At 66.0% G+C, this 55,754-nt stretch carries 58 protein-coding genes (2 of these 58 running past the window's edge); 30 read left to right on the top strand and 28 right to left on the bottom strand.

What is annotated here, in order from left to right; all coding sequences use genetic code 11:
* A protein-coding gene (locus tag CYU59_RS06860) for a hypothetical protein (protein ID WP_292980768.1) crosses the window boundary here: on the top strand, positions 1-109 show its end. Its footprint begins 671 nt before the window's first position; 109 of the gene's 780 nt are visible here — the last part of the coding sequence; its start codon lies beyond the left edge, outside the window; the stop codon is at positions 107-109.
* A 15-nt stretch (positions 110-124) separates the two neighbouring features.
* Here CYU59_RS06860 and disA read toward each other — a convergent pair whose 3' ends face one another.
* Genes disA through CYU59_RS06845 form a run of 3 tightly spaced genes read right to left on the bottom strand, consistent with a single transcriptional unit; the run spans position 125 to position 3,169 of the window.
* A complete protein-coding gene (disA, locus tag CYU59_RS06855; RefSeq protein ID WP_292980765.1) occupies positions 125-1,237 on the bottom strand; it encodes a DNA integrity scanning diadenylate cyclase DisA in 1,113 nt (370 codons plus the stop codon).
* Positions 1,237-2,655: a DNA repair protein RadA gene (radA, locus tag CYU59_RS06850; RefSeq protein WP_292980762.1), complete on the bottom strand. Its 1,419-nt coding sequence runs from the start codon at positions 2,653-2,655 to the stop codon at positions 1,237-1,239. The genes disA and radA overlap by 1 nt, the downstream gene beginning before the upstream one ends.
* A gap of 40 nt (positions 2,656-2,695) precedes the next feature.
* The gene (locus CYU59_RS06845; RefSeq protein ID WP_292980838.1) at positions 2,696-3,169 is read right to left on the bottom strand and encodes a hypothetical protein; all 474 of its coding nucleotides are present in this window, start codon (positions 3,167-3,169) and stop codon (positions 2,696-2,698) included.
* A 409-nt stretch (positions 3,170-3,578) separates the two neighbouring features.
* On the opposite strand from CYU59_RS06845, the gene carD reads away from it, so the two are divergent.
* From carD to CYU59_RS06815, 6 genes are all read left to right on the top strand, one after another.
* A complete protein-coding gene (gene carD, locus CYU59_RS06840) occupies positions 3,579-4,067 on the top strand; it encodes an RNA polymerase-binding transcription factor CarD (RefSeq protein ID WP_067340958.1) in 489 nt (162 codons plus the stop codon).
* A gap of 24 nt (positions 4,068-4,091) precedes the next feature.
* Positions 4,092-4,763: a 2-C-methyl-D-erythritol 4-phosphate cytidylyltransferase gene (ispD, locus tag CYU59_RS06835; protein WP_292980755.1), complete on the top strand. Its 672-nt coding sequence runs from the start codon at positions 4,092-4,094 to the stop codon at positions 4,761-4,763.
* Positions 4,760-5,245, top strand: a complete 486-nt coding sequence (ispF, locus tag CYU59_RS06830) for a 2-C-methyl-D-erythritol 2,4-cyclodiphosphate synthase (protein WP_292980753.1) — start codon at positions 4,760-4,762, stop codon at positions 5,243-5,245. The genes ispD and ispF overlap by 4 nt, the downstream gene beginning before the upstream one ends.
* Before the next feature lie 142 nt (positions 5,246-5,387).
* Entirely contained in the window at positions 5,388-6,800 is a 1,413-nt protein-coding gene (gene cysS / locus CYU59_RS06825; RefSeq protein ID WP_292980749.1) for a cysteine--tRNA ligase, read from the top strand.
* A complete protein-coding gene (gene rlmB / locus CYU59_RS06820; RefSeq protein WP_292980746.1) occupies positions 6,790-7,719 on the top strand; it encodes a 23S rRNA (guanosine(2251)-2'-O)-methyltransferase RlmB in 930 nt (309 codons plus the stop codon). The genes cysS and rlmB overlap by 11 nt, the downstream gene beginning before the upstream one ends.
* Positions 7,720-7,773: 54 nt before the next feature.
* Complete coding sequence (locus CYU59_RS06815) at positions 7,774-8,700, top strand: glycerophosphodiester phosphodiesterase family protein (protein ID WP_292980743.1); 927 nt, start codon at positions 7,774-7,776, stop codon at positions 8,698-8,700.
* A 16-nt stretch (positions 8,701-8,716) separates the two neighbouring features.
* Here the strand turns inward: CYU59_RS06815 and CYU59_RS06810 are convergent, their stop codons facing one another.
* Together CYU59_RS06810 and CYU59_RS06805 are read right to left on the bottom strand one after the other, a co-directional pair.
* Positions 8,717-9,643, bottom strand: a complete 927-nt coding sequence (locus CYU59_RS06810; protein WP_292980740.1) for an MBL fold metallo-hydrolase — start codon at positions 9,641-9,643, stop codon at positions 8,717-8,719.
* Positions 9,643-10,401 (bottom strand): 5-oxoprolinase subunit PxpA, encoded by a 759-nt coding sequence (locus tag CYU59_RS06805; protein ID WP_292980738.1) that lies wholly within the window; start codon positions 10,399-10,401, stop codon positions 9,643-9,645. The genes CYU59_RS06810 and CYU59_RS06805 overlap by 1 nt, the downstream gene beginning before the upstream one ends.
* A gap of 186 nt (positions 10,402-10,587) precedes the next feature.
* Here CYU59_RS06805 and CYU59_RS06800 point away from each other — a divergent pair, with 186 nt between their 5' ends.
* Positions 10,588-11,658 carry a LacI family DNA-binding transcriptional regulator gene (locus CYU59_RS06800; RefSeq protein ID WP_292980835.1) on the top strand — a complete coding sequence of 357 codons (1,071 nt, stop codon included), beginning with the start codon at positions 10,588-10,590 and terminating at the stop codon, positions 11,656-11,658.
* Here the strand turns inward: CYU59_RS06800 and kstR are convergent.
* Positions 11,655-12,260 (bottom strand): cholesterol catabolism transcriptional regulator KstR, encoded by a 606-nt coding sequence (kstR, locus tag CYU59_RS06795; protein ID WP_292980832.1) that lies wholly within the window; start codon positions 12,258-12,260, stop codon positions 11,655-11,657. The genes CYU59_RS06800 and kstR overlap by 4 nt on opposite strands.
* 283 nt (positions 12,261-12,543) lie before the next feature.
* On the opposite strand from kstR, the gene CYU59_RS06790 reads away from it, so the two are divergent.
* Positions 12,544-14,667 (top strand): acyl-CoA dehydrogenase, encoded by a 2,124-nt coding sequence (locus CYU59_RS06790; RefSeq protein ID WP_292980735.1) that lies wholly within the window; start codon positions 12,544-12,546, stop codon positions 14,665-14,667.
* A 109-nt stretch (positions 14,668-14,776) separates the two neighbouring features.
* Here CYU59_RS06790 and CYU59_RS06785 read toward each other — a convergent pair whose 3' ends face one another.
* Together CYU59_RS06785 and CYU59_RS06780 are read right to left on the bottom strand one after the other, a co-directional pair.
* Positions 14,777-15,310: a hypothetical protein gene (locus CYU59_RS06785; protein ID WP_292980732.1), complete on the bottom strand. Its 534-nt coding sequence runs from the start codon at positions 15,308-15,310 to the stop codon at positions 14,777-14,779.
* A 48-nt stretch (positions 15,311-15,358) separates the two neighbouring features.
* On the bottom strand, positions 15,359-16,438 hold the full coding sequence (locus CYU59_RS06780) for a ferredoxin--NADP reductase (protein WP_292980729.1): 1,080 nt from the start codon (positions 16,436-16,438) through the stop codon (positions 15,359-15,361).
* Between the two features lie 144 nt (positions 16,439-16,582).
* Between CYU59_RS06780 and hsaA the strand changes: the two genes are divergently transcribed.
* The 4 genes from hsaA to hsaB are packed head-to-tail and all read left to right on the top strand — an operon-like array spanning position 16,583 to position 20,153.
* On the top strand, positions 16,583-17,767 hold the full coding sequence (hsaA, locus tag CYU59_RS06775) for a 3-hydroxy-9,10-secoandrosta-1,3,5(10)-triene-9,17-dione monooxygenase oxygenase subunit (RefSeq protein ID WP_292980726.1): 1,185 nt from the start codon (positions 16,583-16,585) through the stop codon (positions 17,765-17,767).
* A 53-nt stretch (positions 17,768-17,820) separates the two neighbouring features.
* Entirely contained in the window at positions 17,821-18,687 is an 867-nt protein-coding gene (gene hsaD, locus CYU59_RS06770) for a 4,5:9,10-diseco-3-hydroxy-5,9,17-trioxoandrosta-1(10),2-diene-4-oate hydrolase (protein ID WP_292980723.1), read from the top strand.
* A gap of 3 nt (positions 18,688-18,690) precedes the next feature.
* Entirely contained in the window at positions 18,691-19,590 is a 900-nt protein-coding gene (gene hsaC, locus CYU59_RS06765; RefSeq protein WP_292980720.1) for an iron-dependent extradiol dioxygenase HsaC, read from the top strand.
* Positions 19,590-20,153, top strand: a complete 564-nt coding sequence (gene hsaB / locus CYU59_RS06760; RefSeq protein ID WP_292980717.1) for a 3-hydroxy-9,10-secoandrosta-1,3,5(10)-triene-9,17-dione monooxygenase reductase subunit — start codon at positions 19,590-19,592, stop codon at positions 20,151-20,153. The genes hsaC and hsaB overlap by 1 nt, the downstream gene beginning before the upstream one ends.
* Positions 20,154-20,186: 33 nt before the next feature.
* Here the strand turns inward: hsaB and CYU59_RS06755 are convergent, their stop codons facing one another.
* Entirely contained in the window at positions 20,187-21,077 is an 891-nt protein-coding gene (locus tag CYU59_RS06755; protein WP_292980714.1) for an SDR family NAD(P)-dependent oxidoreductase, read from the bottom strand.
* The gene (locus CYU59_RS06750) at positions 21,077-22,489 is read right to left on the bottom strand and encodes an NAD-dependent epimerase/dehydratase family protein (RefSeq protein ID WP_292980711.1); all 1,413 of its coding nucleotides are present in this window, start codon (positions 22,487-22,489) and stop codon (positions 21,077-21,079) included. The genes CYU59_RS06755 and CYU59_RS06750 overlap by 1 nt, the downstream gene beginning before the upstream one ends.
* Before the next feature lie 185 nt (positions 22,490-22,674).
* Here CYU59_RS06750 and CYU59_RS06745 point away from each other — a divergent pair, with 185 nt between their 5' ends.
* Together CYU59_RS06745 and CYU59_RS06740 are read left to right on the top strand one after the other, a co-directional pair.
* On the top strand, positions 22,675-23,028 hold the full coding sequence (locus tag CYU59_RS06745) for a VOC family protein (RefSeq protein WP_292980708.1): 354 nt from the start codon (positions 22,675-22,677) through the stop codon (positions 23,026-23,028).
* 64 nt (positions 23,029-23,092) lie between these two features.
* Positions 23,093-24,706, top strand: a complete 1,614-nt coding sequence (locus tag CYU59_RS06740) for an FMN-binding glutamate synthase family protein (protein ID WP_292980705.1) — start codon at positions 23,093-23,095, stop codon at positions 24,704-24,706.
* Here the strand turns inward: CYU59_RS06740 and CYU59_RS06735 are convergent.
* The gene (locus tag CYU59_RS06735; protein WP_292980702.1) at positions 24,703-25,971 is read right to left on the bottom strand and encodes a hypothetical protein; all 1,269 of its coding nucleotides are present in this window, start codon (positions 25,969-25,971) and stop codon (positions 24,703-24,705) included. The genes CYU59_RS06740 and CYU59_RS06735 overlap by 4 nt on opposite strands.
* Positions 25,972-26,088: 117 nt before the next feature.
* On the opposite strand from CYU59_RS06735, the gene CYU59_RS06730 reads away from it, so the two are divergent.
* Positions 26,089-26,916, top strand: a complete 828-nt coding sequence (locus tag CYU59_RS06730; RefSeq protein WP_292980699.1) for an arylamine N-acetyltransferase — start codon at positions 26,089-26,091, stop codon at positions 26,914-26,916.
* 26 nt (positions 26,917-26,942) lie between these two features.
* Positions 26,943-28,205, top strand: coding sequence for an amidohydrolase family protein (locus tag CYU59_RS06725; protein ID WP_292980696.1), 1,263 nt, complete (start codon positions 26,943-26,945; stop codon positions 28,203-28,205).
* Here the strand turns inward: CYU59_RS06725 and CYU59_RS06720 are convergent.
* Genes CYU59_RS06720 through fadD3 form a run of 5 tightly spaced genes read right to left on the bottom strand, consistent with a single transcriptional unit; the run spans position 28,196 to position 34,019 of the window.
* Positions 28,196-29,371, bottom strand: a complete 1,176-nt coding sequence (locus CYU59_RS06720; RefSeq protein ID WP_292980693.1) for a pyridoxal phosphate-dependent aminotransferase — start codon at positions 29,369-29,371, stop codon at positions 28,196-28,198. The two genes, CYU59_RS06725 and CYU59_RS06720, sit on opposite strands and share 10 nt — an antisense overlap.
* Before the next feature lie 58 nt (positions 29,372-29,429).
* Positions 29,430-30,410, bottom strand: coding sequence for an acyl-CoA dehydrogenase family protein (locus tag CYU59_RS06715; RefSeq protein ID WP_292980690.1), 981 nt, complete (start codon positions 30,408-30,410; stop codon positions 29,430-29,432).
* A complete protein-coding gene (locus tag CYU59_RS06710) occupies positions 30,407-31,366 on the bottom strand; it encodes an acyl-CoA dehydrogenase family protein (protein ID WP_292980688.1) in 960 nt (319 codons plus the stop codon). Before CYU59_RS06710 ends, CYU59_RS06715 begins: the two co-directional genes overlap by 4 nt.
* Positions 31,363-32,496: an acyl-CoA dehydrogenase family protein gene (locus CYU59_RS06705; protein ID WP_292980686.1), complete on the bottom strand. Its 1,134-nt coding sequence runs from the start codon at positions 32,494-32,496 to the stop codon at positions 31,363-31,365. The genes CYU59_RS06710 and CYU59_RS06705 overlap by 4 nt, the downstream gene beginning before the upstream one ends.
* Positions 32,496-34,019, bottom strand: coding sequence for a 3-((3aS,4S,7aS)-7a-methyl-1,5-dioxo-octahydro-1H-inden-4-yl)propanoate--CoA ligase FadD3 (fadD3, locus tag CYU59_RS06700; protein ID WP_292980683.1), 1,524 nt, complete (start codon positions 34,017-34,019; stop codon positions 32,496-32,498). The genes CYU59_RS06705 and fadD3 overlap by 1 nt, the downstream gene beginning before the upstream one ends.
* A gap of 95 nt (positions 34,020-34,114) precedes the next feature.
* Between fadD3 and ipdE1 the strand changes: the two genes are divergently transcribed.
* From ipdE1 to fadA6, 4 genes are read left to right on the top strand one after another with little or no spacing between them, the layout of a single operon-like run.
* Positions 34,115-35,260 carry an acyl-CoA dehydrogenase IpdE1 gene (ipdE1, locus tag CYU59_RS06695; RefSeq protein WP_292980680.1) on the top strand — a complete coding sequence of 382 codons (1,146 nt, stop codon included), beginning with the start codon at positions 34,115-34,117 and terminating at the stop codon, positions 35,258-35,260.
* Positions 35,257-36,045, top strand: coding sequence for a (5R,7aS)-5-hydroxy-7a-methyl-1-oxo-2,3,5,6,7,7a-hexahydro-1H-indene-carboxyl-CoA reductase (gene ipdF, locus CYU59_RS06690; protein ID WP_292980677.1), 789 nt, complete (start codon positions 35,257-35,259; stop codon positions 36,043-36,045). Before ipdE1 ends, ipdF begins: the two co-directional genes overlap by 4 nt.
* On the top strand, positions 36,042-36,641 hold the full coding sequence (kstR2, locus tag CYU59_RS06685; RefSeq protein ID WP_292980674.1) for a TetR family transcriptional regulator KstR2: 600 nt from the start codon (positions 36,042-36,044) through the stop codon (positions 36,639-36,641). The genes ipdF and kstR2 overlap by 4 nt, the downstream gene beginning before the upstream one ends.
* Positions 36,642-36,646: 5 nt before the next feature.
* Positions 36,647-37,807: a steroid 3-ketoacyl-CoA thiolase FadA6 gene (fadA6, locus tag CYU59_RS06680; protein WP_292980671.1), complete on the top strand. Its 1,161-nt coding sequence runs from the start codon at positions 36,647-36,649 to the stop codon at positions 37,805-37,807.
* A gap of 179 nt (positions 37,808-37,986) precedes the next feature.
* Here fadA6 and CYU59_RS06675 read toward each other — a convergent pair whose 3' ends face one another.
* Positions 37,987-38,253: a hypothetical protein gene (locus tag CYU59_RS06675; protein WP_292980669.1), complete on the bottom strand. Its 267-nt coding sequence runs from the start codon at positions 38,251-38,253 to the stop codon at positions 37,987-37,989.
* A 40-nt stretch (positions 38,254-38,293) separates the two neighbouring features.
* Positions 38,294-38,890, bottom strand: coding sequence for a TetR/AcrR family transcriptional regulator (locus CYU59_RS06670; protein ID WP_292980666.1), 597 nt, complete (start codon positions 38,888-38,890; stop codon positions 38,294-38,296).
* A gap of 78 nt (positions 38,891-38,968) precedes the next feature.
* Between CYU59_RS06670 and CYU59_RS06665 the strand changes: the two genes are divergently transcribed.
* Positions 38,969-39,655 (top strand): DUF899 family protein, encoded by a 687-nt coding sequence (locus CYU59_RS06665; RefSeq protein ID WP_292980663.1) that lies wholly within the window; start codon positions 38,969-38,971, stop codon positions 39,653-39,655.
* Here CYU59_RS06665 and ipdC read toward each other — a convergent pair.
* The 4 genes from ipdC to echA20 are packed head-to-tail and all read right to left on the bottom strand — an operon-like array spanning position 39,646 to position 43,083.
* Complete coding sequence (gene ipdC / locus CYU59_RS06660) at positions 39,646-40,707, bottom strand: (3aS,4S,5R,7aS)-5-hydroxy-7a-methyl-1-oxo-octahydro-1H-indene-4-carboxyl-CoA dehydrogenase (protein WP_292980660.1); 1,062 nt, start codon at positions 40,705-40,707, stop codon at positions 39,646-39,648. The two genes, CYU59_RS06665 and ipdC, sit on opposite strands and share 10 nt — an antisense overlap.
* Positions 40,704-41,447, bottom strand: a complete 744-nt coding sequence (ipdB, locus tag CYU59_RS06655) for a cholesterol ring-cleaving hydrolase subunit IpdB (protein WP_292980657.1) — start codon at positions 41,445-41,447, stop codon at positions 40,704-40,706. The genes ipdC and ipdB overlap by 4 nt, the downstream gene beginning before the upstream one ends.
* The gene (gene ipdA / locus CYU59_RS06650) at positions 41,444-42,328 is read right to left on the bottom strand and encodes a cholesterol ring-cleaving hydrolase subunit IpdA (protein WP_292980654.1); all 885 of its coding nucleotides are present in this window, start codon (positions 42,326-42,328) and stop codon (positions 41,444-41,446) included. Before ipdA ends, ipdB begins: the two co-directional genes overlap by 4 nt.
* The gene (gene echA20, locus CYU59_RS06645) at positions 42,325-43,083 is read right to left on the bottom strand and encodes a (7aS)-7a-methyl-1,5-dioxo-2,3,5,6,7,7a-hexahydro-1H-indene-carboxyl-CoA hydrolase (protein WP_292980651.1); all 759 of its coding nucleotides are present in this window, start codon (positions 43,081-43,083) and stop codon (positions 42,325-42,327) included. Before echA20 ends, ipdA begins: the two co-directional genes overlap by 4 nt.
* A 78-nt stretch (positions 43,084-43,161) precedes the next feature.
* On the opposite strand from echA20, the gene CYU59_RS06640 reads away from it, so the two are divergent.
* Complete coding sequence (locus tag CYU59_RS06640) at positions 43,162-43,947, top strand: SDR family oxidoreductase (protein WP_292980648.1); 786 nt, start codon at positions 43,162-43,164, stop codon at positions 43,945-43,947.
* Positions 43,948-43,962: 15 nt separating this feature from the next.
* Positions 43,963-44,868: an SDR family oxidoreductase gene (locus CYU59_RS06635; protein WP_292980645.1), complete on the top strand. Its 906-nt coding sequence runs from the start codon at positions 43,963-43,965 to the stop codon at positions 44,866-44,868.
* Here the strand turns inward: CYU59_RS06635 and CYU59_RS06630 are convergent.
* The 6 genes from CYU59_RS06630 to CYU59_RS06605 all read right to left on the bottom strand — a co-directional run bounded on the left by CYU59_RS06630 (position 44,865) and on the right by CYU59_RS06605 (position 49,885).
* A complete protein-coding gene (locus CYU59_RS06630) occupies positions 44,865-45,815 on the bottom strand; it encodes a histidine phosphatase family protein (RefSeq protein ID WP_292980643.1) in 951 nt (316 codons plus the stop codon). The two genes, CYU59_RS06635 and CYU59_RS06630, sit on opposite strands and share 4 nt — an antisense overlap.
* Positions 45,815-46,804 (bottom strand): histidine phosphatase family protein, encoded by a 990-nt coding sequence (locus tag CYU59_RS06625; RefSeq protein WP_292980829.1) that lies wholly within the window; start codon positions 46,802-46,804, stop codon positions 45,815-45,817. Before CYU59_RS06625 ends, CYU59_RS06630 begins: the two co-directional genes overlap by 1 nt.
* A gap of 90 nt (positions 46,805-46,894) precedes the next feature.
* Entirely contained in the window at positions 46,895-47,884 is a 990-nt protein-coding gene (locus CYU59_RS06620) for an NAD-dependent epimerase/dehydratase family protein (protein WP_292980641.1), read from the bottom strand.
* A 9-nt stretch (positions 47,885-47,893) separates the two neighbouring features.
* On the bottom strand, positions 47,894-48,346 hold the full coding sequence (locus CYU59_RS06615) for a nitroreductase family deazaflavin-dependent oxidoreductase (RefSeq protein ID WP_292980638.1): 453 nt from the start codon (positions 48,344-48,346) through the stop codon (positions 47,894-47,896).
* A gap of 10 nt (positions 48,347-48,356) precedes the next feature.
* Positions 48,357-48,725: a hypothetical protein gene (locus CYU59_RS06610; RefSeq protein ID WP_292980635.1), complete on the bottom strand. Its 369-nt coding sequence runs from the start codon at positions 48,723-48,725 to the stop codon at positions 48,357-48,359.
* A complete protein-coding gene (locus CYU59_RS06605) occupies positions 48,722-49,885 on the bottom strand; it encodes a steroid 3-ketoacyl-CoA thiolase (protein ID WP_292980632.1) in 1,164 nt (387 codons plus the stop codon). Before CYU59_RS06605 ends, CYU59_RS06610 begins: the two co-directional genes overlap by 4 nt.
* A 132-nt stretch (positions 49,886-50,017) precedes the next feature.
* Between CYU59_RS06605 and CYU59_RS06600 the strand changes: the two genes are divergently transcribed.
* The 6 genes in view from CYU59_RS06600 to CYU59_RS06575 are tightly spaced (at most 14 nt apart) and all read left to right on the top strand, a layout consistent with a single transcriptional unit that may run on beyond the window.
* Positions 50,018-51,271 (top strand): cytochrome P450, encoded by a 1,254-nt coding sequence (locus tag CYU59_RS06600; RefSeq protein ID WP_292980629.1) that lies wholly within the window; start codon positions 50,018-50,020, stop codon positions 51,269-51,271.
* Positions 51,272-51,285: 14 nt separating this feature from the next.
* Positions 51,286-52,305 carry an acyl-CoA dehydrogenase family protein gene (locus CYU59_RS06595; RefSeq protein ID WP_292980626.1) on the top strand — a complete coding sequence of 340 codons (1,020 nt, stop codon included), beginning with the start codon at positions 51,286-51,288 and terminating at the stop codon, positions 52,303-52,305.
* Positions 52,290-53,453 (top strand): acyl-CoA dehydrogenase FadE29, encoded by a 1,164-nt coding sequence (gene fadE29 / locus CYU59_RS06590; protein ID WP_292980623.1) that lies wholly within the window; start codon positions 52,290-52,292, stop codon positions 53,451-53,453. The genes CYU59_RS06595 and fadE29 overlap by 16 nt, the downstream gene beginning before the upstream one ends.
* A complete protein-coding gene (locus tag CYU59_RS06585; RefSeq protein ID WP_292980620.1) occupies positions 53,450-54,406 on the top strand; it encodes a bifunctional MaoC family dehydratase N-terminal/OB-fold nucleic acid binding domain-containing protein in 957 nt (318 codons plus the stop codon). The genes fadE29 and CYU59_RS06585 overlap by 4 nt, the downstream gene beginning before the upstream one ends.
* Positions 54,403-54,813 (top strand): MaoC family dehydratase, encoded by a 411-nt coding sequence (locus CYU59_RS06580; RefSeq protein ID WP_292980617.1) that lies wholly within the window; start codon positions 54,403-54,405, stop codon positions 54,811-54,813. Before CYU59_RS06585 ends, CYU59_RS06580 begins: the two co-directional genes overlap by 4 nt.
* Positions 54,803-55,754: the 5' portion of a lipid-transfer protein gene (locus CYU59_RS06575; RefSeq protein WP_292980614.1), read on the top strand. 218 nt of this gene lie beyond the right edge of the window; 952 of the gene's 1,170 nt are visible here — the first part of the coding sequence; it begins with the start codon at positions 54,803-54,805; its stop codon lies beyond the right edge, outside the window. Before CYU59_RS06580 ends, CYU59_RS06575 begins: the two co-directional genes overlap by 11 nt.

The raw sequence follows: 55,754 nt of genomic DNA, 5'->3' as shown, positions 1-55,754 counted from the left end.
GTTCATCCTGGCGCCGCCGCTGGCTCCCGGCCAGGCACCGCCTCCGGCGCCTGCACCCGGACCCGCTCCGGGCCCGCTGCCCGGGCCGGCGCCGGCACCCGGCGGCTGAGCCGAGTCGGCCGCACTAACTGAGGTGGTCGGCGATCGTCGATTCGGCCAACTGCGACAAGCCTTCTCGAACATGACGTGCCCAGATCTCGCCGATCCCCTCGACCGATTCCAGGTCGCCCGCACTGGCGGCCAGCAGGCTCTGCAGCGACCCGAATTCGCGGACCAGGCGGTCGGCGTGGGCGAACTGTAGACGGGGGATCTCCGACATCGCCCGGTAGCCGCGCGAGCTGACCGCCGAATCCTGCGCCTCCGCGGTCGAGGGATAGCCGAAAACCCTTGCCATCGTGGTGAAGTCGAGTAGCTCGGCATCGGACATGGCATCCAGCTCGTCGAGCGTGGCGGCCACCTCGGCCTTGGACAGTGGCTCGGGGTTGGCGTGGTAGTCCCGCACGATCAACTCGCGTGAGGCGTCGTTGCCGCCGAGCAACTCTTCGAGCTGCAGTCGTAACTGGCGGCCGTCGGTGCCCAGCTCGACCACCTCGTTGTCCAGTTCCACGCCGATCCGACGGACCAACTCGAGCCGCTGCACGACGGTCATCACGTCACGCAGTGTCACGAAGTCCTCGATCTCGGCCCGCGACAGCTGGCGGCTGACCTCGTCGAGGCGCGCCTTGTATCGCTCGAGGGTGGCGATGGCCTGGTTGGCCCGCGACAGAATGGTCGACGAGTCCGCCAGCACGTGGCGTTCGCCGCTGAGGTAGACGGTCACGATGCTCATCGAATGGCTGACCGAGATCACCGGGTAGCCCGTCTGGCTGGCGGCGCGCTCGGCGGATCGGTGCCGGGTACCGGATTCGTCGGTGGGGATCGACGGGTCGGGCACCAGCTGGACGTTGGCTCGCAGAATCTTGCTGCCGTCGGTGGACAACACCACCGCTCCGTCCATCTTGCACAGCTCCCGCAGCCGGGTGGGCGCGTAGCGCACGTCGAGAGAGAAGCCGCCGTCGCAGATCGCTTCGACACTGTCGTCGTAGCCGAGGACTATCAAGGCACCGGTCCGGCCGCGCAGAATGCGCTCCAGGCCGTCGCGCAGCGCGGTGCCCGGCGCCAGCCGCGCAACCGCCTCACGCAGGGTGGTGCGGTGCTGCTGCGCCGAGCCATTGGTTGTTGAACTGCCGACCGTCATCACCACTCATTGTGCTCTGTGGGCGCCGGATCCACTCGATGTGGTGGGTCGCGGCGCTCGGTGATGTTGAGAACGTGCTCCAGCGCTGCGCCGATGTTGGCCGCCTGCAACGTTTTCAGGCCCGGCGGCACGGAGATGGTGCCCGACGGGATCAGGGCCGTGGTGAACCCCTGCCGGGCGGCTTCGGCCAGCCGGCGTTCCATGCCGCTCACCCGCCGGAGATCGCCGGCCAGGCCGACCTCGCCGATCATCACCGCGGTAGCCGGCAGCGGCAGGTTGGCATACGCCGAGGCCAGCGCGACGGCGACGGCAAGATCGGACGACGGGTCGGTCAGCCGCATACCTCCGACGGTCGACAGGTAGACGTCGTTGACCGCGATCCTGAGTCGGGCGTGCTTTTCCAGGACAGCGGCGATCATCGCCGCTCGCGCATGGTCGATGCCACTGACGGCGCGGCGGGGTGCACCGCCCGACGGGGTGGCCAGCAGCGCCTGGATCTCGCCGACCAGCGGGCGCTTGCCGTCAAGGGCAACTGTGATCGCGGTGCCTGCGACGGGTTCGGGCCGCTGGTCCAGAAATAGCCCCGACGGGTCGGCCACGCCTTCGATCCCGTTGTCCTGCAACAGAAAGCAGCCGACCTCTTCGGCGGCGCCGTAGCGGTTCTTCACGCCGCGCACCATGCGCAGCAGTGAGTTGCGGTCGCCTTCGAAGTGCAGCACCACGTCGACGAGATGCTCCAGCGAGCGGGGACCGGCGATGGCGCCGTCCTTGGTGACGTGACCGATCAGAATCAGCGGCACCCCGGTGGTTTTCGCCGCCGCGGTCAAGGCACTGGTCACCGCCCGCACCTGCGTGACGCCGCCGGCGACGCCGTCGGTGTCGGAGCTGGCCATCGTCTGCACGGAGTCGACCACCACCAGCGTCGGCTGCACGGCGTCGATGTGCCCGAGTACCGCATGCAGGTCCGAGTCGGCGGCCAGATAGAGCTCGTCGTGGCTGCAGCCGGTTCGGTCGGCCCGCATCCGGATCTGGCCCCTGGACTCCTCGCCCGACACGTAGAGAGCGCGCCGTCCGGCTGCCGCCCACTGGTGGGCGACCTTGAGCAACAGCGTCGACTTGCCCACTCCCGGGTCGCCGGCGAGCAGCGTGACCGAACCCGGGACGACGCCGCCGCCCAGCACCCGGTCGAGTTCGTCGATACCGGTGGGGCAGTGGCGGGTTCCGTCGGGTTCGACCGAACTGATCGGGACGGCGGCCGACGACGGGCTGACCACGGGACGGTTGCTGCCGCGAACGGCGCTGAGCACCGTGACCTCGTCGACCGAGCCCCAGGTACCACATTCGAGACAGCGACCGACCCACTTGGCCGTGACGTGGCGGCATTCCGAGCAGCGGTATTGGGATCGTGCCTTGGCCACCCGCTGACGGTATCCGGCGGGTGCGACAGAACAGGTGAAGCTAGCGGCGCGAGCCTTCCGGCGCCGCGATCGGCACCGCCAGGCTGACGCTGCCGGCCTTCTCGAAGTCGAAGGTCACGTTGTAGTTCGGGCCGTTGGTGATCGGCTTGCTCAACGCGATGGTCGCCTTGACCGTGTCGCCGGACTCGACGGCCTTGTCGGACCTCTTGGTCTGTCCGTTCTGGTCGCCGAAGAACAGCACGCCGCTGGCGGGCAGGGTGGGGTCGCCGGTGACGGTCACCTTGCCGATGTCGGTGGTGACACCGAGCAGTTTGTCGTTGAAGTCCGGTGACTGGTTGACGGCGACGAGCACGAGGTCGACCGTCGCGCCCGGCCGCAGGAAGTCACCGGTCTGCGCGGCCTGGATGTGCACATTGCGCAGGGCGACGTTCTTGACGGTGGCCTGGTTGCCGTTGACGGCAGATTGCTGCATGGCCGTCTGCGCGATCTGGCCGGCCCCGCATCCGGACATCATCAGGGCGCCGATCACGGCGCCTGATCCGAGCGCGGCGATCTTTGCCGAGCGACGCGATCTCGAGACGCGGTTGTCGAAGCGGTTCACTCAAAGCCTCCTGCTCGGCCCACGAACGCCCTGTGGTTCGACTATGCACAGTAGTAGGTCGATCAGGCCGGCGAAAGCTGAGGGCCATGAAGGCATAGGCATGCGGTTGGAGCAGCGCAGTCACCGGATTCCTGAGACGAATGGTGCGCATCCGGTCGTCCGCGGATATCGATGAACGGCTTCGGAATTGGGCGCCGCCTTGCACGATTTTTATGGTCTGTCAACCCCCTGTACTCACTCGCGGTGCCCCTGACCTGCATCGTTGTTCCACGGGTGTTGGCACGGCGTGTTAGTATGGAGGAACGAAAGGGGCTCGAAACAGATGAATTTTGCGGTCGGAGACACCGTTGTCTATCCACACCACGGTGCTGCGTTGATCGAGGCGATTGAAACCCGAACCATCAAAGGGGAGCAAAAAGAGTATCTCGTCTTGAAAGTGGCGCAGGGCGACCTGACCGTTCGAGTACCCGCTGAAAACGCCGAGTATGTCGGCGTCCGCGACGTGGTCGGCCAAGAAGGCCTCGACAAGGTGTTCCAGGTGCTTCGGGCGCCGCACACCGAGGAGCCGACCAACTGGTCGCGCCGGTACAAGGCCAACCTGGAAAAGCTCGCCTCTGGCGACGTCAACAAGGTTGCTGAGGTAGTTCGCGACCTGTGGCGCCGCGACCAGGAGCGTGGCTTGTCCGCCGGTGAAAAGCGGATGCTCGCCAAGGCACGTCAGATCCTGGTCGGCGAATTGGCGCTGGCCGAGAGCACCGACGACGCCCGCGCGGAGACCATCCTCGACGAGGCTCTGGCCGCCGCTTCCTGATTTTCTGACGCTCAAGGATCCGCATTGACCGGCACGGTCGCGGTCGTTCCGGCCGCTGGCTCCGGCGAGCGTCTGGCTGCTGGTGTTCCCAAAGCCTTCTTCGAGCTCGACGGCCGCACGCTGGTCGAACGCGCCGTGGACGGTCTGCTGGGCTCCGGTGTGGTGGACCGTGTGGTGGTCGCCGTTCCAGCCGACCGCACCGACCGGGCCAAGCTGATTCTCGGTCGCAACGCGACGGTGGTCGCCGGTGGAGCCAATCGCGGAGACTCGGTCAGCTTGGCGCTGGCCGCCATCGTCGAAGCAGATCATCCGGACTACGTCCTCGTTCACGACGCGGCGAGGTCGCTGACCCCTCCTGAACTGGTCGTACGAGTCGTCGAGGCGTTACGGGCCGGGCACTCGGCGGTCGTGCCCGCGCTGCCGGTTGCCGACACGATCAAGGCCGTCGATGCCAACGGTGCCGTGCTCGGCACGCCCGAACGGGCCGGGCTGCGCGCGGTGCAAACGCCGCAGGGGTTCACCACCGAATTGCTGCTGCGGGCCTACGGGCAAGCCGGGACGGCCGAGTTCACCGATGATGCGTCCCTGGTCGAACACATCGGCGGCCAGGTGCAGGTGGTGGACGGCGATCCGCTGGCCTTCAAGATCACCACCCGGCTCGATCTGTTGCTGGCCCAAGCGATCGTGAGCCGGTGAACATCCGGGTCGGGCTGGGCACCGACGTCCACGTCATCGAAGCCGGCAGGCCGTGTTGGCTGCTGGGTCTGTTGTTCTCCGACGTCGACGGCTGCGCCGGCCACTCCGACGGGGACGTAGCCGTCCACGCACTGTGCGACGCGTTGCTATCCGCAGCCGGCCTGGGCGACATCGGAGGGGTGTTCGGTGTCGACGACCCGCGCTGGGCCGGCGTCAGCGGCATGACGATGTTGCAGCACGTCGCGGAACTGCTTGCCGAGCACGGCTTCCAGGTGGGCAACGCGGCGGTGCAGGTGATCGGCAACCGGCCGAAAGTGGGTCCCCGCCGCGAGGAGGCGCAGGCCGCACTGTCGGCGGTCCTGCACGCGCCGGTATCGGTGTCGGCGACCACTACTGACGGTCTGGGCCTGACCGGGCGCGGTGAGGGTCGCGCGGCAATCGCGACAGCTTTGCTGGTCGGCAGCAGTGACGACCCGGGTTAGCCGCGAATCATTCGCATCGCACTGATCATTTTCCTTGCCGGCAAAGGCCCGGGTCGAATCCGTCGGGCTTTGTAGCCCGAATCGACCCACCCGGGCCGCAGTGGTCATCGACGCGGTGTCCGGCCCGGTAAGCTGGCACGTCGTGACCGATCGCGCCGACCTGCGGCTACACGACACGGCAACCGGCGCCGTTCGTGATTTCGTTCCGCTGCGGCCCGGGCACGTTTCCATTTACCTGTGTGGCGCCACCGTCCAGGGCTTGCCGCACATCGGCCACGTGCGCAGCGGAGTCGCCTTCGACATTCTGCGGCGCTGGCTGACGGCACGCGGCTGCGACGTCGCGTTCGTCCGCAATGTCACCGACATCGACGACAAGATCCTGAACAAGGCCAGCGCGGCCGAGCGGCCGTGGTGGGAGTGGGCCGCCACCTATGAGCGGGCGTTCTCCGCTGCTTACGACTCCCTGGGCGTGCTGCCGCCGTCCGTCGAGCCACGAGCAACCGGCCACATCACCCAGATGGTCGAGCTGATCGAGCGGCTGGTGGAGTCCGGCAACGCCTACGAGGGCTGCGGCGACGTCTATTTCGACGTGCTGAGCTACCCGGACTACGGCAAGCTGTCCGGTCACCGGATCGACGACGTACATCAGGGTGAGGGCGTCGCGACCGGAAAGCGGGATCAGCGCGATTTCACGCTGTGGAAGGCCGCCAAACCCGGCGAGCCGTCCTGGCCGACGCCGTGGGGACGCGGACGGCCCGGCTGGCACCTCGAATGCTCGGCGATGGCCCGGACCTATCTCGGTCCGGAATTCGATATCCATTGCGGTGGAATGGATCTCGTCTTCCCGCATCATGAGAACGAGATTGCGCAGAGCTGCGCGGCGGGTGACAAGTTCGCCCGGTACTGGTTGCACAACGGCTGGGTCACGCTCGGCGGCGAGAAGATGAGCAAGTCGCTGGGCAACGTGTTGGCGATCCCGGCGATGCTGCAGCGCGTCCGCGCCGCCGAACTCAGGTACTACCTGGGCAGCGCGCACTACCGCTCGATGCTCGAATTCTCCGAGACCGCATTGAAGGACGCGGTCAACGCCTACGTCGGGATCGAGGATTTTCTGCACCGAGTACGCACCCGGGTCGGCGCCGTCGAGCCGGGTGAGTGGACGCCGCGATTCGCGACCGCGCTCAACGACGACCTGGCGGTGCCGACGGCGCTGGCCGAAGTGCACCGCACCCGCGCCGAGGGCAACCGTGCGCTCGATGCGGGCGACCATGACGCCGCGCTGGCCGAAGCCGGCGCGATCCGGGCCATGATGGGCATTCTCGGCTGCGACCCGCTCGACGAGCGCTGGGAGTCGCGAGACGAGACGTCGGCGGCTCTGGGTGCGGTGGACGTGCTGGTTCGCGCCGAGTTGGAACGACGCCAACAGGCTCGCGCGCAACGTGATTGGAAGCTCGCCGACGAGATCCGCGACCGCCTCAAGGACGCCGGCATCGAGGTCACCGACACCGGTGACGGCCCGCAATGGTCACTGGAGTCCCAGGCCGATGGCCGGTAACTCGCAGCGCCGCGGCGCGATACGCAAGTCGTCGAAGAAGGGTCCGACGGTCGGCTCAGGCGGGCAACGGCGTCGCGGGCTCGAGGGTCGCGGGGCGACGCCGCCGGCGGAGGCGCGACCACACCATCCGGCCGCCAAGAAGGCCAGGGCGCAGGCGCGCCGCCCGGTCAAGCGCAAGGAGGACGGCGCCGAGACGGTGCTGGGACGTAACCCGGTGCTGGAGTGCCTGCGTGCCGGTGTCCCGGCCACCGCGCTCTACGTCGCGCTCGGGGCCCAGGCCGACGAGCGGCTCAGCGAATCCGTCACGCTGGCAGCCGACATCGGCATCGCGATCCTCGAAGTGCCGCGCAGCGATCTGGACCGGATGACCACCAACGGGCTGCATCAGGGCATCGCGCTGCAGGTGCCGCCGTACGCCTATCTGCACCCCGACGACCTGCTCAAGACGGCGCTGAACAACCCGCCTGCGCTGCTGGTCGCGCTCGACAACATCTCCGACCCGCGAAATCTCGGAGCGATCGTCCGCTCGGTAGCGGCTTTCGGTGGGCACGGGGTGCTGATACCCGAGCGGCGATCCGCATCGGTGACCGCCGTCGCCTGGCGGACCAGTGCCGGCGCCGCGGCACGGATCCCCATCGCGCGGGCCACCAATCTCAATCGGACACTGAAGGATTGGGCTGACAAGGGTCTGCAGCTGGTTGGGCTCGATGCCGAGGGCGACACGGTCGTCGACGAGGTGGATGGCGGTGGCCCGATCGTCGTGGTGGTGGGATCGGAAGGCAAGGGACTGTCGCGCCTGGTACGCCAGGCGTGTGACGCGGTGATCTCGATTCCGATGTCCGGCCCGACCGAATCGCTGAACGCCTCGGTGGCCGCCGGTGTGGTGCTGGCCGAAATTGCCCGGCAGCGGCGACGTTGACCCAGAACCGGTCGCTGCCGCAGAGGCTCGCATACTCGCGCTAGCCTCGAGGCCATGCCCGGTCGGCTGATCGCCCTGTTCGCCACGGCCGCGCTGGTCGCGGCGCCCAGCGCGTGGGCGGCGCCGACCGGATTCGACGTCGTGGCGCATCAAGGGGGCCCGGCCGGTACCGGAACAGGGGAGTCGCTACCGGCTTTCGCCAATGCGCTTGAAATCGGTGTCAGCACATTGGAACTCGACATCGGCATCACCAGAGACCGCCAACCCGTGGTGTGGCACGACGAGTTCGTCGACCCGCGAAAATGCTCGGATACCGGACCCGCTTTCGCCGCTGATCCGCAATATCCCTACAGCGGCAAGCTCGTGCATGATCTCACGCTGGCTCAACTTCGAACATTGAACTGCGGCAACAGTATTGCCGTGCTTCCGGAGGTGTTCGCCTTGGCTGACCGTTACGGCGCAGACGTCCGCTTCGACATCGAGACAAAGGTCGACGCCGAGCAACCTGACCGCACAGCCGATCCCGGGACGTTCGTCGAGGTGATCCTGGACGCCGTCCGCGCCGCGGGCAGGCTCGACCGGGCCGAGATCGAGAGCTTCGACTGGCGGACGCTCACGCTGATTCGTCAGGTCGATTCGGCAATTCCGTTGGCGGCCTTGTGGGATGCGCACACCTGGGTCCCCGGTTCGCCGTGGCTGGCCGGCATCAACCCTGCCGACGTCGGTGACCCGGTCATCGGCGCCGCGACTGTCGGGGCGACGATCCTGTCGCCCGACTTCACCCTGGTCGATCGTGGTCTGGTGGACCGGGCACACGCTGCGTCGCTCACGGTCCTTCCGTGGACCGTCGACGATGCCGGCGACATGCGAACCCAGATCGCTCTCGGCGTCGACGGCATCATCACGAATTACCCCGCCGTACTGCGTGCGGTGTTGGCTGACCGCGGAATGCCGTTGCCGCGGGCCTATCGCCGGCAGTGACAACGCAGGAGGATCGTCAAACCTGCGCCCATGGATCCTCGCGCCGCCATACCGTCGGCATGTCCAGCGCGACACCGTCACGCTCGGCGAGTCTGTCCAGTACGCGCAACGAAGCGTCCAAGTCGTCGGCGGCGTAGGGCAAGGCCCGCAACGGTTTTGACAGCGGTCGGAAGAAATCGTCCCAGTGCACCGGCACGACTCGTCGCGCCCCGACCGTGCCCACCGTCTCCGCCCAGTAGTCGACGATGTAGGACTCCGGTTGCACACCCAACTGACCGATCCCCAGATAGACAACGTCGGCCTGCTGGCCGCGCAGCGACCCCTTCACGAAACCAGCGCTGCCCTGGATCAACACCCGACGATCTGTCGACCGGTGGTGGATCAGCGTCGACCAGGCCTCTCCGCATTTGTAGGCGGCGGCCCGGACCGGTGTCACGACGGGGCGGTCGATGGTGCCGGGGAACCGATCTGGCGGACTGTGACGGGACTCGAACAGCGTGATGTCGAAGTCGCCCAGCTGAATTGGCGCACCCGAGTCGGCGATCACCAACCGGTCCTCGTCGAGACCGTAGCCGCGGCCGACATTGGCCGCGGACTCGCCGCCGACCAGTTGGGCGCCGGTGCGGTCGGCGACGAGCGCGGAATCCAGGGCGTGGTCGAAGTGGGTGTGCACCGGGACCACCGCCGCGAGGCGTTTGATCCCGGTGCGCGCGAGACAGCCGTCGACCCGGGCAGGCGACGGCGCCACCTTGCCGAGCCCGACCCGGGCCAGGCTCGGGCGGGAGAAGAAGCCGTCGGTCATCAGCGCCGAGGTTCCGTCGTCGATCAGCAGCGTCGACACCCCCAGCCACGTCACCGTCAGGGCCGCATCGGGAGCGGCGGCCGGCACGTTGAAGCGGTGTGCGTGCCGCGCGAGGTCTGGGCGTCCCGGTCGCAGTCGCATCAGCAGAATGCCTTCAGCTCGATGCCGTCGGCGTGGAGCCGCTCCCGGACCGCGGTTGCGATCTGCACCGCACCGGGTGAATCACCGTGCACGCACACCGATTCCACGTCCAGCTCGACGGTGGAGCCGTCGACGGCGGTGACGGTTCCCGAGGTCACCATGGTCAGCACGCGCTCGGCGATGGCGGCGGCGTCGTGCAGCACCGCGCCGGGTTCACGGCGCGGGACGAGGTGGCCGTCAGGCTGATAGGCGCGGTCGGCGAAGGCCTCACCGACGGTCCGCAGTCCGCGCTGCCCGGCTTCGTCGAAGAAGGCCGAACCGGCCAGTCCCAACACCGGAAGCGCGGCGTCGACAACCCGTACCGCTTCCGCTACCGCCGCGGCCTGTTCGCGATTGGTCACGATCGTGTTGTACAGCGCCCCATGGGGTTTGACGTAGGACACTGCGGAGCTTGCGGCCTCGGCCAGCCCTCGTAGCGCGCCGATCTGGTAGACGACATCGGCGAGCAGGTCCTCCGGTGCGACGTCGATGAACCGCCGGCCGAAGCCGGCGAGATCGCGGTAGCTCACCTGAGCGCCGATCCGAACGCCGCGCTCGGCTGCCAGCCGGCACACCGACAACAGACCGGCCGGGTCACCGGCGTGAAATCCGCACGCGACGTTGGCGCTGCTGACGATCCCGAGCATCGCGTCGTCGTCGCCGAGCCGCCAGACACCGAAGCCCTCACCGAGGTCGGCATTGAGATCGATGCTGCTCACGGTCGACAGCTTAAGCGCGCGATCGCGTGCAGCCACGGCCCGGCTGACGTCGTGTTGCGGCCGACAGCGCAGGCGTAGTCTTTGAAAAACGCCTGACACCGGCGATTCCCGGTAGCCTCACACTGCATGAGTCCCGTGCCGCGACGCCGGGCTGAGCGCGACGGCCCCTCTCCTCAGCGGGCTGCCATGTTCCCGCATCGGCGCCGGGCGACCCTCGCCTCGCTGGCGGCTGAACTCAAGGTGTCGCGCACCACGATCTCGAACGCCTACAACCGGCCCGATCAGCTCTCCGACGCGCTGCGTGAGCGGGTGCTGGCCACCGCGAAACGTCTGGGTTACGCCGGGCCCGACCCGGTCGCACGATCGCTGCGAACCCGTACGGCCGGTGCGGTGGGCCTGGTCATCACCGAACCGCTCACCTATTCGTTCAGTGACCCCGCGGCGCTGGATTTCGTTGCCGGACTTGCCCAGTCGTGCGAAGCGCGCGGGCTGGGACTGCTGCTGGTCGCGGTCGGGCCCAGCCGTAGTGTCGCCGACGGGACGGCGTCGGTGCTTGCCGCCGGCGTGGACGGCTTCGTGGTCTATTCGGCGGCCGGTGACGACCCCTACCTGCAGGTGGTGTTGCAGCGGCGGTTGCCGTTGGTCGTCGTCGACCAGCCCAAGGACGTGCCCGGCGCATCCCAGGTGAGCATCGACGACCGGGCCGCGATGCGCGAGATGGCCGACTACGTCGTCGGTCTGGGGCATCGGGAGATCGGGCTGCTGACGATGCGGTTGCTGCGCGACCGCCACCAGGGTCTGGCCGACGTAAAACGCTTGCGCGCGTCCACATTTCACGTCCAGAGCGAACGCATCCAGGGTGTCCGCGAGGCGATGGCCGCCGCCGGACTCGACCCGGACTCGTTGACCGTCGTCGAGAGCCATGAACACACCCCGGCGTCCGGTGGCATCGCCGCTCAAATCGCTCTGCAGGCCAACCCGCGGATCACCGCGCTGATGTGTACCGCCGACGTGCTGGCCGTCTCGGCGATGGACTATCTGCGCGCTCGCGGCACATCCGTACCCGACCAGATGACGGTCACCGGCTTCGACGGGGTGCCCGAGGCGATGAGCCGTGACCTGACCACAGTCGCGCAACCGAGCCTGCACAAGGGACGACGCGCGGGCGAGCTCTTACTCAGCGGAGATCTCCACCCGACCGTCGAGATGCTTCGGACCACGCTGATCCGCGGGCGCACCGCCGGCCCACCGGGCTAAGACGCCGACTCGACCTCATCGCCGATCAGGAGCCGGACCGCCAGCTCCAGCCGCTTGGCGACGTCGGTCGCCGACGCCCGCCGAGTCAGCCAGGCGAGCAGGTTGTTCGTCCACACATCCGAGATCACCCGGGCGATGTGGTACTGCTCCTCGGTCGGTTCACCGTCGCTCATCGCGCGCGCGAACATCGAATCGATCAGCTTCTCCACCTGGTCGACTTCGCCGGCCGCCGACGCGTCGGCGAAGACGTAGGCCCGGGTCATGGCCTCGGTGAGCAGCGGATTGCGCTGCATCGCGCGGTTGAGTTTGCTGATCATGAAGTTCAGTCGCTGATTCGGCGTACCGCCGACCAACGTCGAGCGATCGGTCTTGGCGTCGATGCGTTCGAACTCCCGGCCCAGCGCCGACACCAGCAGGTGCACCTTGGACGGGAAGTACCGGTACAGCGTGCCCACCGCGACGTCGGCGCGGTCAGCCACCGCGCGCATCTGAACGGCCTCGTAGCCGCCTTTCGAGGCGATCGCCATGGTCGCGTCGAGGATGCGCTTGCGGCGCTCCCGCTGCGCTTCGGAGCCGAGTTCCGACTCGGCCAGCACCGCCACGTTCAACACCTCACGAGGTTGCGCGGAGGATGAACTCGCGGATGATCCCGAGTTCTTGTTCGCCGGTGACGACATCTGACGGACTGCTCCTTCTCTTACGCGCTCGCCCGAAACGATACGCATGCCGAGCGCGAATCTCTCACCTCCGTGCGGCCTGGACACCCGGGTGTCCTGCTGCGATGGCATTCGACTTGACGGTTGAACACTGGCACTATTAGAACACGTTCTAGTGCCGCGCGTTGCGTCTCGCGCCGCGCCGGTTCCCGTCGATCGAGGAGTTCAGGTGGCCACGAGTATCGCCGACGAGCAGTTTGCGGCGCGGGAGTTGGTCCGCGACTGGGCGGCCGGAAGCGGTGCGACGGACGCGGTTCGGGATATCGAGCAGGGTGAGCCGAACGCCTGGCGGACCGCCTTTCAAGGCCTGGCCAACCTGGGCTTGTTCGGCGTCGCGGTCCCCGAGGACTGCGGCGGGGCCGGCGGCAGCGTCGAGGATCTGTCAGCGATGGTCGAGGAGGCCGCGGGGGCGCTGGTGCCCGGCCCGGTGGCCACCACGGCGTTAGCCACACTCGTAGTGTCCGACCCTGAGCTGCGCGCGGCTCTCGCCTCAGGCGAGCGCACCGCCGGAGTGGCGTTCGAGAGCGATGTCGAGTTCGACGAGACGGCGTCCCAGGTGTCCGGAACCCTGCCGTGGGTGCTCGGCGGTGTCGTCGACGGGCTGCTGCTGTTTCCGGCCGGCGAGACGTGGCTGCTGGTCGACCCCGGCGCAGTCGATGCCGCGGGCACCGTTGCCGTGGAGCCGCTGCAGGCCGCCGATTTCTCCCGGCCGCTGGCCCGGGTGGTGCTCACCTCGGCTCCGGCGAGCGTCATCGATGCCCCGGCGGGCTGGGTGTCCGATCTGACCGCGACGGTGTTGTCCGCCGAGGCCGCGGGGATCACCCGTTGGGCGCTGGACACCGCGGTCGCCTACGCCAAGGTCCGTGAACAGTTCGGCAAACCGATCGGCAGCTTCCAGGCGATCAAGCACCTGTGCGCCGAGATGCTCTGTCGCACCGAGCAGGTCGCGGTCGCCGCCGCGGACGCCGCTCGCGCCGCACAGGACGGCGACCCACGGCAGCTGTCCATCGCGGCCGCCATCGCCGCGGGGATCGCGATCGAGGCGGCCAAGGCCAACACCAAGGACTGCATCCAGGTTCTCGGTGGCATCGGCATCACCTGGGAGCACGACGCTCATCTGTACCTGCGGCGGGCCTACGGTATCGGCCAGTTCCTCGGAGGTCCCGCACACTGGCTGCGCCGGACGGCCGAACTGACCCAGGACGGGGTCCGCCGCGACCTCGGCATCGACCTCAGCGAGGTCGCCGGCCTGCGGCCCGAGATCGCGGACGCCGCCGCGGGAGTCGCCGCTCGGTCGGACGGCGAGCGGCAGGCCCAGTTGGCCGAATCGGGGTTGCTGGCGCCACACTGGCCGAAGCCGTACGGCCGCGGTGCCGGGCCGGCCGAGCAGTTGCTGATCGATCAGGAACTGGCGTCGGCCGGTGTGACCCGGCCCGATCTGGTGATCGGTTGGTGGGCCGCGCCGACCATCCTCGAACACGGCACACGCGAGCAGGTGGAGCGTTTCGTCCCGGGGACGCTGAGCGGCGAAATCTTCTGGTGCCAGCTGTTTTCCGAGCCTGGCGCCGGATCGGACCTGGCGTCGCTGCGTACCAAAGCGGTTCGCGTCGACGGAGGCTGGGAGCTGACCGGCCAGAAGGTGTGGACCTCGTCGGCGCACAAGGCGCAATGGGGTGTCTGCCTGGCTCGCACCGACCCCGATGCGCCCAAACACAAAGGCATCACGTACTTCCTGATCGACATGACCTCGCCGGGCATCGACATCCGGCCGCTGCGTGAGATCACCGGCGACGCGTTGTTCAACGAAGTCTTCCTCGACAACGTGTTCGTTCCCGACGAGATGGTCGTCGGGACGGTCAACGACGGCTGGCGTCTGGCCCGCACCACGCTGGCCAATGAACGCGTCGCGATGGCCGCCGGCACCGCGCTGGGCAACCCGATGGAACAGTTGCTCGATGAAGCAGCCAAAGCGAATATCGATGTCGCGCAACAGGATCAGCTTGCACGGCTGATCATCACCGCGCAGGTCGGCTCGCTGCTCGATCAGCGTATCGCCCAGCTCGCTGTCGGCGGGCAGGACCCGGGTGCGCAGTCCAGTGTCCGAAAGCTGATCGGGGTCCGCTACCGGCAGGCGCTGGCCGAATACCGGATGGACCTCAGCGAGGGGTCGGGCATCGTCGCCGACAACACCGTCAAGGACTTCCTCAACACCCGCTGCCTGACGATCGCCGGCGGCACCGAGCAGATCCTGTTGACGCTGGCCGGAGAACGGCTACTCGGCCTGCCTCGCTGAGGCCTGGCCGCTCTGAGGTCTGGCGGCGCGACAGAAGCCAGGGTTGTGAAATCGCGAATTCAACGACCCTGTGCGCTGTTTCGCGGCAGCAGGTACGAGCAGGCCGAAGTCAGGAAAAGGCGGCCTGCGCGCAGGTGCTCGGCGAGGTGATGTTGTTCCCGCCGTAGACCACCTGGATGTGCGTGCACATGATGACCGGCTTGTCGGTGCGCGGTTGGCCGGTGTGCCAGTCGGTCGCATCGATCCGGCCGGTGGTCTGATACTTCTCCAACGGCCCCTCGCCCATGTAGATCGTGGTGACGTTGTCGTTCCCGCCCTCTTTGAACACCCGGTCGTACTGCGCGTTGGCGTGCACGTCGAGGTACAGCGTGCGGTCCATCGAGCGGATGTCGGTGCTCTGTCGCGACCAGAGGTCGTGGGGGAAGCCGTCGAGGGCGTCGCCTGTTCTGCGGCCGGCGCCGACGGTGAAGTCACACGTGCCGTTCGCGGCGTGGCAATCGAGTGTGGCGCGGGTTTCCAGCTGGCTGCCGTCGTTGAGCGGGATCAGCGAGGTGGCGGTGTTGGCCGCTGCCGGGGCGATCGCGGGCGGGGTCAACGCGAACATCAGACCAACGCCTGCCAGTGCCGTGACCAGCCGCATCATCTGTCTCGTCCTCCGTCTCGCTACGCCTGAGCAGAACCTACGCCCTGGCTATTCGTCGTAAGTGACTTCGACCGAATCGGTCTCAGGGTGTGCCTGGCACGCCAGGATCAATCCGTCGTCGAGATCCTGCTGTTCGAGCACGTCGTTGACCTCCATGTGCACCTTGCCGCTGCGCAAGGTGGTGGCGCAGGCGCCACAGTGCCCCTCGCGGCAGGAGAACGGCGCATCGAGGCCGGCGTCGAGCAGCACGTCGAGCAGCTTGGCTTTGCGCGGCCACGACACGGTGTGCGTCTCGCCGTCGAGCTCGACCACTGCGCTGGCCGGGCCCGCGGCGTCGTCGTCATCGTCGCCGTGGTCGATCGTCACGGCCGCGAAAGGGTCACTCTCCAGCGATTTGAAAACCTCGAAATGCACTTGTGCCGCAGGCACTTTCAAGCTCTCGAACGCCTCGCGGACAGCTGCCATGAACGGCCCGGGCCCGCAGACGAACGCCTGCCGATCGGTGAACGGCGCGGCCAGCTGTGCCAGCGCATTCGCCGACGGCAGCCCCTGCAGCGACTCCAGCCAGTGCACGACCGTCAGCCGGTCCGGGTACTTGGCGGCCAGCTCGCGCAGCGCTTCACCGAAGATCACCGACCGCTCGTCGCGGTTGGCGTAGATCACCGTCACCTGCCCGCCGCCCTCGGACAGCGCGGACTTGCAGATGGACATGATCGGCGTGATCCCACTGCCGGCGGCCAGCAGGACGAAGTCGTTATCGAGCGTCTTCGGCACGAACGTCCCCGACGGGGCCAGCACGTGGATGCGCATCCCGGCGTGGGCGTTATCGCACAGCCAGTTCGACGCGTAGCCGTCCTTGTCGCGCTTGACGGTGACGGTCGGCGCATCGTCGGAGAACGGCGAACTGCACAGCGAATAGCAGCGGGCGACCGAGCCGGTGCGGTCACTGGGGATCCGCAGAGTCAGGAACTGACCCGGGGCGTAGCGCAGCCGCTCGGCCGGCACCTGGGAACCGTCGGGAACCCTGAAGACCAGCGACCGCGCGTCGTCTGTTTCGACGACGACGTCGGCGATCTCCAGCTCCAGAACGTGGCTGCCAAGTGGTTCGTCGGGAACTGTGCCCGTCACGACCCCGCCTTTCCGTCCGTCATAACTAGAACAGGTTACAGAAACTCGGTTAGGTATCGCTACCAGCCGCAGCAACACGCTGCTCGACACAAATCGGAACGTGTTCTAGTCTTTGTCTACGTAAGCCACCTTTTGGAGGAAGCCGTGACGTCCATTCAACAACGTGACGCCCAGTCGGTCCTAGACGGCATCGACGACCTATTGCCCAAGCTGCGTCAGCGCGCCCAGGAGACTGAGGACCTGCGCCGTTTACCGGACGCCACGGTGAGCGAACTCCAGGAGATCGGCTTCTTCAAGCTGCTGCAACCCGAACAGTGGGGCGGGCTGCAAACCGACCCCGCGGTGTTCTACGAATCGGTTCGCCGGATTGCCAGCGCGTGTGGGTCGACGGGCTGGGTCAGCTCGATCATCGGCGTGCACAACTGGCACTTGGCACTGTTCGATCAGCAGGCGCAGGACGAGGTGTGGGGTGACGACGCGAACGTGCGCGTCTCGTCTTCCTACGCACCGATGGGCGCCGGCACCGTTGTCGACGGCGGTTATCTGGTCAGCGGCGCCTGGCAGTGGTCGTCGGGTTGTGACCACGCCACGTGGGCATTTCTCGGCGGCCCCGTTATCAAAGACGGGCGGCCGGTCGACTTCGGCAGCTTCCTGATCCCGCGCAGCGACTACCGTATCGACGACGTCTGGCATGTGGTGGGACTGAAGGGAACTGGCAGCAACACCGTGGTCGTCAAGGACGTCTTCGTGCCGCGGCATCGGTTCCTGTCCTACAAGCAGATGAACGACGGCACCGCCGGCGGGTACGAGAACAACACCGCCGCGGTGTACAAGATGCCTTGGGGCACAATGCATCCCACGACCATCTCGGCGCCGATTGTCGGCATGGCCTACGGCGCCTACGAAGCGCACGTGGAGCACCAGGGCAAGCGGGTGCGTGCGGCGTTCGCCGGCGAGAAGGCCAAGGACGACCCGTTCGCCAAGGTTCGCGTCGCCGAGGCGGCCAGCGACATCGACGCCGCGTGGCGACAGCTGATCGGCAATGTCAGCGACGAGTACGCGCTGCTGTCGGCGGGCAAGGAGATTCCGTTCGAACTGCGGGCCCGCGCCCGTCGCGACCAGGTACGTGCCACCGGCCGTTCGATCGCCTCGGTTGATCGGCTGTTCGAGGCATCCGGCGCGACCGCGTTGGCCAGCGATGCTCCGGTGCAACGGTTCTGGCGTGACGCCCACGCCGGCCGGGTGCATGCGGCCAACGACCCTGAGCGTGCTTACCAGATCTTCGGTAACCACGAGTTCGGGTTGCCGCCCGGCGACACCATGGTCTGAGGTATGCCGCCAACGACGATGCAGAGCGCAGCGATGAGGAGGAGTGGCGCTGAATGACGGCTACTGAAGAGCTGACGTTCGAATCCACCTCTCGATACGTCGACGTCGATGTCGACGGACCATTGAAGCTGCACTACCACGAGGCCGGGGTCGGCAACGAGCAGACGATCGTGCTGCTACACGGCGGCGGACCCGGTGCGGCAAGCTGGACGAACTTCTCGCGCAACATCCCCGTGCTGGCGGAGCGCTTTCACGTGCTGGCGGTCGACCAGCCCGGTTACGGTCACTCCGACAAGCGGGCCGAGCACGGCCAGTTCAACCACTACGCCGCCCGCGCGCTGAAGGGTCTCTTCGATCACTTGGGCTTGGGACGTGTTCCGCTGGTGGGCAATTCGCTCGGCGGCGGCACCGCGGTCCGCTTTGCACTGGACTACCCGGACCACGCCGGCAAGCTGGTGCTGATGGGTCCCGGCGGGCTCAGTATCAACCTGTTCGCCCCCGACCCGACCGAGGGCGTCAAGCGGCTCGGTAAATTCTCGGTCGAGCCGACCAAGGAAAACCTCGAGGCCTTCCTGCGGGTGATGGTCTACAACCAGAAGCTGATCACCCCGGAACTGATCGACCAGCGTTTCGAACTGGCGGCGACACCGGAGTCGTTGACGGCGACCAGAGCGATGGGAATGTCGTTCGCCGGAGCCGATTTCGAGCTCGGCATGATGTGGCGAGAGGTGCACAAACTTCGCCAACCGGTGCTGCTGATCTGGGGCCGCGAGGACCGGGTCAACCCCTTGGACGGTGCGCTGGTGGCGCTGAAAACCATTCCCCGTGCGCAACTCCACGTGTTCGGCCAGTGCGGGCACTGGGCGCAGGTGGAGAAGTTCGACGAATTCAACAAGCTGACCATCGATTTCCTGGGATAAGTGATGAGTATCCGTTCGCTGGGTTACCTGCGCATCGAAGCCACCGACATACAGGCGTGGCGCGACTACGGCCTGAAAGTGCTCGGCATGATCGAGGGCAAAGGCAGCACCGAGGGGGCGCTCTATCTACGGATGGACGACTTTCCGGCACGCCTGGTGATCGTCCCGGGGGAACACGACCGGCTCTCCGAAGCCGGCTGGGAATGCGCGAATGCCGAAGGATTGCAGGAGATCCGGAACCGGCTCGACGTCGAGGGCACTCCTTACAAAGAGGCCACCGCCGCCGAGTTGGCCGATCGCCGGGTCGACGAGATGATCACCTTCACCGACCCTTCTGGCAACGGCCTGGAGGTGTTTCACGGCGCCGCGCTCGAGCATCGACGGGTCGTCAGCCCGTACGGCCACAAGTTCGTCACCGGTGAGCAGGGACTCGGCCACGTGGTGCTGACCACCCGCGACGACGTCGAGACGCTGCACTTCTACCGTGATGTGCTCGGGTTCTCGCTGCGCGACTCGATGCGTCTGCCGCCGCAGGTTGTGGGCCGTCCTGCTGACGGAGCACCGGCCTGGTTGCGTTTCCTCGGTTGCAACCCACGGCACCACAGCCTGGCATTCATGCCCGGGGAGACCTCCAGTGGCATCGTGCATCTGATGATGGAGGTCGGTGAGGCCGATGACGTGGGGCTGTGCCTGGATCGTGCGCTTCGTCGCAAGGTGCCGATGTCAGCCACCCTGGGCCGCCACGTCAACGACCTGATGCTGTCCTTCTACATGAAGACACCAGGCGGCTTCGACATCGAATTCGGCTGCGAGGGAAGGCAAGTCGATGACGCCGACTGGGTGGCCCGGGAAAGCACCGCGATCAGCCTCTGGGGTCACGACTTCAGCGTCGGCTTCAAGTAATGTCCGGGCAGATCGACGCCCGCGCATTCCGCAGTGTGCTGGGTCAATTCTGCACCGGCATAACGATCATCACCACTATTCACGACGACGTCCCGGTGGGTTTTGCCTGCCAGTCCTTTGCGGCGCTGTCGCTGGATCCGCCGCTGGTGCTGTTCTGTCCGACCAAAGTGTCGCGGTCCTGGCAGGCCATCGAGGCCAGCGGGAAATTCTGCGTCAACGTGCTGACCGAGAGCCAGCAGCACGTCTCGGCACGTTTCGGATCCAGGGAGCCGGACAAGTTCGCTGGAATCGACTGGCATGCATCGGAACTCGGCTCTCCGATCATCGACGGATCGCTGGCCTACATCGACTGCACAGTCGCCTCGGTACACGACGGCGGCGACCATTTTGTGGTGTTCGGCGCGGTGAACTCGCTGTCCGAGCCGCCGCAGATCAAGCCGCGACCGCTACTGTTCTATCGCGGCGATTACACCGGCATCGAGCCGGACAAGACCAGGCCGGCGCAGTGGCGTGACGATTTGGAAGCCTTCCTGACGACGACAACCCAGGACACCTGGCTGTAGCCCGCCGAGCCGATCCGGGCAGGTGATGCAGGTCTACTGGGGTGGCGGTGGGCCGGCTGCCGATATCGAGACATTGCCCTCGGCGATGCCGGTGACTTCTCCGCTGAATTGGACCGCGCGCGTCAACTGGCCGGCGAAAGCGTCGAAGAGTGACGGAAAAAGACGATACGCCACCACCATTGGACGGTTGAGCCATCCGACGTGCCGCTCCGTCGAACGCCCGCGGGTCGTCGCGCGGACGATCGCGGAGGCTACCGTGATCGGTCCCACGGCGGTGGGCGGGACGTGCGCAGGATGGCCGAAGTAGTTGCCGGCGTTGCTGGACATCGCGGTGTCCACCGGACCGGGATACACCCCATGGACCTTGATGCCCGGTAGGTGACTGTTCTCCTGGCGCAACGCGCGGACCAGGCCGTGCACTCCGAACTTGCTGACCACGTAAGCCGATTGGTAGGGCATCGCGGCCTGTCCCAGTAAAGATCCGAGCAGCACCAGGTGACCCTGCTCGCGCTCGTGGAAGTGCGCCAGCGCGGACCTCGCGACGTTCACCGCGCCAATGAGATTGGTTCGCACCACGGTGTCGAAAACCTCAACCGGCAGATCTTCGAAGCGTCCGAAGACGGTCAGAGCCGCGCACTGAGCGACGACGTCTATTCGACCGAATTGCTCTAGTGCCATGTCGAACAGTTTCTGGACCTGGTCTACTTCGGCAATGTCGATGGACACGACGACGACGTCGGCGGCACCCGCCGCCAGACATTCCTCGGCCACCAGATCGAGAGCGGATTCGGATCGTGAACCGAGGCAGAGCCGGGCGTGGCGGCCGGCGAACAGCAGTGCGGTCTCTTTGCCGATCCCGCTCGAGGCTCCGGTCACTACGACCACCTGAGTGGTTTGCTCGGTGCGGAGTTCGGTATCCATCATCAGTTGCTTTCTAATTGAACGTGGCCAGAGCCACGCGAATTGTGTTGCTCAGTAGGTCTTTTGGCCCTCCTCCGTTCAGACTCGGCGAAGAGGTTGAGGACGGCGACGGAGGCAACTGACGACCATCCGCCGCGGATCGTCGTCGCGATCGAGGCGACCACCGCGACCGGCGCAAGAAGGGCGACCGGGTCACGTCGTCGTGCCAGCAACCGCTCCAGTGCGGCCGGAGTGCCACCGACCACGTTGGCGGCAATGAAAGCGGCATCCGTCAGTCCCGCCCGGCCGACCCCCGCGGCCCGCAGCACTGCCGCAGTGGTCCAGAGCAGCAGGCTGCTGTCGTGGATCTGGTCTGACGTCCGGCGAAAGCCCGACCGGTCGTCCTCGATGGCTCCCATTGCGGGGCTGGAGCCAACCGCACCGTCGGCCAAGCCGTCGATCAATTCCCGTGCGTTCACCGTTGAAGATCGAGTCGGTGACCAACCCAATTCGTCTCGCGCGCAGGAGATGTCCATGGTCGGGGAATTCATTGCAACGTCGTACCAGCCGGGTGTGACGGCGACGGCATGGATCGCGTGCAGGGCGGTGACGACCCCGCGGACGAGTCGCGGGTTCACCGCGATCGGGCGGCCACCGATCAGACCGGCCAACGCGCGCGCATCCAAGATGTCCGCGGCCAGGTTGAAAGCACCGGTCGCCCGCGTCTGCACCATGCGCACCACCGCCTCGCCGACGTCGTCGGCGTGGACGAATTGCAAGGCGATGCCGGCCGGCAACGGCACGACGGGCAGGCCCCGGCGGCGCAGGAGACCAAATAGAGCGCGCGGCACGAAGGGGCCCAGGTACAGCGTCTGAACCTCCCACGCCGACTCGCGCTGCACCACCAGTGTGGGGCGGAACCGCGCTACCGCGACCTCAGGATGCGATTGCGCGAATTCGTCCACCAGTTTCTCGGCGGCGACTTTGTCGCGGCTGTAGGACGAGGTGGGCTGACCGGTGCAAGGCCAGTCTTCAGTGACCGGATCCGTTGCGCCCGGGGCATATACACCGAGGCTGGACGCATAGATCAGCTGTCGGACGCCGGCGGTGGCCATCGCTGTGAGCACCGCATCCGTTCCAGCCACGTTGACCCGAGAAAGATATTCTTCGTCGTCTGGTGGCCGCAGCGCCAGCGCCAGGTGGATGACGACGTCGGCGCCTTGCATCGCGGGGGCAAGGTCGTCGGCCGCGCTGCATGCGGACAGGTCGACAGCGTGCCAGGTCACCGGGTCATGCGCCGCGCGAGCAGCAGGTGGTCGACGGCAGATGCCGACTAATCCGGTTCCGGGCAGCGCTTTGGTGAGCGCCCGTAACACGCCGGTCCCGACGTTGCCAGATGCTCCTGTGATGACGATCTTCTGGGGGGCAGTGGTCATCAATAAAGCCGCAACATCATGCACAGCGGATGCCCCATCAGGAGTTTCCCAAACTTTGTTTCGCAGTGAGTTCCTGGCAACGTGAGACATGTTGGTGCTGAATTAATTTCGATTCCGCCCCGGCATCGCGATGAGTCCGGGCCGCGCGACGGGTCTGTCCTGGGAGACCGATCGAGAGGAAAGACGTGGCAATCGAGCATGTGTTATCGGCGGTGCCGGTCAGCGACCTGGACGCCAGTCGGAGTTGGTACGAATCGCTGTTCGGACGCGCGCCCGACAACAACCCGATGCCCACGGTGGTGGAGTGGCAGGTCGTGCCGGGCGGATGGGTCCAGGTGTTCGCCAATCAGGATTGTGCCGGTTCGTCGTTCGTGAACTTTGCCGTGCCGGACCTGGAGGAGCACATCGCGCAGTTGCGGCAGCGCGGCTTGCGGCCCGGTGAGATTGTCGAGGCCAACAAGGGTGTGCGCCTGTCGACGCTGCTTGATCCGGATGGCAACACCGTCACGCTGATCGGTGGCTTTCGCGTGAACTACTGACGTCCGAGGTTTGTCGCTACCGCTACGCTCGGCGGGAAAAGGGATTCGCGAGAGGCGGGCAGCGTTGATCCGGTTTGCCATTGTCGGGGTGCTGGCCGTCCTCGCGACGGCGTCGGCGGTTTGGGCGATCGCGACGACGTGGATCTGGTGGATTCCGGCAGCGCTGATCGGGATCCTCGCTGCACTCGGGATCTACGATCTCGTTCAGCGCCGGCATTCCCTGTTGCGTAATTACCCGATCCTCGGACACATGCGGTTTCTGCTGGAGGCGTTGCGTCCGGAGTTGCAGCAGTACTTCATCGAACGTAACTTCGACGGCCGCCCGTTCGACCGCGACGTCCGGTCGCTGATCTACGAACGTTCGAAAGGCACCGCCGCCGAACTCGCTTTCGGTACCGAGCGTGACATCGATCAAATCGGCTATGAGTACCTGGTGCATTCGGCGCGGCCATTGGAGCCACCCGCGGAGCCGTTCCGGGTTCGGGTCGGCGGACCGGATTGCACGCAGCCCTACGACATGGCGCTGATGAATGTCTCCGCAATGAGTTTCGGCGCGTTGTCGGCCAATGCATTGCGCGCCTTGAACGACGGTGCCCGCAAGGGGCGATTCGCCCACGACACCGGCGAGGGCGGACTGACTCCGTACCACCTGGGCGGCGCCGATGTCATCTGGGAACTTGGCTCGGGCTACTTCGGCGCCCGCACCGCAGACGGGCGGTTCGATCCAGAGACGTTTGCGGCCAAAGCCGTTCATCCCTTGGTCAAGTGCATCTCGATCAAGCTGAGCCAGGGTGCCAAGCCCGGCATCGGTGGCGTGTTGCCGGCGGCCAAGGTCACCAAAGAGATCGCCGATTATCGGGGGGTGCCGGTCGGGGAGAAATGTGTCAGCCCCGCTGCGCATTCGGCATTCACCACACCGCGTGAACTCATCCGGTTCGTCGCGTGGTTGCGCGAATTGGCCGACGGAAAGCCGGTGGGCTTCAAGCTCTGTGTCGGTTCGCGAATCGACGTGCTGGCGACCTGCAAGGCCATGCTGGCCGAGAATGTGACGCCCGACTTCATCGTCGTCGACGGTGCCGAGGGTGGCACCGCGGCCGCACCGCTGGAATACGAAGACAACATCGGACTTCCGCTCACCGACGGACTCATGATCGTGCACAACGCGTTGACGGGCACCGGTTTACGGGACCGGATCAAGATCGGCGCCGGCGGCAAGGTCGCCTCCGGCAACGACATCGTCAAGCGTCTGATCCAGGGTGCCGACTACACAAACTCGGCGCGGTCGATGATGATGGCGACCGGCTGCATTCAATCCCAGCGTTGCCATACCAATCACTGCCCGGTCGGCGTGGCCACCCAGGACCCGCGCCGGGCCCGCGCTCTCGACGTCGCCGACAAGGGCGAGCGGGTGTACAACTACCAACGCGCAACCGTCGCGGCAGCAATGCGGATGATGGCTTCAATGGGTGTCTCGGACCTGTCGATGCTCAACCCGCAGATGCTCCGAAAAAGGACATCGCCTACCGAACAACGTTCCTACGCCGAGCTTTACGAATGGCTCGAGCCGGGTGAATTGCTCAACCATGCGCCGCCGAGTTGGCGTTCGGACTGGGAAGTCGCCGATCCGGACCGCTATGCGCCGGTCGGAATCAGGATCGGCCGAGGCGCCCCGGCCTAGTGCCAATGGGCCTGGTGCTCGGCGTGGGTGTTCAGGTAAGCCCCCGGGCCGAACAGATCGTCGTAGAAGTCAGTGTCGAGATGCTGTGCCTGCAAATACATCAGTACGTGCACGGTCGGCATGGTGCCGGGCAGCTTGCCGAACGTCTCGTAGATATAGGACGCTTCGGCGGTCACCACCTCCTGGATGCCTTCCGGCGGTAGCGCCGAGCCGCGCACCTTCGCGTTGTCTGACCATGGGCCCGGTGTATCGGGGTCGAAGGGCCCACCGGGGCCGAACTTTCGAGCGGCCAGCTTTTCGACACCGGCCTCGATCGACGGCACATGCGGCGGGCTGAGCGTCTCGAAATAGCCGGGCAACCCGGTGACATTGGGGAAGGGCCAGCGGTCGTCCTGATCGGCGACGAAGCCTATTCCGGGTGCGCGCGGATCGCCCGAACCGCCCAACACCGACAGCCGGTCGAGTCCGTCGTAAGTCCAGCCGCCGAGACCCATCGCCTGCAGCGCCAACACCCCGTTGTTGGCGGCAATCGCGAGCTCGGCGCTGGCTTCGGTGATGGTGTACTGCTCGACGAACGACAGCGGCAGTGGGTCATCGGCGTGTGATAGCGACGAAAACTGTTCCACGCCAGCGATATTACGGCCGTTGATGTCATCGGTGATCGGGTAGCCGTTGGCTGCGAAGAACCACAGGTTTTCCATCAGGTGCTCGGCCAGGTCGGCCGCCGGGAAGGCCAGCAGGCTGCCGGGGTGATTGCCGATCCAGGTGTTGTGGCCTTCCATGTAGGGCTCTTCCCTGGGCAGTTCGAGGCGGGCATCCGAGATCCGCACGTACGAATCGGCAGTGTGGCTGATCCATGATTCGATGCTGTCGAACTGACGTGGTGGCTCGTCTCGGCTGGGCAGCAGATAGGTACCGGTGTCGTCGGTGAAGAACAGCTGACTGGTGTGAAATCCCGCTGCGGACGGAAACGTCCGGCCGGTCGCAGTCCCCGAGTAGTTGGGCAGTGCCGGCGCGTAAGACGGGTGGTGGGTGATCCCGAAGTTCCAGCCCGTCACCCCGCCGGTGACGGCAATCAGCAGAGCTCGTTCGACTTCCGAAAGCGGCTGAACGGGCCTGCGACTGGTGTAGGCCAATGCCCCGCTCGGAATCCGGCCACCGACCGGGAATCGGCGCGACCGGCGGCCCGTCATGGCGGCCAGCAGCGGAAACTGGCCGAGGTCGGCAAGCGCGGCCCGCTCGCGGTCGGAGATCTGCAAGGCCATGTCCGGATGCTAACCCCGGTGACCCCTCTGCTGGGCCTCGAAGGCGTTGCATCGCCGGTGAGCACTGCGTCGGCCCGCGTCACGGCCCCCGATCACCGTTGGTCCACAATTGCCTATATGACGCTGGATCTGGCCGCATACTTCGCGCGGATCGGCTACGTCGGCGCCGCGGATCCGACCCTCGATGTCCTGCAGGAGTTGATCACGGCGCACGTCGGCGCGATCGCGTTCGAAAATCTTGATCCGCTGCTGGGTGTACCCGTCGCCGATCTGAGCCCGGAGGCGTTGGTCGACAAGCTGGTTCACCGCCGCCGTGGGGGCTACTGCTACGAGCACAACGGTTTGATGGGCTACGTGCTCGAGGAACTGGGATTCGGGGTCCGGCGTTTCGCTGCCCGGGTGGTCTGGGCCGCGCCGCCGGGGTCCCCCGTGCCGGCGCAGACCCACACTCTGTTGGGGGTCGCCCCGCCGCGCGCGCCCCAACTCTTCCTCGTCGATGTGGGTTTCGGCGGGCAGACGCCGACGTCACCGCTTCGGCTGGAAACCGGCAGCATCCAACAGACGGCACATGAGCCGTATCGGCTGCAGAACCGCGGCGACACGGTCGTATTGCAGGCCGAGATCCGCGGCGAGTGGCAGTCGCTCTACGAGTTCGCCACCAAAACGGCGCCGCCGATCGACCTGCTGGTGGGCAGCTGGTACGTCTCCACCCATCCGTCGTCGCATTTCGTCGCCACCCTGATGGCCTCGCTGGTGACCGATGACGGACGATGCAACCTGTCCGGCCGTAACCTGTCCATCCACCACGGCAGCGGCACCGAGAAGGTCGAGTTATCCGATGCCGCAGCAGTTGTCGACACACTGGCCGACCGGTTCGGTCTCAATGTGGACGACACCGGAGACCGCGCGGTGCTCGAGGCCCGGATCGCCGCGGTTTCGGCCTGACAAAGATGCGGCTAGGAGGGCAGCGCATGTTGGTGAAAAACGGGACTGTGTTGACCATGGACCCGAATGTGCCGGATCGAATTCCCGGGGATGTGCTGATCGACGGCACGATCATCGCCGACGTCGGAACCGACCTGCAGGACCGCTCGGCCCCCGACGAACAGGTGATCGACGCATCGGGCTGCATCGTCGTGCCAGGTTTCGTCGACACCCACCGGCACATGTGGGAGGGATCGCTGCGTGGTCTCCTGCCGCAGTCCACTCTGGACGGCTACTTCGAACGCATCCTGTTCGGCATAGCGCCGCACCTCACGCCGCATGAGTTGGGTGTCAGCGAAGCACTCTCTGCCAGTGCGTCCTTGGATGCCGGCATCACCACCGTCCAAGACACCTCGGATATCAACGACCTGCCGGAGCGCACCGACGCCGTTGTCGGCGCGTTGCAGTCGTCGGGTCTGCGAGCTGTCTTCGCCTACGGCCTGCCGCGGTCATTCGTACAGCGGCATGGCGCCTCGTACCCTGCCGACGTGGCGCGGGTGCGTCGGGAGTTGCTCGCCGATGATTCAGCTTTGGTCACGATGGCACTTGGTATCCCCAACGGGGACGATCACGCCGCCCGGCACAACGCGACGGTCGCGCGCGATCTGGGTCTGCGCACCGCGCATCACGTTCGGCCGGGCGTCACGCCGAGCTGGCTGCGCGGGCTCGACGCGCTGCTACCCCGGACGACGTATGTGCACGGGAACGGCCTTGGGCCAGAGGAACTTCGAATCATGGCCGATTCGGGCGGTTCGTTGTCCGTGGCACCGGTGGTGGAGATGGCGATGAAGTTGGGCCTTCCCATGATCGCTGAGGCGCTGGCCACCCCCGGGTTGAATCTCTGCCTCAGCGTCGACGTCGAAGTCACCAGTCCGACCGACATGTTCAGCCAGATGCGGCTGGCATATCTGATGGCCCGTGCGGTCGATGATCCGCCGAGCGTGCAGGATGCGCTGACGTGGGCGACCATCAACGGCGCCAAAGCGCTCGGCCTGGAGGACGTCACCGGATCGTTGGCCCCGGGCAAGCAAGCCGACTTGGTGATCCTTCGCCCCCGATTCCCCTCGACCGCACCGGTGTTGGATCCCTACAGCACTGTCGTGCTACAGATGGATCGCACGAACGTCGACACGGTCGTGGTCGGTGGGGTGGTGCACAAAATCGACGGCCGGCTGGTCAAAGATCATGCGCGGGAGTACTCCGATGCCGAACGCATCGCGCAGCGCGTCGCCGAGCTGGCTCAGCGCTGACCGAGATTCGGCAGCCACGCTCCGATCCGCCGCAGAGCCTCGTCGATGTCTTCTCCGGGACCCGCAAACGAAAGTCGTACGTAAGCGCCGCCCCGATCCGGATCGAAGTCGATGCCGGGAGCGATGGCAACTCCGGTGTCGGCCAACAACTTTGAACAGAAAGTCATCGAATCGTCGGTGAAATCCGATACGTCGGCGTAGACGTAGAACGCCCCGTCGGTCGGTGCCAGTCGGTCGATGCCGACATGCCGGAGGCCGTCGAGCAGCGCCGCCCGGTTGCTGGAGTAGTGCTGCAGGTGGCCTTCGGCTTCGTGAACCGATTGCGGCGTGAACGCCTCGACCGCGGCCCGTTGGGACAGTACGGGTGGGCAGATGGTGAAGTTCCCGGTCAGCCGGTCCACCGCGCGACGCAGCTCGCCCGGCACCAGCAGCCAGCCAAGTCGCCATCCCGTCATCGCGAAGTATTTCGAGAAGCTGTTGACCACGAACGCTTTTCGCGACGTGCTCCACGCGCAACTAGTCTGCGGCGAGCCCGGGTACACCAACCCGTGGTAGACCTCGTCGCTGATCAGTCGCACGTCGGCCTCTTCGCACCAGGCCGCGATTGCGCTGAGCTCCTCGGGCGGGATGACTGTTCCGGTCGGATTAGCCGGGCTGGCCACCACGACGCCCTTCACCGGCGGATCGAGTTCGGCCAGCATCCGCGCGGTCGGTTGGAACCGCGTCTCCGGGCCGCATTCGATCACCACCACTTCACACCCCAGCGCGGACAAGATGTTGCGGTAGCAGGGATAGCCCGGGCTGCTGACCGCCACCCGGTCGCCGACGTCGAAACAGGACAGGAACGCCAGCAGGAAGCCGCCGGAAGACCCCGTGGTCACCACGACATCGTCGACGCCGACCTCGACGCCGTAACGGTCGAGATAGGACGCTGCGATCGCGGCGCGCAGCTCCGGAATGCCCAGCGCCACGGTATAGCCGAGTTCATTGCGTTCCAGGGCTGCGATGGCGGCGGCGCGTACCGGCTCGGGGGCGCCGGCGCTCGGCTGGCCGGCCGACAGGTTCACCAGATCGCCGTGGCTGCGCTGCCGCTCGGCAGCCGACAGCCACACGTCCATCACGTAGAACGGCGGCACCCCGGCGCGTAGCGCGACCCCATCGGTCATGAAGTCCAGGCTAGATCAGCCCAGCTCCTCCTCATCGGGCTGCGCCCTCTGCTCAGCTTCAACGAGCCAAGCTCTCGGCGTCGTTGTCGGCGGAGAACACCTCGGATTCCAGTTGGCGCAGGGCATCGCGCGGCGGGCCCAGCAGTTGCGAACTACCGTGTGCGCGTTTGAAATACAGCTGCATGTCGTGTTCCCAGGTGATCGCAATCCCACCGTGCAACTGAATGCCTTCGGCGGCAACCTTGCTGAACGCCTCGCTGGCTGCGACACGTGCCAGGGCGGCCGAGGTAGCGGAAGGTGCCTCGGCGGCGTCGGTCACCACAGCGCGAGCCGCCTGCACCGCGACGTACAGGTCGGCCATTCGGTGCTTGAGCGCCTGAAAGCTGCCGATCGCCCGGCCGAACTGCTGGCGCTCCTTGGTGTAATCGACGGTCAATTCAAGGCACCTCGTCGCCGCGCCGACCTGCTCGGCGGCCAGCAGGATCGCAGCCGCATCGGCCAATCCCGGGTCGGCTCCCAGCGGCGTGGCGTCTCCCGGACGCAGCCCGGCCAGCCGGCGAGTGGGGTCCATCGAGGTGGTCGGCTCGACGGTGTTGCCGGTCCACCGGTCGAGCCGGCCCTCGACCGCGGCCACGACGACATCAGCGATGTCGCCATTGACCACGTACGCCGGGTCGAAGACCACCGCACCGATCGCCGTACCTTCGGCAAGTGAGGCCAGCGCATCGGTGTCAGGTTCGTCGCCGGCCAGCAACGCGAGTTCGGCCAGCGTGATGCCGAGCAGGGGGCTGGGCACCAGATTTCTGCCGAGTTCTTCGACGACGACGGCCGCATCGCCGAGAGTGCCTCCGGCGCCGCCGAATTCCTCAGGCACGACCAGCGCGGCCGCGCCGACCTGTTCGCACAGCAGTCGCCACAGTGACTCGTCATAGCCGCGTTCGGATTCCATCGCCGCACGCACGTCCGCGGGGGATGCGTGCTTGGCGACCAGCGCGGCAACCGTCTCGCGCAGCAGTTCTCGTTCGTCGGATGAGCTCATGCCAGTGCCTCCAGAACCCGTTGCCGGTGTGCGGCCGGGTCACCCCAGGCCGGCCGCAGAGCCTGCACCCGCAGCAGCCACAGCGACAGGTCGTGCTCGGCGGTGAAGCCGATTGCGCCGTGCGTCTGCAACGCCGATCGCGCGGCGAGCAGCGCGGCATCGGACGCGGAAGCTTTGGCGGCGCTGACATCTCGTGCCGTCTCGGGTGACGAGTCCGCCAGCGACAGGGCAGCGCCGTACACCAGCGGACGGGCCAACTCGAGGGCGATGTGCACGTCGGCCAGCTTGTGCTTGATCGCCTGATAGGAGCCGATGGCCCGGCCGAATTGGGAGCGCTGTTTGGCGTAGTCGACCGCCGCGTCCAGCAACGCCTGCCCGGCTCCGACCAACTGGGCGGCCGTGGCCAGCGCGCCGAATTCGTAGGCTTTTGTCACGTCGGCCCGCCATGTCGTACTGGTTGCGTTGACGTCGAACAACTTTCGGCTCGGATCCACCGATTCGTGTTGCTCACCGGCCTTCGCTTCGCTGACCGTCCCGTCCGAACCGGTCAGCAGAATCAGGCCGGCGGTGTCGGCGTCGGTGGCGCGCGGCACCTGCGGCGGCAGTGCGACGGTGGCGATCAACTCACCGGAGGCCAGCGCCGCGCTCCGCTCGTCATCGGCCAGCAATACCGGTGCCACCGCGATGGATTCGGTCACCGGACCGGGCACGCCCCAGCGGCCGAGACGTTCCAGCGCGACGACCAGATCGACCGGGTGTGCCTCGATGCCGTCGAACCGCTCGGGCACCGCCAGTGCGGTGACCCCGAGGTCGGCCAGCCGCGCCCAGACCTTGCGGCCGGGTCCGGTGTCGCCGCCGGCCCAGGCGCGCACCGCGCCCGGCAGATCCGCAGCCGCCAGCGCCGCATCGATGCTGGCGGCGAAATCGCGCTGCTGCTCGTCCAGGTCGAATCTCATTTGGCCTTCTCCCGAGGCAGACCCAGCAGCCGCTCGGCGATGATGTTGCGCTGGATTTCGTTGGTGCCGGCATAAATCGGACCGCCCAGGGCGAACAGCAGCCCGTCGGTCCATCCGTCGGCGAGTTCGCCGTCGGCACCGCGGATCTCCAGTGCCGTCTGATGAATTGCCACGTCGAGGTCCGACCAGAACACTTTGGTCACCGAGGACTCGGCGCCCAATTCGCCACCACCCGCCAGCCGTGTCACGGTGCCGAAGGTGTGCAAGCGGTACGCCTGGGCCTTGATCCAGGCATCGGCTACCTCATCGCCGAAAGAGCCGTTGCCGTTGGCTTTCCACTCCTCGGCCAGCCGTTCGGCAGAGGCCAGGAAGCGGGCCGGGCTGCGCAGCGACATGCCACGCTCGTTGCTCGACGTGCTCATCGCCGACCGCCATCCGTCGTTTGCCGAGCCGATCACGTCCGCGTCGGGCACGAAGACGTCGTCGAGAAAGATCTCGCCGAAGCCGGTGTCGCCGCCCAGTTGGGCGATCGGTCGGACGGTGACCCCGTCCGCGTGCAGGTCGAACATGAAATATGTCAGTCCGCTGTGGCGCTGGGCCTCGGGATCAGAGCGGAACAATCCAAATGCCCGGTCGCCGAACGGTGCTCGTGAGCTCCAGATCTTCTGGCCATTCAGCAGCCAACCGCCGTCAGCGCGGGTCGCCGTCGACCGCAGTGAGGCGAGGTCGCTACCCGACTCGGGCTCCGACCACGCCTGGGCCCAAATCTCCTCTCCGCTGGCCATTTTCGGAAGTATCCGATCGAGCTGCTCGTCGGTGCCGTGCGCGAACAAGGTCGGAGCGAGCATCGAGGTGCCGTTGGCGCTGGCCCGGCCGGGCGCGCCGGCGCGGAAGTACTCCTCTTCGTAGACCACCCACTGCAGCAGGCTCGCGTCTCGGCCACCGTACTTCTCCGGCCAGGTGATCACCGACAGTCCGGCGTCGAAAAGCACCTTGTCCCATCGGCGGTGCTGTTCGAAACCCTCTGCCGTGTCGTAAGACCGGGTCGGGAACGCATCGCGGTGTGAACTCAGGAATTCGCGCACCTCACGCTGAAACGCCAGCGTCTTGTCGTCGTAGTGCAGATCCATTACGCCATCTCTCGCAGTAGCGGTTTGACCACCTTGCCGCCCGCGTTGCGGGGCAGCACGTCGACAAACCTCACCGAACGTGGAGCTTTGAAATTCGCCAAATACTGGCGCGTGTAAGCGATCACCGACTTCTCGTCGAGGCCGGCACTGGGCCGCGCCACCAGGTACGCCCGTCCGACTTCGCCGAGTCGCTGGTCAGGCACGCCGATCACGGCGCAGTCCACCACGCCGTCGAGGCGGGCCAGCACCTGCTCGATTTCGGCGGGGTAGACGTTGAAACCGCCGCAGATGTACATGTCTTTGAGCCGGTCGGTGATCTGCAGATTGCCTGCGGTATCGAGCTTTCCGATGTCGCCGGTGTGCAGCCAACCGTCGGTGTCGATGGCGGCGGCGGTGGCATCGGGGTCGTCGAGGTAGCCGAGCATCACGTTGGGTCCGCGCAGCAGCACCTCGCCGGTCTCATCTCCGATCCGCAGCTCGAAATCGGCGATCGGTCGGCCACAGGTGTTGGCGACGGTGGCCGCGTCGTCGTCGGCGCGGCACATCGTGCCCATCCCGTTGGACTCGGTGAGTCCGTAGGCGGTCAGCACGATGTCGAAATCCAGTTCGCTCTGCATTCTTTCGATCAGCACGACGGGCACGGTCGCCGCACCGGTGACCGCAAACCGGAGTGAGCTCAGGTCGTAGTCGGCGCGTGATGGATGGTCGAGCAGGGTCTGGTAGATCGTCGGCGGGCCGGGAAGCACGGTGATCCGGTGTTCGGCGACCGCGCGCAACGCCTGCTCGGCGTCGAACGTGAGCTGCGGGATCAGGGTGGCTCCGGTCTGCAGGCAGGCCAGGATGCCGGCCTTGTAGCCGAAGTTATGGAAGAACGGGTTGATGCACAGGTAGCGGTCGTCGCTGGTGATCTTGCCGCACGCCGCCCACGAGGCCGACCCGGCCAGTGACTGCCGGTGCGCGCACAGCACGCCCTTGCTGCGGCCGGTGGTGCCCGAGGTGAACAGGACGTCGGAGATGTCATCGGGCTGGACGGCGGCAGCGCGGGCGTCGGCCGCCGCCAGGTCGGTCCCCCGGGTGACGAACTCGTCCCATGTGCCGTCGTCGCCGTCGATGGGCACCCGGACGATGTGCCGGAGGTCGGGGAGCGCCGAGCGGTCGAGGTCGGCGACGCGGTCTGCGCCGAGGAACGCACCCATGGCCACCAGCAGCGGAGCCTTGGTGCGGGCCAGGATGTCGGCCGCCTCGGTGGCGGTGTAGCGGGTGTTCAGCGGAACGACAGTGGCGCCGCAGTAGTGCGTGGCCAGGCAGGCCACCACCCAGTGCCAGGTGTTCGGCGACCAGATCGCCACCCGGTCACCGGGGGTGACGCCCAGGGCGATCATGGCCGCCGCCGCACGGCGGACCTCGGCACGCAATTCGGCGAAGGTGAACAACCGATCCTCGGTGACCAGCGCGTCGTGGTCGGCAAGTTCGCGCGCGATGTGGTCCAGCGCCGCAGGAATGGTCTGCGGTTGGCTCGACATCGAACTCCCTCAGGGTGCTGATCGCTATCGCCGCTGGCAGGAGAAGTTCGCTGCCGGGCTAACAAAGCAAGTGCTTGGTAGGTTAGCCTACTAGGGTGCAAGGCGTCGAGGAGTTCCGGGCCGAGGTCCGCGACTGGCTGGCCGAGAACCTGGTCGGCGATTTCGCCGCTCTCAAGGGGCTCGGTGGTCCCGGTCGCGAACACGAGGCGTTCGAAGAACGGCGGGCGTGGAACCAGCATCTCGCAAAGGCCGGTCTGACGTGTCTGGGGTGGCCGGAAAAGCATGGCGGCCGCGGCCTGTCGGTGGCGCATCGGGTGGCCTTCTACGAGGAATACGCCCTTGCCAATGCACCTGCCAAGATCAACCACTTCGGTGAGGAACTGCTCGGTCCGACGCTGATCGCCTACGGCACCGCGGAGCAGCAGCAGCGCTTCCTGCCGCGCATTCTCGACGTCACCGAATTGTGGTCGCAGGGTTACTCCGAGCCGGGCGCGGGCAGCGACCTGGCCAACGTATCGACCACCGCCGTGCTCGACGGCGACCAATGGGTGATCAACGGCCAGAAGGTGTGGACGTCGCTGGCGCACTGGGCGCAGTGGTGCTTCGTGGTGGCACGCACCGAGAAGGGCTCCAAGCGGCATGCGGGCCTGTCGTATCTGCTGGTGCCGCTCGACCAGCCCGGCGTGGATGTCCGTCCGATCGTGCAGTTGACCGGGGACTCCGAATTCAACGAGGTGTTCTTCGACGACGCCCGCACCGACGCCGACCTGGTGGTGGGTGAACCCGGTGACGGCTGGCGGGTCGCGATGGGAACGCTGACCTTCGAGCGTGGCGTGTCGACCCTTGGTCAGCAGATCGTCTACGCCCGCGAGCTCAGCTCGGTGGTCGATCTCGCCAAACAGACTGGCGCCGCGGATGATCCGTTGATCCGGGAGCGGCTGACCCGCTCGTGGGCCGGGCTTCGCGCGATGCGGTCCTACGCGCTGGCCACCATGGACGTGGAGCAGCCCGGTCAAGATAACGTCTCGAAGCTGTTGTGGGCCAACTGGCATCGCGACCTCGGTGAGATTGCGATGGACATCCGGGGCAAGGCGGGACTGGTGCTCGCCGGCGGCGACTTCGATGAGTGGCAGCGGCTCTACCTGTTCACCCGGGCCGACACCATTTACGGCGGCTCCAACGAGATTCAGCGCAACATCATCGCCGAGCGGGTGCTCGGCTTACCGAGGGAGGCTCGATGACACTGGCCGTTGCGCCGAAAGAAGTTGCCGGACACGGACTTCTGCAGGGCAAGGTCGTGGTCGTCACGGCTGCGGCAGGCACCGGCATCGGCTCGGCGACCGCTCGACGTGCTCTTGTCGAAGGTGCCGACGTGGTGGTCTCCGATCACCATGAACGACGGCTCGGCGAGACGCGCGACGAGCTGATCGCCCTGGGCCTGGGCCGGGTGGAGAGCGTGGTCTGCGACGTCACGTCCACCGCTCAGGTCGACGCGCTGATCTCCTCGACGACCGCGCGACTCGGCCGACTCGACGTCCTGGTCAACAACGCCGGACTCGGCGGTCAGACGCCGGTGGTCGACATCACCGACGAGGAATGGGACCGCGTTCTCAACGTCACGCTGACCTCGGTGTTACGCACGACCCGTGCTGCGCTGCGGTACTTCCGCGACGCGGACCACCGCGGCGTCATCGTCAACAACGCCAGCGTGCTGGGCTGGCGTGCGCAGCACTCGCAGTCCCACTACGCGGCCGCCAAGGCCGGCGTGATGGCGCTTACCCGTTGCAGCGCAATCGAAGCCGTCGACTACGGGGTGCGGATCAATGCCGTGTCGCCGAGCATCGCGCGGCACAAGTTCCTCGACAAGACCAGTTCGCCCGAACTGCTCGATCAGCTGTCGGCCGGCGAGGCGTTCGGTCGGGCCGCCGAGCCGTGGGAGGTGGCGTCGACCATCGCGTTTCTTGCCAGCGACTACTCCAGTTACCTGACTGGAGAAGTGATTTCAGTGTCGAGTCAGCATCCATGACCCAACCGCCTCAGCCGAACAGTCGTCGCGACGAGTTGCTGGAACTCGCCGCGACGATGTTCGCCGAGCGCGGGTTGCGCGCGACCACCGTCCGCGACATCGCCGACAGCGCGGGCATTCTCTCCGGCAGCCTGTATCACCACTTCGCGTCCAAAGAGGAGATGGTCGACGAGGTCCTGCGAAAGTTCATGGACTGGCTGTTCGCTCGCTATCAGGAAATCGTTGACACTCAACCGAATTCGCTGGAGCGGCTCAAGGGGCTGTTCATGGCGTCGTTCGACGCCATCGAGCATCGCCACGCCCAGGTTGTCATCTACCAGGACGAGGCCAAGCGACTGCTGCCTCAGCCACGGTTCTCCTACCTGGAAGACCTGAACAAGCAACAGCGCAAGATGTGGGTCGATGTCCTGCATCAGGGCATCGAGGAGGGCTACCTGCGGCCCGACCTCGACGTCGATCTGGTTTACCGATTCATTCGTGACACCACCTGGGTGTCGGTGCGCTGGTATCAGCCCGGCGGACCGCTCACCGCGCAGCAGGTGGGTCAGCAATATCTCGCGATCGTCCTAGGTGGAATTACCAAAGAAGGAGTCTGATCATCATGTCTGAGGCCTACGTCATCGATGCCGTCCGCACTGCGGTGGGCAAGCGCAACGGGTCGCTCGCCGGCGTGCATCCCGTCGACCTGGGCGCGCTCGGGTGGCGTGGACTGCTCGACCGAGTGGACATCGATCCCGCCGCCGTCGAGGACGTGATCGCCGGCTGCGTCGACGCCATCGGTCCGCAGGCCGGCAACATCGCCCGGTTGTCCTGGCTGGCTGCCGGCTACCCCGAAGAGGTCCCCGGTGTCACCGTCGACCGGCAGTGCGGGTCGAGCCAGCAGGCTATTTCCTTTGGCGCCCAAGCGATCATGGCGGGCACCGCGGACGTGATCGTCGCGGGTGGCGTGCAGAACATGAGTCAGATCCCGATCTCGTCGGCCATGATCGTCGGCGAGCAGTTCGGATTCACGTCACCGACTAACGAATCCAAGCAGTGGCTGCACCGCTACGGAGACCAGGAGATCTCACAGTTCCGCGGATCGGAGCTGATCGCCGAGAAGTGGAACCTGTCGCGCGAGGAGATGGAGCGGTACGCACTGACCAGTCACGAGCGCGCCTTCGGCGCGATCCGCGGCGGCCACTTCGACAACGAGATCATCACCGTGGAAACCGAACACGGTCCGTTCCGGGTCGACGAAGGTCCGCGTGAGTCGTCACTGGAGAAGATGGCCGGCCTCAAGACGTTGGTCGAAGGTGGCCGCCTGACCGCCGCGATGGCCAGCCAGATCTCCGACGGAGCCAGCGCGGTGCTGTTGGCCTCCGAGCAGGCGGTCAAGGATCACAACCTGACGCCGCGGGCGCGTATCCATCACATCAGCGCCCGCGCGGCCGACCCGGTGTTCATGCTCACCGGGCCGATCCCGGCCACCCGCTACGCGTTGGAGAAGACCGGGCTGTCCATCGACGACATCGACACCGTCGAGATCAACGAGGCGTTCGCGCCGGTGGTGCTTGCCTGGCTCAAAGAGATCAAGGCGGATCCGGAAAAGGTGAACCCCAACGGCGGCGCGATCGCGCTCGGTCACCCGTTAGGTGCAACCGGGGCAAAGCTTTTCACGACGATGCTCAACGAATTGGAGCGCACCGGCGGGCGCTACGGCCTGCAGACGATGTGTGAAGGCGGCGGCACCGCGAACGTCACGATCATCGAGCGGCTGTAATTCCTACGCCGAGCGTGAATCTCGCGACGCCCGCGCGGTGTGTCGCGTCGTCGTATTCACGGTCGTCGGGTGTTGGTGTCCGTCGGCAGCATGTTCGCATGACGGACGTGGAGTGGCCGTTTCTCGGCTCGGAAGTACTCGCGGCCAAGGCGCTGCCAGATGCGCAGTCGGCCTTCAGCTCAGTCGATGTGCCCGGGTGGGTCGCCCATACCGGGCCCGATCGTGTCGCAACTCTTCTCGGGTATCAGGAATGAGCTGGCGCCCTGATACGACAGATGAGTCGTCATCACGCAACGCTGCCAGGTGCCATCGGGCTGGACGGGCCCGTCGCACTTGTTGATCACGCCGGGGGCAGGTATGCAGCCGGCCCGGGCCGGTGGCGCTGAGTGGACCAGTCCGAGGCTGACCAGTAGGACAGCGAATCCTCCGGCAATGCAGCGCTTCATGGGTCGACGCTAGCCCGTTCCCGTCCGCCTGTGGTTGCTTTCAGGCTCGGTGCATCAGCCCGGCGATGATGTCGTCGACCGTGCGCGCGGCGAGGGTGTCCACTTCGCGGCGGCTGGCGTGCCGCAACGGGCCGCGCAACGCCAACTCGGCGAACCCGTGCACTGCCGACCAGCACGGCCACTCCGCGCCCGCGCGGCGATCGGGAGACAGTGTCCCGTCCTCCACCATCGCGTCGAGCACATCCACCAGAGCCAGATACGGTGGTGCGCTGGCCGTCTCCTCGTTGAGCCCTACCGGGTCGGCGCTGAAGAACGCCACCGTGAACCACCCGGGTTCGTCGAGTGCGAACTTGATGTAGCCCAGGCCCACCGCGCGTAACCGTTCGGCGGCGCCCGCGCTATGCCTACGTGCCATTCGCGCGGCCATCCGATGCTGAATCGCCGTCGCCACCGCGCCCAGCAGCGCCTCGCGGTCGACAAAGTGCCGGTAGGCGGCGTTCGGCGAAACCCCCACTTGCCGAGTCGCTTCCCGAATGGTCAGCGCCTCCGGCCCGCCGGTCTGGGTGAGGTGTAACCCGGCGTCGATCAGTGCCGTTCGCAGGTCACCGTGGTGATAACCGGTCTTCAAGGTCGCCAACGCTTGACCCTTCTCGGAGAGGAAGTGTACGGTGTGAACATTAGCATGTGTACGGCGTGAACATCGGAGGGGATTGTCGTGAACACCGCAGGATTGCCGCCCGTCGTGGACCAGGAGACCTGGCAACGAGAGCTGGACGCGCTACGCGTCCGCGAAAAGGCGGCCACCCGTGAATTGGATTCGATTGCCGCGCAACGACGCCGATTGCCGATGGTCGCGATGCCCGACTACACCCTCGAGGGCGAGGACGGGCCGGTGCGACTGGTCGACGTGTTCGAGGGGAAGTCGCAGCTGATCGTCTACAACCACATGTGGTTTCCGGGAGAAGACTGGCAGTGTCCGGGATGCACCGGTATGACGTCGCAGTACACCCGGCTCGAATTCCTGGACAATTGGGACGCCCGGTTTGTCATCGTCACCCAGGGCCCGATCGACGAGGCGCTCGCCTACAAGCGCCGGGTGGGAAATCAGATGACCTGGTATTCCACCGCCAACAGCCCGTTCGGAGCCGACGTCGACGCGCCACCGAACGGTGGCTTCGGGGTCAATGTCTTTCTGCGAGATGGAGATAACGTCTACCGGACCTGGCACACCAACGGTCGCGGGACCGAGCAGTTGCAGCATGTCTTCGCTTTGATCGACGTGCTTCCCTATGGGCGGCAGGAAGAGTGGCAGGACTCCCCGGACGGCTGGCCGCAGTCACCGACCTTCAGTAGATGGGGCGGCTCGCAGGACATCGCCCGCGCCTACGGCCCTCAGTCCTGAATCAGCCCGGACGCCGCCTGTAGGTGTTTGACGGCGTCGGCGACAATCGCGTCGATCAGCTCCGCGCAGGACGGCAGGTCGTCGACGATACCGGCGACTTGGCCGGATGCCAACACGCCGGCGTCGGTATTGCCTTCGACCAGACCGGCTTTGAGCAGCATGGGTGTGTTGGCCGCCATCACGATCTGCGCCATGGTCATTTCCTTGCCGTGCCTCATCGCCAGGCCGTCGCGAATCATCGATGCCCAGGTCATGCCGGACATTTTCTTGAACTTGCCGGCGTTACCCACGGCAGCGGCCAAACCCCTGATCGGCGTGCCACTTTCCAGCTTCTCGACCAGGCCGGTACGCAGCACCCGGTGCGGCATGCCGTCGACACGGGTGGTGACGACCGTGCCGTCCAGGGCCGATTGCAGATAACGCTGCTTGACCGCGTCGGGCACGGTGGAATCCGAGGTGAGCAGGAACCGGGTTCCCATCGCGACCCCGGCAGCGCCGTAGGACAGCGCGGCCGCGAGACCGCGACCGTCGAAGAAGCCGCCCGCCGCGATCACCGGGATGCTGACGGCGTCCAGCACCGAGGGCAGCAGCAGCGTGGTGGCGATCGGTCCGGTGTGGCCGCCGCCCTCACCGCCCTGGACGATCACCGCGTCGGCCCCCCAGGACGCCACCTTGCGGGCGTGCTTGGCCAGACCTACCGACGGAATGACCACGGAGCCGGCTTCTTTGAGCTTGGCGATCAATTCCTGCTTGGGTGCCAGCGCAAAGGATGCGACCCTGACACCCTCGCGGATCATCAGGTCCACCCGGTCGCCCGCATCGCCGGCATCGGCGCGGATGTTGACTCCGAACGGTTTGTCGGTGGCCGCTTTGACCTTCCCGATCGCGACGGCCAACTCGTCGAGCGTCATGGTCGCCGAGGCCAGGATGCCCAGGCCGCCGGCATTTGATGTCGCCGCGACGAGTCGCGCACCAGCCACCCAACCCATTCCGGTCTGCACCACCGGATGTTCGATACCGATCAGCTCGGTCAGTGGCGTGCGCAGCTTCACGACCTGATCTCCCTGTCCCGCAGCGACTTCGGGTCGATCCTCTCGCGGATCAGCTGTAATTCGTCGTCGGTCGGCAGCCGGGATTCTTCAGCGTCGTCGAGGCCGTGCACCTCGAACGAGGTGTTCTCGCGAACCTCGTCGGCCGTGACCCCGGGGTGCAGCGACAAGGCCCGCATCGTCCGGTCGGGGCCGCCGAAGTCGAACACGCCGAGATTCGAGATCACCCGGTAGGTGTTGGCGAACCGGAACGCCGGGTTGTCGGCATCGATGTTGTCCCATCCGATCCCGCAGACGACATCGACCGTCTCGCCGAACACCCGCTTGGAATGGTTGCCCACCCAGTAGCTGGTCGCGTGGTTGATCGCGTTGCCGGGTGCACCGCGGACACCGAACATCTGCCGCTTCGGCCGCTGCAGCGGACCGAACGCGGAGATGTTCTGATTGCCATGACGGTCAACCTGATTGGCCCCCATCACCACGTGCCGCCGACCCCAGGCCAGCGTCTCGAACACCCGACCGAACGGCATCCAACCCTCGACGGAGCCGGTTTTACCCAGCGCCGGAGTGTCGGCGAGTAATTGAGCTTCACCATCGGTCAGCAGGATGTCGGGGGAGAAGGTCAACCGGGCCAACCGCGCACCGACCGACGCCATGTTCGTCATCGGGCTGACCATGATCTCGCCCGCATCGCGGAACAAGTCGGCGCAGGCGACGGCGCAGACCTCGGCACGAGTGCTCACTGTGATGCCTCCTCGGCGAACTTGCGCACTGCCGCTTGGTATTCGGCCTCGCCACCGGAGAGGTAGGTCTGGACGAACGTCTGCCAGCCTTCGTCGGTGCCGGCGGCCTCGGCGTAATGCCGCTGGAACTTCTCGTCGCGGCCGTAATCCGGTGCCGCGGTGGTGAAGTGCGAACCGCCAGGCGCCTCGACAACGCCGTCGACCATCATCCGGTTGATCAGCAATGCCTGTGGTGGTACGGCTTTGACAAGCTCCTCGGTGGAGACGATGCGCTCGACGGACAGGTAGCGCCGCTCGGCCGCCATCAGAAAAAGGTCGTCGAAGTAGGGGTCGATACCGGTATAGGCGGCGTTGCCCCGTTCGTCGCCGAGGTTGAGGTGGACGAACGCGGCGTCCAGGTTCAGCGCGGGCATCGCCAGCAGCGTCTCGTGTCCGCCGCCGGGTGCGGGGTAGGGGCTGGTGACGGTTTTCAGCTCACCCTCCCAGAAGTCGATCACCGAGCTTCCCAGCCCGGCGCGAATGGGCAAGAACGGCAACCGTTGTGCCGCTGCCTGCAGACCGCACCGCAGCATGCCTTCGTCCATCTCGCGGGCCTCGAGCGAGCCGGCGCTGCGGGCCTTGGCGAACCAGGGGTCGTAGAAGGGCGGTGAGTCCAGCGAGACGAACCCGTAGTACACCCGCTTGACCTTGCCGGCGGAACACAACAGTCCGAGGTCCGGGCCACCGTAGGTGACCACGGTCAGATCCTCGACGTCGGTGCGCAGTAACGCCCGCACGAACGCCATCGGCTTGCGTCGCGATCCCCAGCCGCCGATGCCGATCGTCATACCGCTGCGTACCTGCGCGACGGCGTCGTCGAGCGATGTGACTTTCTTGCTCACTTCTTGTCGCCCTTCGAGGTGCCGGCGAACGCGTCGCGGTGCTCGTCAGCAACCCCGGCGAGGTTGAGCTCGAACGTAAAGCCCTGCTCCATGCGATAACTGGAGTTGACCCGCTGGACGTCGATCAGATTCAGCGCTTCCTTGGCGGCGCGGATCACCCGGGTGTCCTTGGCGGCGATGTCACGGGCGACCCGCAGCGCGGCCTCGTCGAGTTCAGATCGCGGCACCACCTCGTGCACCGACCCGAAGTGGTGCAGTGTGGCGGCGTCGACGGTGGCTGCGGTGAAGAACAGTCTGCGCATCATGTGTTGTGGCACCAGGCGCGACAGATGCGTCGCCGCACCCAATGCGCCGCGTTCGACTTCGGGCAGGCCGAACGTCGCGTCGTCGGAAGCCACGATGACGTCGGCGTTACCCACCAAGCCGATGCCGCCTCCGACACAGAATCCGTTGACCGCGGCGATCACCGGGACCGCGCACTCGTAGACCGCGCGGAATGCGGCAAAGCAACCGCGGTTGGCGTCGATGAGCGCGGTGAAGCCCTCGGTGCGTTGCATCTCCTTGATGTCCACTCCGGCGTTGAAGCCGCGGCCCTCGGCCCGCAGGATCACCGCGTGCGTGGTCGGGTCGTTGCCGGCGGCGGTGATGACCTCGCCGAGTTCGAACCAGCCCTGCGACGGGATGGCATTGACGGGTGGGTAGTCGACGGTGACCGCGACTATCCCCGGTTCGACGGTGCGCGATGTGATTGTCATCGAGATCCTCGACCACTTCCTTGGGGGACGACGGGAGACGATTTACCTAAGCAAGCACTTGCTTGGTACGCTAGCACAGTGACTCTTGCCGACGAAGGCCGCGCATTCAGCTTCGGGCTCGCCGGCCGGGTCGTGCTGGTCACCGGCGGCGTTCGAGGGGTTGGCGCCGGTATCAGCACCGTTTTCGCTGAGCAGGGTGCCACCGTAGTCACCTGTGCCAGGCGCGAAGTCGACGGCCTGCCTTTCGAATTCCACCCGTGCGACATCCGCGACGACGACGCCGTCAAGGCGATGATCGACTCGATCGTGGAGCGGCACAGTCGCCTCGACGTGGTGGTGAACAACGCCGGCGGATCGCCCTTCGTCCTGACGGCGGAGTCCAGCGCGAAGTTCAACCGCAAGATCATCGAACTCAACCTGCTCGGCGCGCTTTCGGTGTCCCAGCACGCCAACGACGTGATGCAGGGCCAGCCGGACGGCGGGTCGATCGTCAACATCTGTAGCCTCAGCGGCCGCCGGCCCTCACCCGGCACCGGCGCGTACGGGGCGGCCAAAGCCGGTCTGGAAAACCTCACCCAGACCCTGGCGGTCGAGTGGGGCCCGAAGGTCCGGATCAACGCCTGCGTCGTCGGCATGGTCGAAACCGAGCAGTCGGAGTTGTTCTACGGCGACGCCGACTCCATCGCCGCGATTTCGAAGAACGTCCCGCTCGGCCGGCTCGCGACGCCCGCCGATGTCGGTTGGGCCGCAGCCTTTTTGGCCTCAGACGCAGCGTCGTATATCAGTGGCGCCTCGCTCGAGGTGCACGGCGGCGGCGAGCCGCCACACTACCTGGCCACCACCAACGCGAGCTCGGTCAAATAAGAGGAGAACAAAACTATGGGTGTGGTTGACGGCCGTGTGGTCATCGTGACCGGAGCGGGTGGCGGCATCGGACGTGCGCATGCGCTGGCTTTCGCCGCCGAAGGCGCCCGCGTCATCGTCAACGACATCGGGGTCGGCCTGGACGGATCACCGGCCGGCGGCGGCAGTGCCGCCCAGAGCGTCGTCGACGAAATCGTCTCCGCCGGAGGCGAAGCCGTCGCCAACGGTGCCAACATCGCCGACTGGGACCAGGCCGCGGGACTGATCCAGACCGCGGTGGACACCTTCGGCGGCTTGGACGTGCTGGTGAACAACGCCGGCATCGTGCGCGACCGGATGATGGCCAACACCAGCGAAGAAGAATTCGACGCCGTGATCGCGGTGCACCTCAAGGGCCACTTCGGGGCCATGCGGCACGCGGCCTCGTACTGGCGCGGGCTGAGCAAAGAGGGCAAGAGTGTTGACGCGCGGATCATCAACACGAGTTCCGGTGCGGGCCTGCAGGGCAGCGTCGGTCAGGGCAACTACAGTGCGGCCAAGGCCGGCATCGCCGCGCTGACCCTGGTCGGCGCCGCGGAGATGGGCCGATACGGCGTCACGGTCAACGCGATCGCGCCCTCGGCCCGCACCCGGATGACCGAGACTGTGTTCGCCGACATGATGTCCACCCAAGACGACGACTTCGATGCGATGGCGCCGGAGAACATTTCACCGTTGGTGGTGTGGTTGGGCAGCAACGAGTCTCGTGATGTCACCGGCCAGGTATTCGAGGTCGAGGGCGGCAAAATCCGGGTCGCCGAAGGATGGGCCCACGGACCGCAGATCGACAACGGCGCCCGATGGGACCCGGCCCGGCTGGGGCCGGTGGTGGCCGATCTGCTGGCCAAGTCGCGGACACCCGTGCCGGTGTACGGCGCCTAGACCGAACCGCCCAATGCGGCGACGATGTCGTCGAAGACCGCAATCGGGAATTGCGAAGCCGCCGTTTCGATTTGGCTGAAGCCGAGTTGAAGCGCGCTGTCAATCGTTGTCGCGTTGCCGGTCAGAAGCGCTTCGTAAATGTCGTAGCCCACCGCTTGCGGAACCTGGATGAAATCACGGAAGTCGACGAACAGGTCGGTGAGCAGACCCGGATCCTCGGGTACCGGAATGCCGTCCCAGCTGACCAACGTCCAGTCACCCGGTGAACCCTCGATGACGACTTGTCCTGTGTAGGGGAGTAATTCGCCGGTGGTGAACAGCTCGTGGAGCACCACCCCGAAGTCCGGATTGTCGACGTTCATCAGCGCCCAGATGGCGATGGTGCCCTCATGGGCGAACACCGCGTCGGTGTCACCCGCGATGCTGCCGTCGTAGATCGTCTGGATGGCCTCGTCGACACGGGCGTCGAAGACGATGCCGTTCGCGTCGGTGGAACCCACCAGCGGGACGGACGTCAGCCCGAGCGTCCACAACGCCGGCGCCAGGAGATACAGCGCACCGCCCAGGGGCAGCGTTCCGACGTTGACCGGTGCGCCCTCGAAGATTCCGGCGTCGATCTCGTTGAGCCCGGCCAAGAATGGCGTCTGGATGGTCTGACCGAGTGCGTCGGCCAGCGGCTGCGCGGTCTCCTGCGAGCGAACCATCGTCGAGGCCCAGATCTCGTCGATATCGCTGTTCTTCAACAACTCTGCCAGCTCGGAGGCCTGTCGCATGCCCTCATCGGTGAGGCCGGGGCCGGGCACCATGGTGTTGATGACGGTGTTGTCGCCTCCCTCGGCATGCCGGATGAAATCCAGCACGATCGATCCATCGTCGGCGCGGGCCAGTGCCGAGCCGCTGGAAAGCATTGCAGCGGCAAGAAATCCGATGGCCAGCGAGCGATTCATCAGAGACCTGCCCCGAAGGCGTCGACGATGTGGTCGAAGAAGTCCACCGAGAACTGGCTGAACGCCGCTTCGAGTTGGGTGTACCCGGTCTGCAACGCGGCGTCGATGGTGAGCGCGTCACCGGTCAGCAGAGCTTCGTAGATGTCGTAGCCGACGAACTGCGGCGCCTCGATCAGGTCGCGGAAATCGACGAACAAGTTCGTGAAGAGGCCGGGATCCTGCGGCACCGCGACCCCGTCATAGCTCACCAGCGTCCAGTCCCCGGGGCTGCCGCTGATGATCACCTGGCCGGTGTTGGGCAGGAATTCCTGGTTCTTGATCACCTCGTCGAAAAGGATCGAGAAGTCGGGGTTCTTGACATTCATCAGCGTCCAGACCGCGATCGAGCCCGCGCTGGAGAATGCGACGGCGTTGGCCGTGCCGGTCGAACTCGCGGTCCCGTCGTAAATGGTCTGCAGCGCGGCGTCGAAACCTTCGTCGAAGGTGATGCCGTTCAGGCTGGGATCGCCGAAGTTGGGTACCAGCGGGAATCCCAACGTCCAGGAGATGGGGCCCAGCAGGTAGAGCAGACCCGCGAGGCTGAGGGTGGGTTGGCCTTCGAAGACCCCGGCGGGAATCTCGTTGAGTCCGGACAGCGTCTCGACAGGGAAGGGGTTCCCGTTGTTGAGTGCGCTCAGCGCCTCGGCCAACGGTTCGGCGGTCTGCTGAGTCCGGATCGCGTCAGAGGCGAAGATGCCCGCGATGTTGTCCTTGAAGACGCCGTAGATCGAGTTGGCGACGGCGTTGGCTTGTTCGACGCCCGTCGCGTCCAGCGGCGCTCCCGGCGGTGCCGTGTCGATGATGCCGTTGAGATTGGACAGCGTCTCGCCGTGCCGGACCAGGTCCAGCACGATCGATCCGTCGTCGGCCCGCGCCAGTGCCGACCCCATGGTCAGCAGGCCCGCTGACAGCAGCCCGACGACAAGGGGACGCCCGAATCGGTTGCTCATCACGCGGGCAATCTATCGCATTGACCTCGCGATTTAAGGTAAATCACAGCTTTGATTAAGCCGAGTCATACGTCGGAGGGAGCCGACGAACTAGATGCGGCCGACTTCCCGCAGCCCGTCGACCGTGTCGGCGAGTGTCTGCGCCGCGTCCCGATGCGTGATGCCGAGGTCGCGTTCGGCAGGTGTGTCATCAGAAGGCGGCATCTGGGTGTAGTACTGCATCGCGGCAGAGTTGATCGGCGTCTCGAACGGCAGGTAATCGCCGACCACGTCGAACACGCGACCGATGGCGCGCAGTCCGGCATCGGGAACCGGGACGGCCACCAGATTGCGCTGAGCGGCGGCGCCGAGCAGCGATGCCAGCCGATCCACCGCGATGCGTCGGCCACCGGCCATGTAACGGCGCGGTCCTTTCCCCGGCTGCAACAGGGCGACGTGCAGGGCCGCGAGGTCGCGGACGTCCACCACGATCCAGCCGGCGCTGCGCCCGGGCACCCCGCGCATCTTGATCGCTGCCTCCACACCCTCGGCCGCTTCACCGAACTGGTCACCCGCGGGTGGTCCCAGCACCATGCCGGGATAGGTGATGTTCACCGGCGCACCGCCATCCTGGAGACCTCGCGCATACGCTTCGACGATGGCCTTGGACTTGCCGTAGCCGTCCGACCCGCCGACCACGGGCAGGTCGGCATGCAGCATCGGTAGACCTGGCCGAAACAGCGCCGAGAAACTCGAGACGTGGATGATCGGGTCGATCTTCGCCGCGGCGGCCCCTCCCAGCACATTGCGGGCGCCTTCGAGGTTGGTGCGCAGCATCTCCTCGCTGCGGTCGGGGTCGGTGGAAACCATTGCTGCGCAATGGATGACGGCCTCACAGTCGCATAGAGCCGCGGCAGTGCTGTCGGGGTCTGCGATGTCACCGACGACGTAGTCGCTGACGTCGACGCCGATCCGGGCCGCACTGGTGTGCAGGCGATCAGGGTTTCGCGCGAGAAATCTGACGTGGTGCCCGGCGTCTTCGACGGCCTTCGCTGTCCACGCTCCGACGAATCCGGTGCCGCCGGTGATCAGAACCTTCATCACCGTGGGCTACGGGTCGCAGATGACGATTGGGATGACGCGGTCGGTCCACGACTTGTAGTCCTCGAACGAGGAGTACATCGCGACGAGTTTCGGCCAGTACTGCTCGCGTTCGGCTTCGGTGGCGTCGCGGGCGGTGAGCTTCAGGACGTCCTTCTTGACCTGCACCGTTACCTTCGGGTTCGCCTTCAGGTTCAGGTACCACATCGGGTTGTCGGCCCGCCCGCCCTGCGAGGCCACCAAGACGATGCGGTCGCCTTCGCGCAGGAAGAGCAGCGGGCTGACCCGCGGCTGCCCGGTCTTGCGGCCGATGGTGGTCAGCAGCGCGACCGGCGCGCCCTGGAGAAATGTGCCGCCGATTCTGCCGCCGGAGACTTTGTAGGCCGCGGTGTTGAGTCGCGACATCCACTTGATGAGGACGCCGGTGCCGGCGGAATTCAGTGCGCGCGGCGGATTGGCCATTGGGTTCTTCCTATCGGCGGTGCTGGATGAACGGACGCATCTGAGCGTTGATGTGTCGGATCTTGCCATCCACGATCAGGAAGGTTTCGTCGACGTGCGCGCACACTCGACGCCCCACCAGCGTCGGTTTGGTGATCACGTCGAACTGAGCACGCACCCGGTCGCCGTCCACATCGAACTTCGGCGGCGTGCACTGCTCGATGAGTCGGAACTGTGGTCCGCGATTCAGGCTGCGCCGCAAGTGGTTTCCGGAAAATCCGGTCTTGATCCCCATCTCGATCCGAACACAATCCGGCGCGAACGGGACTTCGTCGCCCCGATGGTTGGCCAGCGCGTCGATGTACAGCTGTGCCGCGGCGATCCGATCTTGGTCGGTCAAATGCGCTCGATGATGGTGCCGGTCGACAACGCCCCGCCGGCGCACATCGTGATCAACGCGGTGGTCTGGTCGGTGCGCTCCAATTCGTGCAGCGCGGTGGTGATCAGCCGGCTGCCGGTACTGCCGACCGGGTGGCCCAGCGCGATCGCGCCGCCGTTGACGTTGACCTTGTCCATGTCGGGGTTGTGTACCCGCGCCCAGGACAGCACCACTGAGGCGAAGGCTTCGTTGATCTCGGTGATGTCGATGTCGCCCATTTTCATCCCGGCCTTCTCCAGCACCTTCGCTGTCGACTGCACCGGGCCGTCGAGGTGGTAGTAAGGCTCGGCGCCAACCAGCGCCTGGCTGACGATGCGCGCCCGCGGCTTGAGGCCGAGCGCCTTGGCCTTGTCCTCATCCATCCACAGCACGGCGGCCGCGCCGTCGGAGATCTGCGACGAGGTGCCCGCGGTGTGGATGCCACCGTCGAGCACCGGCTTGAGCTGGCTCAGGCCCTCCAATGTGGTGTCACGCAAGCCCTGGTCCTTGCTGACGATGTGCCGATCGCTGGTCGGTTGCTTGTTCTCGTCGAGCACCGGTGCCTCGATGCCGCTGATCTCACGGTCGAAGCGGCCCTCGGCCCACGCCTGCTTGGCCTTGCGCTGCGAGTCGAAACCGAATTGGTCGATCTCTTCGCGAGTGATGCCGCGGCGCTTGGCGATTCGCTCTGCGGCGGTGAACTGGTCGGGCAGGTCGATGTCCCATGAGGCGGGCCGAAGGATGCCGCGGTCCGGGCCGGCGTTGGCGCCCAGGCCGACACGGCTCATCGCCTCGATGCCGCAGGCGATGCCGACGTCGATGGCGCCCGCCGCGATCAGGCCGGCGATCAGACCGTTGGCTTGCTGGCCACTGCCGCACTGACAGTCCACGGTCATGGCGCCGACATGCTCGGGCAGCCCGGCGACGAGCCAGCCGACCCGGGTGATGTTGTTGGACTGCTCGCCGTACTGCGTTACGCAGCCGCCGACGATCTGCTCGACCTCGCCGGCGTCGATGCCGGCCTTCTCCACAAGCGCCCGCTGCGTTGCGCCCAACAACTCGGTGGCGTGCAGTCCAGACAGCCACCCAGCGCGCTTGCCGATCGGGCTGCGGGTGGCTTCAACAATTACCGGGTTACCCATGAGGTCAGGCTAGAACACGTTTCATTAGCCTGACAAGCGACGATGACGACCTGCCTTTTATCTGCGCAGGAGCCATGTTTTACTGGCACTAGAACACGTTGCAATTAGTGTTGAAGAGGAGCGCACCACGTTATGGCACCCCCCAACATCCCCGCCGACTTCGACTTTCTCGACGCGGACGTCAACCTCGCCGGCCTGCCCGTCGCCGAACTAGCCGAACTGCGGAAAGCCGAGCCCGTTCACTGGGTCGACATTCCGGGCGGAAGCGGCGGCTTCGAGGACAACGGTTACTGGATCGTCAGCAAGCACGCCGATGTCAAGGAAGTCTCGCGCCGCAGCGACGTCTTCTCCAGTTGGCTGAACGGCGCCATCCCGACGTGGCCGCAGGAGATGAAGCGCGAGCAGGTCGAGTTGCAGCGCAGCGTCATGTTGAACATGGACGCGCCGCACCACACCCGGCTGCGCAAGATCATTTCCCGGGGGTTCACGCCCCGCGCGATCGGGCGGCTGGAGGAAGAACTGGCCCAGCGCGCGCAGAACATCGCCAAGTCGGCGGCCGCCGCCGGTAGCGGTGACTTCGTCGAACAGGTCTCGTGCGAGCTTCCGCTTCAGGCCATCGCCGGCTTACTGGGTGTGCCTCAAGAAGATCGCGACAAGCTGTTCCGCTGGTCCAACGAGATGACGGGTGGCACCGACCCCGAGTACGCCGACGTCGACCCGGCGCAGTCGTCGATGGAACTGATCATGTACGCGATGGCGATGGCCGCCGAGCGCAACGAGAACCCGACCGACGACATCGTCACGACGTTGATCCAAGCGGACATCGACGGGGAGAAGCTCTCCGACGACGAGTTCGGCTTCTTCGTGATCATGCTCGCGGTGGCGGGCAACGAGACCACCCGCAACTCGATCACGCACGGCATGATCGCGTTCTCGCAGAACCCCGACCAGTGGGAGCTGTACAAGAAAGAGCGGCCCACGACCGCCGCTGACGAGATCATCCGCTGGGCCACACCGGTTTCCGCCTTCCAGCGCACCGCCAACGAAGACCTCGAACTGGGTGGCGCCCAGATCAAGAAGGGCGAACGTGTGGTGATGTCGTACCGCTCGGCCAACTTCGACGACGAGGTCTTCGACGACCCGCACAGCTTCAACATCCTGCGCGACCCGAACCCGCACGTCGGGTTCGGCGGTACCGGTGCGCACTACTGCATCGGCGCCAACCTGGCACGGATGACGATCAACCTGATCTTCAACGCGGTGGCCGACCACATGCCGGACCTCAAGCCGGTGTCGGAGCCCGAGCGGCTGCGGTCGGGCTGGCTCAACGGCATCAAGCACTGGCAGGTCGACTACTCCGGCAAGAGTGCGGTCGCACAGGGATGAATTCCAAAGCGACGATGGACTTCACGCCAGACGCCGAGCAGCAGGCGGTCGCCGACGTCGTCACATCCGTGCTGGACCGTGACAACTCCTGGGACGCGCTGGTCGCCGGCGGCGTGACGGCACTGGCGGTGCCGGAACGTATCGGCGGCGACGGTGTCGGTCTACCGGAGATCGCGACGGCGTTGACCGAAATCGGTCGACACGGTCTGATCAGCCCGGCATTGGCGACCCTCGGGCTCGGCGCGATCACATTGCTGGACTTGGCTTCCGACGATCAGCAGGATCGCTACCTCGTCGGCCTGGCCAAGGGTTCGGTCCTGACCGCCGCGCTCAACGAGCCCGGCGCCGCGTTGCCGGACCGGCCTGCGACCAGCTTTGCCGACGGCAGGTTGTCGGGCACGAAAGTCGGTGTCGGGTATGCCGAGAAGGCGGATCGGATCCTGGTCACCGCGGACAGCGCTGTCGTCGTCGTGCGGTCCGACGCCGACGGTGTGCACATCGTGAAGACGCCGACGTCGGCTGGGGCCGACGAGTATGTGGTCACCTTCTCCGACGTCGAGGTCGGCGGGGACGACGTACTGATCGGGGCGACGGCGCAGCGGGTGAACCAGCTGGCGCTGGCCGCAATCGGTTCCTACACCGCCGGCCTGGTCGCCGGCGCATTGCGGCTGACCGCGGACTACGTGGGCAGCAGGGAGCAGTTCGGCAAGCCGCTGTCGACTTTCCAGACCGTCGCCGCGCAGCTCGCCGAGGTGTACATCGCCTCGCGGACAATCGATTTGGCATCGATTTCGGTGATCTGGCGACTGACCGAGGGGCGCGACGCCGCCGAGGACCTGGATGTGCTCGGCTACTGGATCACGTCGCAGGCACCGCGGGTGATGCAGATCTGCCACCACCTGCACGGGGGTATGGGGATGGACATCACCTATCCGATGCACCGGTACTACTCGACGATCAAAGACCTGACCCGCTTACTCGGTGGGCCTTCGCATCGCCTCGATTTGGTGGGAGCGCAATGTTCATCGACCTGACCCCGGAGCAGCGTCAGCTGCAAGCCGAACTGCGGCAATACTTTTCGAATCTGATCTCGAGTGACGAGATGAAGGCGATGGAGAATGATCGCCACAACGATGCCTACCGAGCCGTGATTCGGCGGATGGGCAAAGACGGCAAGCTCGGCGTCGGGTGGCCAAAAGAATTCGGCGGCTTGGGATTCGGACCGGTCGAGCAGTCGATCTTCGTCAACGAGGCGCACCGCGCCGACGTGCCGCTGCCCGCCGTGACATTGCAGACGGTCGGCCCGGTGTTGCAGCAGTTCGGCACCGAAGCCCAGAAGAAGAAGTTCCTGCCGGCGATCCTGGCCGGCGAGGTGCACTTCGCGATCGGTTACAGCGAGCCTGAGGCCGGTACCGACCTGGCTTCGCTGCGCACCTCCGCCGTCCGTCACGGTGACGAGTACATCGTCAACGGTCAGAAGATGTGGACCACCGGTGGGCACGATGCCGACTACGTCTGGCTGGCCTGCCGCACCGACCCGGAAGCTGTTAAGCACAAGGGTATTTCGATCCTGATCGTCGACACCAAGGATCCGGGGTACTCCTGGACGCCGGTTATCCTGTCCGACGGCGCGCACCACACCAACGCCACCTACTACAACGACGTCCGGGTTCCCGCCGACATGCTGGTCGGCGAGGAGAACGGGGGGTGGCGACTGATCACCACCCAGCTCAACAACGAGCGGGTGATGTTGGGACCGGCCGGCCGCACCGCCGGCATCTACGACCGGCTGCACGACTGGGCCTCCAAGCCCGGTGGTGACGGGGTCACTCCGATCGACCATCAGGACGTCAAGCGGGCGCTCGGTGAGATCTACTCGATGTGGCGGGTCAACGAACTGCTGAACTGGCAGGTGGCCGCCGCTGGCGAAGACATCAACGTCGCCGATGCCGCGTCGACCAAAGTCTTTGGCACCGAGAGCATTCAGTACATCGGACGGTTGGCCGAAGAGATCGTCGGCAAGTATGGCAACCCCGCCGAGTCCGCCACTGCCGAGCTGCTCGACTGGCTCGACTCGCAGACGAAGCGCAATTTGGTGATTACCTTCGGTGGAGGCGTGAACGAAGTGATGCGCGAGATGATCGCGGCGTCCGGCCTCAAAGTGCCGAGGGTGCCCAGATGACAGACATCCACGACGCGCTCGAGAAGATCAAAGCGGCCGGCGGCCCCAAGCCGCGCAAGGGCCGCGACCCGGTGAACCAGCCGATGGTCAACAGTTGGGTCGAGGCAATCGGCGACACCAACCCGATCTATCGGGACGCCGACGCTGCCCGTGCGGTCGGCCACCCGGGAATCGTCGCACCCCCGGCCATGATTCAGGTCTGGACGATGTTCGGCCTCGGTGGCGAACGTCCCTCCGACGACCCTATGGGTCCGATCATGCAGCTGTTCGACGACAACGGTTACATCGGTGTGGTGGCGACCAACTGCGAGCAGACCTATCACCGGTATCTGCAACCCGGTGAGGAAGTCACCATCCACTCGGAGATGGGTGACGTGATCGGGCCCAAGCAGACCGGGCTGGGCGAGGGCTGGTTCATCAACCAGCACATCAGCTGGCGCGTCGGTGACGAGGATGTCGCCGAAATGGAGTGGCGGATACTCAAATTCAAGCCACGCGAGTCTTCCACCGGGTCGGTTCCCGAGGATCTGGACGCCGAATCCATGATGCGGCCCTCGGAGTCCAAGGACACCAAGTTCTTCTGGGACGGCGTCAAGGCGCACGAGCTGCGCGTCCAGCAGCGGCCCGACGGCAGCCTGCAGCATCCCCCGGTACCGGCTTTGTGGAAGGACGCCGGCGAGGATGTGAAGCCGACCGACTACGTCGTCGCCAGCGGTCGCGGCACGGTGTTCAGCTTCGTGGTGCACCACGCGCCGAAAGTGCCCGGCCGCACCCTGCCGTTCGTCATCGCGCTCGTGGAGTTGGAAGAGGGCGTCCGGATGCTCGGCGAGCTGCGCAACGTCGACCCCGCGGCCGTGGAAATCGGAATGCCGGTTCGGGCAACGTATATCGACTTCCCCGCCAACGAAATCGGTCCGGCGTGGACACTGTATGCATGGGAGCCTGACGCATGAGCGCACCGACGATCGAGGTCGGCACCAAGCTGCCGGAGCTCGCCTTGTACGGCGATCCCACGTTCATCATCTCCACGGCGATCGCCACCCGCGACTACCAGGACGTCCACCACGATCGGGACAAAGCGCAGGCCAAGGGATCCAAGGACATCTTCGTCAATATCCTCACCGACACCGGTCTGGTCCAGCGTTACATCACCGACTGGGCCGGCCCGTCGGCGTTGATCAAGTCGATCGGCCTGCGGCTGGGGGTGCCGTGGTATGCCTATGACACCGTGACGTTCACAGGCGAAGTGACCGCGGTGGACGACGGCCTGATCACGCTGAAAATCGTTGGCAGCAACAGCCTTGGCGATCACGTCATCGCGAACGCGACCCTGACCATCGGGGGTTCTGATGCCCGGTGAACTGTCCGGTAAGGCCGCGATCGCCGGGATCGGCGCCACCGACTTCTCCAAGAACTCCGGCCGCAGCGAGCTCCGGTTGGCCGCCGAGGCGGTACTCGACGCACTCGACGACGCCGGGCTGACACCGGCCGACGTCGACGGCATGGTCACCTTCACGATGGACTCCAACACCGAGGTGTCCATTGCCCGGGCCACCGGAATAGGGGACCTCAAGTTCTTCTCCAAGATCCACCACGGTGGTGGTGCCGCCTGCGCGACGGTCCAGCAAGCGGCCATCGCGGTGGCCACCGGTGTCGCGGATTGTGTTGTGGCATACCGCGCTTTCAACGAGCGCTCAGGTATGCGGTTCGGTCAGGTGCAGACCCGGTTGGTCGAGAACGCCGACTCGACCGGGGTGGACAATTCGTTCTCCTATCCGCACGGCCTCTCGACACCCGCCGCGCAGGTGGCCATGATCGCCAAGCGCTACATGCATCTGTCGGGGGCCACCAGCCGCGACTTCGGTGCGATCTCGGTGGCCGACCGTAAGCACGCAGCCAAGAACCCGAAGGCATACTTTTACGAAAAGCCGATAACCATTGAGGACCACCAGAATTCGCGGTGGATCGCCGAACCATTGCGGCTGCTGGACTGCTGCCAGGAGACCGATGGCGCGGTTGCGCTCGTCATCGTCTCAGCGGAGCGGGCGAAGGACCTCAAGAACCGGCCGGTCGTCATCGAGGCGGCGGCACAGGGCGCGAGCCCGAACCAGTACTCGATGGTCAGCTACTACCGGCCCGAGCTGGACGGGCTTCCGGAAATGGGCCTGGTGGGCAAGCAGCTGTGGTCCCAGTCGGGCCTCGGGCCCGCCGACATCCAGACCGCGATCCTCTATGACCACTTCACCCCGTTCACCCTGATTCAGTTGGAGGAGTTGGGGTTCTGCGGTTGGGGCGAGGCCA

The sequence above is a fragment of the Mycobacterium sp. genome (genome assembly GCF_002863225.1).
Classification (GTDB): Bacteria; Actinomycetota; Actinomycetes; order Mycobacteriales; family Mycobacteriaceae; genus Mycobacterium.
This window is presented reverse-complemented; position numbering and strand designations above follow the sequence as displayed.

Excerpts from the sequence above, each read along its gene's own strand:
- disA (WP_292980765.1), bottom strand. The coding sequence starts at position 1,237 with ATGACGGTCGGCAGTTCAACAACCAATGGCTCGGCGCAGCAGCACCGC.
- CYU59_RS06845 (WP_292980838.1), bottom strand. The coding sequence starts at position 3,169 with ATGATGTCCGGATGCGGGGCCGGCCAGATCGCGCAGACGGCCATGCAG.
- carD (WP_067340958.1), top strand. The coding sequence starts at position 3,579 with ATGAATTTTGCGGTCGGAGACACCGTTGTCTATCCACACCACGGTGCT.
- rlmB (WP_292980746.1), top strand. The coding sequence starts at position 6,790 with ATGGCCGGTAACTCGCAGCGCCGCGGCGCGATACGCAAGTCGTCGAAG.
- CYU59_RS06815 (WP_292980743.1), top strand. The coding sequence starts at position 7,774 with ATGCCCGGTCGGCTGATCGCCCTGTTCGCCACGGCCGCGCTGGTCGCG.
- CYU59_RS06810 (WP_292980740.1), bottom strand. The coding sequence starts at position 9,643 with ATGCGACTGCGACCGGGACGCCCAGACCTCGCGCGGCACGCACACCGC.
- CYU59_RS06800 (WP_292980835.1), top strand. The coding sequence starts at position 10,588 with ATGTTCCCGCATCGGCGCCGGGCGACCCTCGCCTCGCTGGCGGCTGAA.
- CYU59_RS06785 (WP_292980732.1), bottom strand. The coding sequence starts at position 15,310 with ATGATGCGGCTGGTCACGGCACTGGCAGGCGTTGGTCTGATGTTCGCG.
- hsaD (WP_292980723.1), top strand. The coding sequence starts at position 17,821 with ATGACGGCTACTGAAGAGCTGACGTTCGAATCCACCTCTCGATACGTC.
- hsaC (WP_292980720.1), top strand. The coding sequence starts at position 18,691 with ATGAGTATCCGTTCGCTGGGTTACCTGCGCATCGAAGCCACCGACATA.
- hsaB (WP_292980717.1), top strand. The coding sequence starts at position 19,590 with ATGTCCGGGCAGATCGACGCCCGCGCATTCCGCAGTGTGCTGGGTCAA.
- CYU59_RS06755 (WP_292980714.1), bottom strand. The coding sequence starts at position 21,077 with ATGATGGATACCGAACTCCGCACCGAGCAAACCACTCAGGTGGTCGTA.
- CYU59_RS06750 (WP_292980711.1), bottom strand. The coding sequence starts at position 22,489 with ATGACCACTGCCCCCCAGAAGATCGTCATCACAGGAGCATCTGGCAAC.
- CYU59_RS06735 (WP_292980702.1), bottom strand. The coding sequence starts at position 25,971 with ATGGCCTTGCAGATCTCCGACCGCGAGCGGGCCGCGCTTGCCGACCTC.
- CYU59_RS06730 (WP_292980699.1), top strand. The coding sequence starts at position 26,089 with ATGACGCTGGATCTGGCCGCATACTTCGCGCGGATCGGCTACGTCGGC.
- CYU59_RS06725 (WP_292980696.1), top strand. The coding sequence starts at position 26,943 with ATGTTGGTGAAAAACGGGACTGTGTTGACCATGGACCCGAATGTGCCG.
- CYU59_RS06720 (WP_292980693.1), bottom strand. The coding sequence starts at position 29,371 with ATGACCGATGGGGTCGCGCTACGCGCCGGGGTGCCGCCGTTCTACGTG.
- CYU59_RS06715 (WP_292980690.1), bottom strand. The coding sequence starts at position 30,410 with ATGAGCTCATCCGACGAACGAGAACTGCTGCGCGAGACGGTTGCCGCG.
- CYU59_RS06710 (WP_292980688.1), bottom strand. The coding sequence starts at position 31,366 with ATGAGATTCGACCTGGACGAGCAGCAGCGCGATTTCGCCGCCAGCATC.
- CYU59_RS06705 (WP_292980686.1), bottom strand. The coding sequence starts at position 32,496 with ATGGATCTGCACTACGACGACAAGACGCTGGCGTTTCAGCGTGAGGTG.
- fadD3 (WP_292980683.1), bottom strand. The coding sequence starts at position 34,019 with ATGTCGAGCCAACCGCAGACCATTCCTGCGGCGCTGGACCACATCGCG.
- ipdF (WP_292980677.1), top strand. The coding sequence starts at position 35,257 with ATGACACTGGCCGTTGCGCCGAAAGAAGTTGCCGGACACGGACTTCTG.
- kstR2 (WP_292980674.1), top strand. The coding sequence starts at position 36,042 with ATGACCCAACCGCCTCAGCCGAACAGTCGTCGCGACGAGTTGCTGGAA.
- fadA6 (WP_292980671.1), top strand. The coding sequence starts at position 36,647 with ATGTCTGAGGCCTACGTCATCGATGCCGTCCGCACTGCGGTGGGCAAG.
- CYU59_RS06675 (WP_292980669.1), bottom strand. The coding sequence starts at position 38,253 with ATGAAGCGCTGCATTGCCGGAGGATTCGCTGTCCTACTGGTCAGCCTC.
- echA20 (WP_292980651.1), bottom strand. The coding sequence starts at position 43,083 with ATGACAATCACATCGCGCACCGTCGAACCGGGGATAGTCGCGGTCACC.
- CYU59_RS06635 (WP_292980645.1), top strand. The coding sequence starts at position 43,963 with ATGGGTGTGGTTGACGGCCGTGTGGTCATCGTGACCGGAGCGGGTGGC.
- CYU59_RS06630 (WP_292980643.1), bottom strand. The coding sequence starts at position 45,815 with ATGAATCGCTCGCTGGCCATCGGATTTCTTGCCGCTGCAATGCTTTCC.
- CYU59_RS06625 (WP_292980829.1), bottom strand. The coding sequence starts at position 46,804 with ATGAGCAACCGATTCGGGCGTCCCCTTGTCGTCGGGCTGCTGTCAGCG.
- CYU59_RS06620 (WP_292980641.1), bottom strand. The coding sequence starts at position 47,884 with ATGAAGGTTCTGATCACCGGCGGCACCGGATTCGTCGGAGCGTGGACA.
- CYU59_RS06615 (WP_292980638.1), bottom strand. The coding sequence starts at position 48,346 with ATGGCCAATCCGCCGCGCGCACTGAATTCCGCCGGCACCGGCGTCCTC.
- CYU59_RS06605 (WP_292980632.1), bottom strand. The coding sequence starts at position 49,885 with ATGGGTAACCCGGTAATTGTTGAAGCCACCCGCAGCCCGATCGGCAAG.
- CYU59_RS06600 (WP_292980629.1), top strand. The coding sequence starts at position 50,018 with ATGGCACCCCCCAACATCCCCGCCGACTTCGACTTTCTCGACGCGGAC.
- CYU59_RS06595 (WP_292980626.1), top strand. The coding sequence starts at position 51,286 with ATGGACTTCACGCCAGACGCCGAGCAGCAGGCGGTCGCCGACGTCGTC.
- fadE29 (WP_292980623.1), top strand. The coding sequence starts at position 52,290 with ATGTTCATCGACCTGACCCCGGAGCAGCGTCAGCTGCAAGCCGAACTG.
- CYU59_RS06585 (WP_292980620.1), top strand. The coding sequence starts at position 53,450 with ATGACAGACATCCACGACGCGCTCGAGAAGATCAAAGCGGCCGGCGGC.
- CYU59_RS06580 (WP_292980617.1), top strand. The coding sequence starts at position 54,403 with ATGAGCGCACCGACGATCGAGGTCGGCACCAAGCTGCCGGAGCTCGCC.